Annotated in this window: 32 protein-coding genes and 1 rRNA gene; 17 read left to right on the top strand and 16 right to left on the bottom strand. The window is 67.2% G+C overall.

All coding sequences use genetic code 11. The features are described 5' to 3' along the window. Window positions 1–15: 15 nt before the first annotated feature. The 4 genes from ACFYO9_RS00005 to thyX all read right to left on the bottom strand — a co-directional run bounded on the left by ACFYO9_RS00005 (window position 16) and on the right by thyX (window position 5,732). Window positions 16–1,541, bottom strand: a 16S ribosomal RNA gene (locus tag ACFYO9_RS00005). A 527-nt stretch (window positions 1,542–2,068) separates the two neighbouring features. Further along, complete coding sequence (locus tag ACFYO9_RS00010) at window positions 2,069–3,754, bottom strand: ribonuclease J (protein ID WP_355811984.1); 1,686 nt, start codon at window positions 3,752–3,754, stop codon at window positions 2,069–2,071. A gap of 147 nt (window positions 3,755–3,901) precedes the next feature. Then, the gene (dapA, locus tag ACFYO9_RS00015) at window positions 3,902–4,801 is read right to left on the bottom strand and encodes a 4-hydroxy-tetrahydrodipicolinate synthase (protein WP_355811982.1); all 900 of its coding nucleotides are present in this window, start codon (window positions 4,799–4,801) and stop codon (window positions 3,902–3,904) included. A 190-nt stretch (window positions 4,802–4,991) separates the two neighbouring features. Next, window positions 4,992–5,732, bottom strand: a complete 741-nt coding sequence (thyX, locus tag ACFYO9_RS00020) for an FAD-dependent thymidylate synthase (protein ID WP_355811980.1) — start codon at window positions 5,730–5,732, stop codon at window positions 4,992–4,994. Window positions 5,733–5,942: 210 nt separating this feature from the next. On the opposite strand from thyX, the gene ACFYO9_RS00025 reads away from it, so the two are divergent. After that, window positions 5,943–6,182 (top strand): hypothetical protein, encoded by a 240-nt coding sequence (locus tag ACFYO9_RS00025; RefSeq protein ID WP_355811977.1) that lies wholly within the window; start codon window positions 5,943–5,945, stop codon window positions 6,180–6,182. Window positions 6,183–6,305: 123 nt separating this feature from the next. Further along, complete coding sequence (locus tag ACFYO9_RS00030) at window positions 6,306–6,872, top strand: hypothetical protein (protein ID WP_355811974.1); 567 nt, start codon at window positions 6,306–6,308, stop codon at window positions 6,870–6,872. Window positions 6,873–6,884: 12 nt separating this feature from the next. On the opposite strand, the gene ACFYO9_RS00035 is transcribed toward ACFYO9_RS00030, so the two are convergent. The 6 genes from ACFYO9_RS00035 to eccD form a co-directional block, all read right to left on the bottom strand. After that, the gene (locus ACFYO9_RS00035; protein ID WP_358773839.1) at window positions 6,885–7,337 is read right to left on the bottom strand and encodes a tetratricopeptide repeat protein; all 453 of its coding nucleotides are present in this window, start codon (window positions 7,335–7,337) and stop codon (window positions 6,885–6,887) included. A gap of 35 nt (window positions 7,338–7,372) precedes the next feature. After that, a complete protein-coding gene (dapB, locus tag ACFYO9_RS00040) occupies window positions 7,373–8,125 on the bottom strand; it encodes a 4-hydroxy-tetrahydrodipicolinate reductase (RefSeq protein ID WP_358773841.1) in 753 nt (250 codons plus the stop codon). Window positions 8,126–8,179: 54 nt separating this feature from the next. Continuing rightward, the gene (locus ACFYO9_RS00045) at window positions 8,180–9,559 is read right to left on the bottom strand and encodes a pitrilysin family protein (RefSeq protein ID WP_358709557.1); all 1,380 of its coding nucleotides are present in this window, start codon (window positions 9,557–9,559) and stop codon (window positions 8,180–8,182) included. Next, entirely contained in the window at window positions 9,556–11,772 is a 2,217-nt protein-coding gene (locus ACFYO9_RS00050; protein WP_355811962.1) for a polyribonucleotide nucleotidyltransferase, read from the bottom strand. The genes ACFYO9_RS00045 and ACFYO9_RS00050 overlap by 4 nt, the downstream gene beginning before the upstream one ends. Window positions 11,773–12,160: 388 nt before the next feature. Then, complete coding sequence (gene rpsO, locus ACFYO9_RS00055) at window positions 12,161–12,448, bottom strand: 30S ribosomal protein S15 (RefSeq protein WP_030363216.1); 288 nt, start codon at window positions 12,446–12,448, stop codon at window positions 12,161–12,163. Between the two features lie 228 nt (window positions 12,449–12,676). Beyond that, a complete protein-coding gene (eccD, locus tag ACFYO9_RS00060) occupies window positions 12,677–14,146 on the bottom strand; it encodes a type VII secretion integral membrane protein EccD (protein WP_358773843.1) in 1,470 nt (489 codons plus the stop codon). 162 nt (window positions 14,147–14,308) lie between these two features. Between eccD and eccCa the strand changes: the two genes are divergently transcribed. Together eccCa and ACFYO9_RS00070 are read left to right on the top strand one after the other, a co-directional pair. Beyond that, window positions 14,309–18,268 (top strand): type VII secretion protein EccCa, encoded by a 3,960-nt coding sequence (eccCa, locus tag ACFYO9_RS00065; RefSeq protein WP_358773845.1) that lies wholly within the window; start codon window positions 14,309–14,311, stop codon window positions 18,266–18,268. A gap of 38 nt (window positions 18,269–18,306) precedes the next feature. Continuing rightward, on the top strand, window positions 18,307–18,828 hold the full coding sequence (locus ACFYO9_RS00070) for a hypothetical protein (RefSeq protein ID WP_358773847.1): 522 nt from the start codon (window positions 18,307–18,309) through the stop codon (window positions 18,826–18,828). Window positions 18,829–18,902: 74 nt separating this feature from the next. On the opposite strand, the gene ACFYO9_RS00075 is transcribed toward ACFYO9_RS00070, so the two are convergent. Then, window positions 18,903–19,223 (bottom strand): hypothetical protein, encoded by a 321-nt coding sequence (locus ACFYO9_RS00075; RefSeq protein ID WP_358709553.1) that lies wholly within the window; start codon window positions 19,221–19,223, stop codon window positions 18,903–18,905. Between the two features lie 1,239 nt (window positions 19,224–20,462). Between ACFYO9_RS00075 and mycP (ACFYO9_RS00080) the strand changes: the two genes are divergently transcribed. The 5 genes from mycP (ACFYO9_RS00080) (at window position 20,463) to ACFYO9_RS00100 (ending at window position 27,625) form a co-directional block, all read left to right on the top strand. Then, window positions 20,463–21,713: a type VII secretion-associated serine protease mycosin gene (gene mycP, locus ACFYO9_RS00080; RefSeq protein ID WP_358773849.1), complete on the top strand. Its 1,251-nt coding sequence runs from the start codon at window positions 20,463–20,465 to the stop codon at window positions 21,711–21,713. Window positions 21,714–22,272: 559 nt separating this feature from the next. After that, window positions 22,273–24,528, top strand: coding sequence for a DUF6571 family protein (locus tag ACFYO9_RS00085; protein ID WP_358773850.1), 2,256 nt, complete (start codon window positions 22,273–22,275; stop codon window positions 24,526–24,528). Then, window positions 24,525–25,157, top strand: coding sequence for a hypothetical protein (locus ACFYO9_RS00090; RefSeq protein WP_358773852.1), 633 nt, complete (start codon window positions 24,525–24,527; stop codon window positions 25,155–25,157). The genes ACFYO9_RS00085 and ACFYO9_RS00090 overlap by 4 nt, the downstream gene beginning before the upstream one ends. A gap of 232 nt (window positions 25,158–25,389) precedes the next feature. Further along, a complete protein-coding gene (locus ACFYO9_RS00095; RefSeq protein WP_358773854.1) occupies window positions 25,390–25,740 on the top strand; it encodes a hypothetical protein in 351 nt (116 codons plus the stop codon). A gap of 1,570 nt (window positions 25,741–27,310) precedes the next feature. Then, the gene (locus ACFYO9_RS00100) at window positions 27,311–27,625 is read left to right on the top strand and encodes a DUF397 domain-containing protein (RefSeq protein WP_358773856.1); all 315 of its coding nucleotides are present in this window, start codon (window positions 27,311–27,313) and stop codon (window positions 27,623–27,625) included. 111 nt (window positions 27,626–27,736) lie between these two features. On the opposite strand, the gene ACFYO9_RS00105 is transcribed toward ACFYO9_RS00100, so the two are convergent. The 5 genes from ACFYO9_RS00105 to eccB form a co-directional block, all read right to left on the bottom strand. Further along, window positions 27,737–28,045, bottom strand: a complete 309-nt coding sequence (locus tag ACFYO9_RS00105) for a WXG100 family type VII secretion target (protein ID WP_358773858.1) — start codon at window positions 28,043–28,045, stop codon at window positions 27,737–27,739. Between the two features lie 32 nt (window positions 28,046–28,077). Continuing rightward, window positions 28,078–28,410, bottom strand: a complete 333-nt coding sequence (locus ACFYO9_RS00110) for a WXG100 family type VII secretion target (RefSeq protein ID WP_055568692.1) — start codon at window positions 28,408–28,410, stop codon at window positions 28,078–28,080. Between the two features lie 215 nt (window positions 28,411–28,625). Further along, window positions 28,626–30,059, bottom strand: coding sequence for a PQQ-binding-like beta-propeller repeat protein (locus ACFYO9_RS00115; RefSeq protein WP_358773860.1), 1,434 nt, complete (start codon window positions 30,057–30,059; stop codon window positions 28,626–28,628). 38 nt (window positions 30,060–30,097) lie between these two features. Further along, window positions 30,098–31,378: a type VII secretion-associated serine protease mycosin gene (gene mycP / locus ACFYO9_RS00120; protein WP_388665867.1), complete on the bottom strand. Its 1,281-nt coding sequence runs from the start codon at window positions 31,376–31,378 to the stop codon at window positions 30,098–30,100. A 37-nt stretch (window positions 31,379–31,415) separates the two neighbouring features. Then, a complete protein-coding gene (eccB, locus tag ACFYO9_RS00125; RefSeq protein WP_358773864.1) occupies window positions 31,416–32,945 on the bottom strand; it encodes a type VII secretion protein EccB in 1,530 nt (509 codons plus the stop codon). Between the two features lie 173 nt (window positions 32,946–33,118). Between eccB and eccE the strand changes: the two genes are divergently transcribed. The 8 genes from eccE to ACFYO9_RS00165 all read left to right on the top strand — a co-directional run bounded on the left by eccE (window position 33,119) and on the right by ACFYO9_RS00165 (window position 46,100). Continuing rightward, window positions 33,119–34,453 (top strand): type VII secretion protein EccE, encoded by a 1,335-nt coding sequence (eccE, locus tag ACFYO9_RS00130; RefSeq protein ID WP_358773866.1) that lies wholly within the window; start codon window positions 33,119–33,121, stop codon window positions 34,451–34,453. After that, entirely contained in the window at window positions 34,453–35,223 is a 771-nt protein-coding gene (locus ACFYO9_RS00135; RefSeq protein WP_358773868.1) for a hypothetical protein, read from the top strand. The genes eccE and ACFYO9_RS00135 overlap by 1 nt, the downstream gene beginning before the upstream one ends. A gap of 306 nt (window positions 35,224–35,529) precedes the next feature. Next, window positions 35,530–39,330, top strand: a complete 3,801-nt coding sequence (locus tag ACFYO9_RS00140) for an SCO5717 family growth-regulating ATPase (RefSeq protein ID WP_358773870.1) — start codon at window positions 35,530–35,532, stop codon at window positions 39,328–39,330. A 597-nt stretch (window positions 39,331–39,927) separates the two neighbouring features. Next, entirely contained in the window at window positions 39,928–41,808 is a 1,881-nt protein-coding gene (locus ACFYO9_RS00145) for an ABC transporter substrate-binding protein (RefSeq protein WP_355811921.1), read from the top strand. Between the two features lie 3 nt (window positions 41,809–41,811). Further along, window positions 41,812–42,906: an ABC transporter permease gene (locus tag ACFYO9_RS00150; RefSeq protein WP_355811918.1), complete on the top strand. Its 1,095-nt coding sequence runs from the start codon at window positions 41,812–41,814 to the stop codon at window positions 42,904–42,906. Next, window positions 42,903–43,859 (top strand): ABC transporter permease, encoded by a 957-nt coding sequence (locus ACFYO9_RS00155; protein ID WP_355811915.1) that lies wholly within the window; start codon window positions 42,903–42,905, stop codon window positions 43,857–43,859. Before ACFYO9_RS00150 ends, ACFYO9_RS00155 begins: the two co-directional genes overlap by 4 nt. Continuing rightward, window positions 43,856–44,989 (top strand): ABC transporter ATP-binding protein, encoded by a 1,134-nt coding sequence (locus tag ACFYO9_RS00160; RefSeq protein ID WP_388665869.1) that lies wholly within the window; start codon window positions 43,856–43,858, stop codon window positions 44,987–44,989. Before ACFYO9_RS00155 ends, ACFYO9_RS00160 begins: the two co-directional genes overlap by 4 nt. 82 nt (window positions 44,990–45,071) lie before the next feature. Next, window positions 45,072–46,100, top strand: coding sequence for an ABC transporter ATP-binding protein (locus tag ACFYO9_RS00165; RefSeq protein WP_358773872.1), 1,029 nt, complete (start codon window positions 45,072–45,074; stop codon window positions 46,098–46,100). Window positions 46,101–46,173 lie beyond the last annotated feature (73 nt).

A 46,173-nucleotide genomic window follows, 5' to 3' on the forward strand; every position in this document is an offset into this window, starting at 1 on the left:
AGAAGTGCTCCTTAGAAAGGAGGTGATCCAGCCGCACCTTCCGGTACGGCTACCTTGTTACGACTTCGTCCCAATCGCCAGTCCCACCTTCGACAGCTCCCTCCCACAAGGGGTTGGGCCACCGGCTTCGGGTGTTACCGACTTTCGTGACGTGACGGGCGGTGTGTACAAGGCCCGGGAACGTATTCACCGCAGCAATGCTGATCTGCGATTACTAGCAACTCCGACTTCATGGGGTCGAGTTGCAGACCCCAATCCGAACTGAGACAGGCTTTTTGAGATTCGCTCCACCTTGCGGTATCGCAGCTCATTGTACCTGCCATTGTAGCACGTGTGCAGCCCAAGACATAAGGGGCATGATGACTTGACGTCGTCCCCACCTTCCTCCGAGTTGACCCCGGCGGTCTTCTGTGAGTCCCCATCACCCCGAAGGGCATGCTGGCAACACAGAACAAGGGTTGCGCTCGTTGCGGGACTTAACCCAACATCTCACGACACGAGCTGACGACAGCCATGCACCACCTGTACACCGACCACAAGGGGGGCACCATCTCTGATGCTTTCCGGTGTATGTCAAGCCTTGGTAAGGTTCTTCGCGTTGCGTCGAATTAAGCCACATGCTCCGCTGCTTGTGCGGGCCCCCGTCAATTCCTTTGAGTTTTAGCCTTGCGGCCGTACTCCCCAGGCGGGGAACTTAATGCGTTAGCTGCGGCACCGACGACGTGGAATGTCGCCAACACCTAGTTCCCACCGTTTACGGCGTGGACTACCAGGGTATCTAATCCTGTTCGCTCCCCACGCTTTCGCTCCTCAGCGTCAGTAATGGCCCAGAGATCCGCCTTCGCCACCGGTGTTCCTCCTGATATCTGCGCATTTCACCGCTACACCAGGAATTCCGATCTCCCCTACCACACTCTAGCTAGCCCGTATCGAATGCAGACCCGGGGTTAAGCCCCGGGCTTTCACACCCGACGTGACAAGCCGCCTACGAGCTCTTTACGCCCAATAATTCCGGACAACGCTTGCGCCCTACGTATTACCGCGGCTGCTGGCACGTAGTTAGCCGGCGCTTCTTCTGCAGGTACCGTCACTTTCGCTTCTTCCCTGCTGAAAGAGGTTTACAACCCGAAGGCCGTCATCCCTCACGCGGCGTCGCTGCATCAGGCTTTCGCCCATTGTGCAATATTCCCCACTGCTGCCTCCCGTAGGAGTCTGGGCCGTGTCTCAGTCCCAGTGTGGCCGGTCGCCCTCTCAGGCCGGCTACCCGTCGTCGCCTTGGTGAGCCATTACCTCACCAACTAGCTGATAGGCCGCGGGCTCATCCTTCACCGCCGGAGCTTTTAACTCCTCCTCAGGAGAGGAGGAGTGTTATCCGGTATTAGACCCCGTTTCCAGGGCTTGTCCCAGAGTGAAGGGCAGATTGCCCACGTGTTACTCACCCGTTCGCCACTAATCCACCCCGAAGGGCTTCATCGTTCGACTTGCATGTGTTAAGCACGCCGCCAGCGTTCGTCCTGAGCCAGGATCAAACTCTCCGTGAATGTTTGCCGGTAATCCGGCTAGCACACACGAGAGCGGAACCAAGGAGAGGAATAATCTCCCGGTTCACAGCGTCCTCGCTGTGTTTTTTCAAAGGAACCGCGTCCCAGCTGATGCTGGAGACGGGGTTATCAACATATCTGGCGTTGACTTTTGGCACGCTGTTGAGTTCTCAAGGAACGGACGCTTCCTTTGTACTCACCCTCTCGGGCTTTCCTCCGGGCGCTTCCCTTCGGTGTTTCTTTTTGTTCTTCGTTCTTGCGTTTCCGACTCTATCAGACTCTTTCGTGTCCGACTTCCTCGGTGCCTTTCCGGTTCCCGCTCCTGCCTTTCGGCTTTCGCGTTTCCCTTTCCGGCGGTTCCGACTTTATCAGAGATTCTGAATCGGAATTCCCGCCCCGCTCAGGTCGGTCCGGATCACGTTGAAGTGACTCGGGTTCCCTCGCAGGCGGAGCCGTAAACCTAACGGAGCGGGGCGCCCCGATGCAAATCGAGGCGCCCCGCTCCGGAGCTCGCGTGGTCGGGAGGGTCAGACCTCGACGACCACCGGCAGGATCATCGGGCGTCGGCGGTAGTGGTCCGAGACCCACTTGCCCAGCGTGCGGCGGATGAGCTGCTGCAGCTGGTGGGGCTCGACGACCCCGTCCTGCGCCGACTTCTCCAGGACTTCCTGGATCTTCGGGATGACGGTGGTGAACACCGCGTCGTCGATGCCGGAGCCGCGCGCCTGGACGTGCGGGCCTCCGGTGATCTTGCCGGTGCTGGAGTCCACGACGACGAAGACCGAGATGATGCCCTCGTCCCCGAGGATCTTGCGGTCCTTCAGGGCGGGCTCGCCGACATCACCCACGGAGAGGCCGTCGACGTACACGTAACCGGCCTGGACCTTGCCGACGATCTTCGCCTTGCCCTCGACGAGGTCGACGACGACGCCGTCCTCGGCGATCACGATGCGGTCGTGCGGGACGCCGGTGAGGGCGCCGAGCTCGGCGTTGGCGCGCAGGTGGCGCCATTCGCCGTGGACCGGCATCAGGTTCTTGGGCTTGCAGATGTTGTAGAAGTACAGCAGCTCGCCGGCCGAGGCGTGGCCGGAGACGTGCACCTTCGCGTTGCCCTTGTGGACGACGTTCGCTCCCCAGCGGGTCAGGCCGTTGATCACGCGGTAGACCGCGTTCTCGTTGCCGGGGATGAGGGACGACGCCAGGATCACCGTGTCGCCCTGGACGATGCGGATCTGGTGGTCGCGGTTGGCCATGCGGGAGAGCGCGGCCATGGGCTCGCCCTGCGAACCCGTGCAGACCAGGACGACCTGGCTGTCCGGCAGATCGTCGAGCGTCTTGACGTCGACGACGAGGCCCGGCGGTACGCGGAGGTAGCCGAGGTCACGGGCGATGCCCATGTTGCGGACCATCGAGCGGCCGACGAAGGCGACTCTTCTGCCGTACTCGTGCGCGGCGTCCAGGATCTGCTGGATGCGGTGTACATGGCTGGCGAAGCTCGCCACGATGATCCGCTTCTGGGCGCCGGCGAAGACGCCCCGGATCACGTTGGAGATGTCGCGCTCCGGCGGGACGAAGCCCGGGACCTCGGCGTTCGTCGAGTCGGAGAGGAGGAGGTCGATGCCCTCCTCGCTCAGCCGTGCGAACGCGTGCAGGTCCGTGAGGCGGCCGTCCATCGGCAGCTGGTCCATCTTGAAGTCGCCGGTGGCGACGACCATGCCCGCGGGGGTGCGGACGGCGACGGCCAGGGCGTCCGGGATGGAGTGGTTGACCGCGACGAACTCGCAGTCGAACGGGCCGAGCGCCTCGCGATCGCCCTCGACGACCTCCAGCGTGTACGGCCGGATGCGGTGCTCCTGCAGCTTCGCCTCGATCAGCGCGAGGGTCAGCTTGGAGCCGATCAGCGGGATGTCCGGCTTCTCGCGCAGGAGATAGGGGACACCGCCGATGTGGTCCTCGTGGCCGTGCGTGAGCACGATGCCCTCGATGTCGTCGAGGCGGTCCCTGATGGACGTGAAGTCCGGCAGGATCAGGTCGATCCCGGGCTGCTCCTCCTCGGGGAAGAGCACACCGCAGTCGACGATCAGCAGACGACCGTTGTACTCGAAGACGGTCATGTTGCGGCCGATCTCGCCGAGGCCGCCGAGCGGGGTGACCCGGAGGCCGCCCTTCGGGAGCTTGGGCGGAGCGCCGAGTTCAGGATGCGGATGACTCAAAAGACTCTCCTCACCACGCGCGCCACGTACCTCCTGGGCACGTGGCGCGTATGACGTTCGTGCAGTAGCAGTTGTCGTGTGGGGTGCGGGCGGTCGACAGCGCGTGTCGCGCCCGCGGTTTCGCTTATTCAGTTGTGAAGTCTGTGGTTACAGCTGTACCCCGCCGGCGGCGAGATCGATCTTGAGCTGGTGCGTCTCCTCGGGCGACAGCTCCACCATCGGCAGGCGCAGCGGACCCGCGGGACGCCCCTGGAGTGCCAGCGCCGCCTTGGTCGTGATCACGCCCTGGGTGCGGAACATGCCGGTGAAGACGGGGAGCAGCTTCTGGTGGATCTCCGTGGCCTTCTGCACGTCACCCGTGAGGTGTGCCTCCAGCATGGCGCGCAGTTCCGGGGTGACCACGTGGCCGACGACGGAGACGAAGCCGCACGCGCCGACGGACAGCAGCGGCAGGTTCAGCATGTCGTCACCGGAGTACCAGGCCAGGTCCGAGCGGGCGATGGCCCAGCTGGCGCGGCCGAGGTCGCCCTTGGCGTCCTTGTTGGCGACGATCCGGGGGTGCTCGGCGAGGCGGACGATCGTCTCGGTGTTGATCGGTACGCCGCTGCGGCCCGGGATGTCGTAGAGCATGACCGGCAGCCCGGTGCTGTCGGCGATCGCGGTGAAGTGCCGGAACAGGCCCTCTTGCGGGGGCTTGTTGTAGTACGGCGTGACGGTCAGGAGGCCGTGGGCACCGGCCTGCTCTGCGGCGCGGGCGAGCTCGAGGCTGTGGCGGGTGTCGTTGGTGCCGACGCCCGCGACGACGTGGGCACGGTCCCCGACGGCGTCCACTACGGCTCGTACGAGATCGTTTTTCTCCGCGTCACTGACGGTCGGGGACTCACCGGTGGTGCCGTTGATGACCAGGCCGTCATTGCCTGCGTCCACCAGGTGGGCGGCGAGCTGCTGCGCGCCGTCGAGGTCAAGTGCGCCGTCCGCCGCAAAGGGCGTGACCATGGCGGTGAGGACCCTCCCGAAGGGGGTCTGCGGAGTGGAGGTCGGAGCCATGGGTAACACGCTACTCGCTGCTCAGCGCGGGGTCGCCCCTCGGGGGATGTGTGCGGACCTGACAAGTGTGGAGCCCGGCACTGCCTGCTCGGGGGTTCAAGCAGTGCCGGGTCCGTTTGATCAGGCTAGATGAACTTCACGAAGTGCCGCAATACGGACACTTCACTCGGCTCATCCGCACATCAGTGCCTTACGGCGCCACGCGTCCGTTCTTGTTGAAGGCCGCATGGGTGAGCGGCATCAGTTCGGCCCAGTGCTGCTCCATCTTCTCGCCGACCATCTCGATCTCCCGCTGCGGGAACGAGGGGACCTTGGCGAGCTCGTGCTGCGTGCGCAGGCCGAGGAAGTGCATCAGCGAACGGGCGTTGCACGTCGCGTACATCGAGGAGAAGAGGCCGACGGGGAGCACCGCGCGGGCCACCTCGCGGGCCACGCCGGCCGCGAGCATCTCCTGATACGCCTCGTACGCCTGGCGGTAGGAGTCCTCCATGACGCGGCCGGTGAGCTCCTGCTGCGCCTGGCTGCCCTCGACGAAGACGTACTTCCCGGGGCGGCCCTCCTGGACCAGCTTGCGGGACTCGTCCGGCACGTAGAAGACGGGCTGGAGCTCCCTGTAGCGGCCGGATTCCTCGTTGTACGACCAGCCGACGCGGTGGCGCATGAACTCGCGGAACACGAAGATCGGGGCGCTGATGAAGAACGTCATCGAGTTGTGCTCGAAGGGGCTGCCGTGGCGGTCCCGCATCAGGTAGTTGATCAGGCCCTTGGACCGCTCGGGGTCCTTCTGGAGCTCGTCGAGCGACTGCTCGCCCGCCGTGGAGACTCGGGCGGCCCACAGGACGTCGGAGTCGGTGGCGGCGTGCTTCACCAGCTCGACGCCGACCTCGCTGCGGAAGCTGGGCTTGAGGTCTTCGGTGGGGGTCTCGCTCACAGGCGGGGGTCCTTCCATGTGCATCTCTGGGGCGGCGTCCACTCTATGGCCCGGCACCGACAATCGGCCGTTCGGTGACCCGCCACGACATTGTTCGACTAATTTGCCGAAACAGGGCACCTTTTGGGCGTTTCGAGCGTCTGTCTAGACAAGAGAGTCCACAGAGCTCCACGGAGCTCCGTTCGAGACCCGTGAGGAGAAGCGCGCACCATGTTCCGCCGGCGAGAGCCCGTCCCGTTCGCCTTCATCGCCGAAGCCGAGAAGTTCCGCAGTAACGTCACTCCCCCGCCCCGAGAACGCGCCTCGGCCAGTCAGATCATGGGGCGCACGCTCATCGGCCTCACCGTGGTGGCCGGCCTCGTCGGATCCCTGCTCTTCGGGATGCCCGCCATGTCGGCCGATCAGTCACCCGTGCACCACCAGCAGTCCGAGGCCTCGGACGGCCGCTGACCGGGGCGTGGGCCGTCGCCGGCCTGCCGTGACTCGTCCGGCCCCCCAAGGGTGGTAGCAGGAGACACAGCTCGATAGCCTCACCGGGCACAGCCCCCGTGTGGATTGAGTGAGGATCAGCCCGTGCCCCTGCCCTTCCTGACCGCGGACCGCGCATTCGACGACGCGGCGGACGACGCCGCGCTGCCTTTCGACGACCGCGATCACTGGCGCCGGCCCTACCGCCCCGGTCCCTGGCGGGTCGGCGCCTCCGCGCTGTTGCTGCTGCTCGCCTCGTTCGTCCTCTTCGCCTCGGTGATCATCGTGTTCACCGGCTCCCTTGCGGGGGCCACCGGCTGCGCGGGGCTCGCCGTGCTCGTCATCGTCGGCGCCCTGCGCCTGCTGCGCATGGGCACCTGGGTGAGCGCCCACGGGCTGCGCAGGGTCGGCTTTCTGACGACGCAGACGGTGGCCTGGGCCCAGGTGTCGGCCGTGCGGACCGCGCAGCAGCCGGTGCGCTGGCTGGGGCTGCCCCGGACGGTGCAGGGGCAGGCGCTCGTTCTCGTACGACGTGGTCAGGAGCCGCGGGCCGCCGGGGCGCAGCTGCTCCTCACGGACCGAAACGCGGACTTCCTGGCGCGGCACGAGGCGTTCAACCGCGCGGCCGACTCCATCGAGGTGTGGGCCGACGAGTACCGGCCCACGGCCTGAGCCGACCCTCGCCTAGACGTTCACCGGCCTGCCCGCGTGCAGGGCGATCGCTCGCTGCATGGCCTTTCGCGCGCGCGGGGTGTCCCGTGCGTCGTGGTAGGCGACGGCAAGGCGGAACCAGCAGCGCCAGTCGTCCGGCGCGTCCTCCGTCTCCGCCTTGCGGCGGGCGAAGACCTCGTCGGCCGAGTCGCGGTCGATGCGGCCGCCGGGCGTCCGCTTCAACTCGTCGAGGGGCAGGCCGCCTTCGGCCTCCAGTTCGGCGGCGAGACGGTTGGCGCGCTGGACGAACTGGGTGTTCTTCCAGAGGAACCAGACGCCGATGACCGGCAGGATCAGCACCGCGACACCGAAGGTGACGGTGAGGACGGTGCCGTGCTGGATGAGGAGCACGCCTCGGCTGCCGACCAGGACGAAGTAGACGACCAGGACGGCGGCGGTGACGGCGTAAGTGATCTTTGCGCGCATGTCTCTCAGCTCTGGGGTCGGCCGAGGCTCTCAGCTCAGCCGAGGTCCAGGAAGTGTTCCAGGCCGAACGTGAGCCCCGGGGTGCTCACCACGCGGCGCACGCCGAGCAGGATGCCCGGCATGAAGCTGCTGTGGTGCAGCGAGTCGTGGCGCACGGTCAGGGTCTCGCCCTCGCCGCCGAGCAGGACCTCCTGGTGGGCCAGGAGGCCGCGCAGGCGTACGGAGTGCACCGGCACCCCGTCGACGTCCGCGCCGCGTGCGCCGTCCAGCGCCGTCGCCGTCGCGTCGGGCTGCGGGGCGCTGCCCGCCTCCCGGCGCGCCTCGGCGATGAGCTGGGCGGTGCGCGTGGCGGTGCCGCTCGGGGCGTCGGCCTTGTTCGGGTGGTGCAGCTCGACGACCTCGACGGACTCGAAGTACGGGGCCGCGATCTGCGCGAACTTCATCGTGAGGACGGCGCCGATGGAGAAGTTCGGGGCGATCAGGACGCCCGTCTGCGGGGACGCGTCCAGGGACGTGCGCAGCCGCGCGAGGCGCTCGTCGGTCCAGCCCGTCGTACCGACCACGGCGTGGATGCCGTTGCGTACGCAGAAGTCGAGGTTCTCCTCGACCGCTTCCGGGTGGGTCAGCTCGACGGCGACCTGGGCGCCGGACTCCGTCAGCGTCCCGAGCTCGTCGCCCCGGCCGAGTGCGGCGACCAGTTCCATGTCGTCGGCGGCCTCGACGGCCTTCACGGCCTCGGAGCCGATCCGGCCCTTGGCACCGATGACCGCCACGCGCAGCTTGCTCATGTCCTTCATTCCTTCACGGGAGTTGGGCCCTGTTGTGTCGGTTCCTCGGCAGGCCTAGGCGACCGCTTCGTGGAGGCGGGCCGCCTGCTTGTCCTTGAGCGGGCCGATGGCCGAGAGGGACGGGCGGTGGCCGAGCACGTCACGGGCCACCTCGCGCACCTCGTCGGGGGTGACCGCGGAGATCCGCGCCAGCATGTCGTCGACCGACATGTGCTCGCCCCAGCAGAGCTCGCTCTTGCCGATGCGGTTCATCAGGGCGCCGGTGTCCTCCAGGCCGAGGACCGTGGAGCCCGCCAGCTGGCCGATGGCGCGACCGATCTCGTCGTCGCTCAGTCCGTGCTCCGCGACGTGGTCGAGCTCGTCGCGGCAGATCTTCAGGACGTCGTGCACCTGGCTCGGGCGGCAGCCCGCGTACACACCGAAGAGACCGGTGTCGGCGAAGCCCGACGTGTACGAGTACACGCTGTAGGCCAGGCCGCGCTTCTCCCGCACCTCCTGGAAGAGGCGGGACGACATGCCGCCGCCGAGCGCCGTGTTCAGGACGCCGAGGGCCCAGCGGCGCTCGTCGGTGCGAGCGAGGCCCGGCATGCCGAGGATGACGTGGGCCTGCTCGGTCTTGCGGTTGACGACCTCGACGCGGCCGGCGGTGCGCAGGGCGCGGGAGCCCTGGCGCGGGACCATCGGGGTGGCGTCGGTGCGCCGGAGGGCGCCGGCCTTCTCGAAGGCGGCGCGGACCTGGCGTACGACCTTGTTGTGGTCCACGTTGCCGGCCGCGGCGACCACGAGGTGGGTCGGGTCGTAGTGCTTCTTGTAGAAGCGGCGGATGCGGTCGGCGTCCAGGGCGTTGATCGTGTCGACCGTGCCGAGCACCGGGCGGCCGAGCGGGGTGTCGCCCAGCATGGTGTGCGCGAACAGGTCGTGCACGCAGTCGCCGGGGTCGTCCTCGGTCATCGCGATCTCTTCGAGGATGACGCCGCGCTCGGCGTCGACGTCCTCCTGGAGGATGAGGGAGCCCGTCAGCATGTCGCAGACGACGTCGATGGCAAGGGGGAGGTCGGTGTCGAGCACGCGCGCGTAGTAGCACGTGTACTCCTTCGCCGTGAAGGCGTTCATCTCGCCGCCGACCGCGTCGAGCGCGGCCGAGATGTCGAGGGCGCTGCGCTTCTTGGTGCCCTTGAAGAGAAGGTGCTCCAGGTAGTGTGTGGCGCCGTTCAGGGACGGGGTCTCGTCGCGGGAGCCGACGTTGGCCCAGATGCCGAAGGTCGCCGAGCGCACGGAGGGCAGCGTCTCCGTGACGACGCGCAGGCCGCCGGGGAGGGTCGTCCTGCGGACGGTGCCGATGCCGTTCTCGCCCTTGATGAGGGTTTGGGTACGGGCGACGGCCCGCCCCTCCGAAGAGGGGCGGGCCGTCGTCGTGGTGCTACGCGACGTCACTTGTCGGTGTCGTCCTTCGTGTCGTCGTCCTCTTCACCCTCGATGACGGGGATGAGGGACAGCTTGCCGCGGGAGTCGATCTCGGCGATCTCGACCTGGACCTTCTGGCCCACGCCGACGACGTCCTCGACGTTCTCCACGCGCTTGCCGCCGGCGAGCTTGCGGATCTGCGAGATGTGCAGCAGACCGTCCTTGCCCGGCATGAGCGAGACGAACGCACCGAAGGTCGTCGTCTTCACGACGGTGCCCAGGTAGCGCTCGCCGACCTCCGGCATGGTCGGGTTGGCGATGCCGTTGATCGTGGCGCGGGCGGCCTCGGCCTGCGAGCCCTGGGCGGCACCGATGTAGATGGTGCCGTCGTCCTCGATCGTGATGTCGGCGCCAGTGTCCTCCTGGATCTGGTTGATCATCTTGCCCTTGGGGCCGATGACCTCACCGATCTTGTCCACCGGGATCTTGACGGTGATGATGCGCGGCGCGTTCGGGGACATCTCGTCCGGAACGTCGATCGCCTCGTTCATCACGTCGAGGATGTGCAGACGCGCGTCGCGGGCCTGCTTCAGCGCGGCGGCCAGGACCGAGGCGGGGATGCCGTCGAGCTTGGTGTCGAGCTGCAGCGCGGTCACGAACTGCTTCGTACCGGCGACCTTGAAGTCCATGTCACCGAACGCGTCCTCCGCACCGAGGATGTCGGTGAGGGCGACGTAGTGCGTGTCGCCGTCGATCTCCTCGGAGATCAGACCCATGGCGATACCGGCGACGGCGGCCTTCAGCGGCACACCGGCGTTCAGCAGCGACATCGTCGAGGCGCAGACCGAGCCCATGGACGTCGAGCCGTTGGAACCGAGGGCCTCGGAGACCTGGCGGATCGCGTAGGGGAACTCCTCGCGCGAGGGGAGCACCGGCACGATGGCGCGCTCGGCGAGCGCGCCGTGGCCGATCTCGCGGCGCTTGGGCGAACCCACGCGGCCGGTCTCGCCGACCGAGTACGGCGGGAAGTTGTAGTTGTGCATGTAGCGCTTGCGCGTCACCGGGGAGAGGGTGTCGAGCTGCTGCTCCATGCGGAGCATGTTCAGGGTGGTGACGCCCAGGATCTGGGTCTCGCCACGCTCGAACAGCGCCGAGCCGTGCACGCGCGGGATGGCCTCGACCTCGGCGGCGAGCGTACGGATGTCCGTGACGCCGCGGCCGTCGATGCGGACCTTGTCCTTGATGACGCGCTCGCGGACCAGCTTCTTGGTCAGCGCGCGGTAGGCACCGGAGATCTCCTTCTCGCGGCCCTCGAACTTCGGGAGCAGCTTCTCGGAGGCGATCTCCTTGACGCGGTCCAGCTCGGCCTCGCGCTCCTGCTTGCCGGCGATGGTCAGCGCCTGGGCGAGCTCGGTCTTGACCGCACCGGTCAGGGCCTCGAGGACGTCGTCCTCGTAGTCCAGGAAGACCGGGAACTCGCCGGTCGGCTTGGCGGCCTTGGCGGCGAGGTCGGACTGGGCCTTGCAGAGCGCCTTGATGAAGGGCTTCGCGGCCTCGAGACCGGCGGCGACGACCTCCTCGGTCGGAGCCTCGGCGCCGTCCTTGACGAGCTGGATGGTCTTCTCGGTGGCCTCGGCCTCGACCATCATGATCGCGACGTCGCCGTCCTCCAGGACGCGACCGGCGACGACCATGTCGAAGACGGCGTCCTCGAGCTCGGTGTGCGTCGGGAAGGCGACCCACTGGCCCTTGATGAGCGCCACGCGCGTGCCGCCGATCGGGCCCGAGAAGGGCAGGCCGGCCAGCTGCGTGGAGCAGGAGGCGGCGTTGATCGCGACCACGTCGTACAGGTGGTCGGGGTTGAGCGCCATGATCGTCTCGACGATCTGGATCTCGTTGCGCAGGCCCTTCTTGAAGGAAGGACGCAGCGGGCGGTCGATCAGGCGGCAGGTCAGGATCGCGTCCTCGGAGGGGCGACCCTCACGACGGAAGAACGAACCGGGGATCTTGCCTGCGGCGTACTGCCGCTCCTCGACGTCCACCGTCAGCGGGAAGAAGTCGAGCTGGTCCTTGGGCCGCTTGGAAGCGGTGGTGGCCGACAGCACCATGGTGTCGTCGTCCAGGTACGCCACGGCGGAGCCGGCGGCCTGCTTGGCCAGGCGGCCCGTCTCGAAGCGGATGGTGCGGGTGCCGAACGTGCCGTTGTCGATGACGGCCTCGGCGTAGTGGGTCTCGTTCTCCACTGTTCTCCTACGTGTCTACGTTTCGTCTTCGCGCCCGGGTCCCGTGTGGACCGGGGCGGTGTGGAGAAGCGCGCCGTGTGTGCGGGCCGGTCTTCGATCGAAGCACCCGGGATGTCCCGGGGGCCACTACCGAGGACCGGCGGCGGCTGGTGCGCCTCTCCCTCGTCGGGGTGGTGCTCGCTGTCCCCGTGGGCGTCGTGGGCGTTCATATCCCTACCCGCGAGGACGTGCGTATGTCACCAGACTACAAAGCGTCGGTGACACCGCGCATGTACAGCAATGTGTACGGCAGCGTGTACGGCAAAGGACTCGTGCCACTTTGCATGTACAGCAAAGGGAGCGGTCCACTTCGAGTGCCTCGAGTGGGAACCGCTCCCTTCACGACGTCTTACTTCGCGCCCGCCGCACCGCGGCGGATGCCCAGACGGTCAACCAGGGCACGGAAGCGCTGGATGTCCTTCTTGGCGAGGTACTGCAGCAGACGGCGGCGCTGACCGACCAGGATCAGCAGACCACGACGGCTGTGGTGGTCGTGCTTGTGGGTCTTGAGGTGCTCGGTCAGGTCCGAGATCCGGCGGGAGAGCAGCGCCACCTGAACCTCGGGGGAGCCGGTGTCGCCCTCCTTCTGGCCGAACTCGGTCATGATCTGCTTCTTCGTAGCGGCGTCGAGCGACACGCGTACTCCTTGTGATGTCTTCGAGTGCCTCCGAGTGCCCCTGGTCTACATCTCAGGGGAGCTTCCGTGACTCGGGAGGCGGGGGTGGGGCCGCCGGGCGCGGTCCGGGTCCTTGACGGATCCGGCGCCGAGGTGCGCAGACAGGCGGTCTTTTCACAGGGTACCAGTCGGCTTGAGGGCGATTTGCCGGGGCCGTGGCCTGTCGATTTGCGGGATCCACAGCGGCTCTCAGCTGGTCATGGAGCGGACGGCCGCGTAGACGTTCAGTACGGCGAGGCACAGCGGGACCAGTGACAGCAGTATCGCCGATTCCGTCAGGTCGAGGAGGCGGCCCCAGAACGGGGAGAGCCCCTTCTTCGGAATGATCAGCGCGATGGCCGTCAGCAGGGCACACCCGGCGGCGATGACCGCGGTGAGCCAGACGGCACGGAACTCCAGAGCGCCGTGGTCCCCGTAGAGGAGCAGCTCCCGCAGGGATTCGACCGGGGGGTTCAGGGCCAGGCCCAGGACCAGCAGGACGATGGCGGCGATGCCGGCCACCAAGGCGCAGACGACCTGCGAGGTGTAGCGGAAGAGGCGGGCGCGCAGCAGCGTCGCCAGGCCCGCGGCGAGAGCCAGGAGCTGGCCCCAGACATTCGCCGAGAAGCCGAGGATGGCGGCCGAGCCGACCACGACGGCAGACGAGCCGCCGACGAGACCGAGCAGCAGCTCATGGCCGCGGCGGGCCTGGGCCGCGATGCGGGCGCCGTCCAGCGGCCCGGGCTCGGCGGTCGGGTTCAGGTCCGCGTCGAAGTCCTCCTGCACCGCGCTGCGCGGTGTGGCGTAGCCGATGGGCAGCCTGGCGAAGCGGACCGACAGGCCGGGCAGAAACGCCACGAGCGCGATGGCCACCGGCGCACTGACCGCCGCCGCCCTGGTCGGCGTGGCCTCGCTGATGATCGCGAAGAAGGTGGCCAGCGCGCCTGCCGTCGCCAGGAACGTGGCGGCCACGAAGGGAGCGTCACGGCCGGGCGAGAGGGCGACGAGCAGCACCGAAGCCACGAGCACGGCGACGCAGCCGAGCAGGAACTGCAGTCGCCCCGGACCTTGGCCCGCGTCCGGCCCGATGATCCCGGATCCAGCCACGAGCAGCAGCGGCAGCGCGGCGAGCCCCATGACCGCGCCCACCGCCCGGTCCTCGTAGATCCGCACCCGTACGCCCGCGAAGGCGGTGAGCAGCAGGCCCATGGCGCCGGCGATGACACCGGGAAGGCCGTGCATGTCGTGGCGTACGGGATCGGCGTACCAGAGCACGAACGCCATCAGAAGGAGCAGCAGCGCGCCTCCCGCGAGGCCGGCGCCCCGCAGCAGCGCGTCTCTCCACAGCCTGCGGTCCTGGACCACGGCGGAGGCGACGGCGTCGGCGACGTCGTCGTACACGGCGGGCGGCAGCGACATCGCGAAGGGGCGCAGGCTCAGCACTTCGCCGTCGAGGATGCGCTGGGCGGCGAGCGTGCGTGCACCGTCCAGGACGGTGCCGTCCTGCCGGACGAGGTGGTAACCGGTCGGCGTGCCGACCGGCTGGGTCTGGCGAGTCAGCCGGAGAACCTGCGGGTAGATGTCGGCCACCGCGATGTCCTCCGGCAGAGCGACATCGATACGGCTGTCGGGCGCGACGACAGTGACCCTGCAGAAACCGGTCGCTGCGGGCGAACTCACCTTGACTGACCCCCTGATTCGCGGTTGCGCACCGTGCGAGCGTCACCCTACCGCTACGCCCTGTCAGCGCCTGCACATAGGATCACCCCCGTGCGGAGGGAGACCGCACCGACGAGGAGGCGGTAGGTAACTGCCGTCCGTATAGGGGGGATTGGTGCTCCGGTGAGTCAGATCGTCATCAAGCGCCCGCCGCGCTCGCTACCGCCCGAAGTGCCCACCGATGACCTGCAATTGGCGCCTCCGCCGGAGCTGCCGCGCGGGCAGCAGGAGGGCGTGCTCATGCAGGTCCTGCCGACGCTGGGCATGGGCTCGTCGGTCGTGTTCTTCTTCGCGTCGCCCAACGCCCATCCGTTCATGCGGATCATGGGCGTCGTGATGCTGGTGTCCACGGTCGCGATGATCGTCGCCCAGGTCGTCAGGTACCGACGCGGTACGCAGGGGCAAATGGCCGACGTGCGCCGCGACTACCTCAAATACCTTGCCCAGACCCGTCGCACGGTGCGCCGGACGGCGCTCAAGCAGCGCGATGCCCAGTTCTATCTGCACCCGTCCCCGGAGCAGTTGTGGTCGGTCGTCGCCGAGGGCACCCGTGTGTGGGAACGGCGCGTCGGAGACCCGGACTTCGGGCAGGCGCGCGTGGGAATCGGCCCTCAGCAGCTGTCCACTCCCCTCGTCGCACCCGAAACGGCCCCCGTGGATGAACTGGAACCGCTGGCCGCGGGTGCCATGCAGCAGTTCCTCGCCGTGCACAGCTCCCTGGAAGGGCTGCCGGTCGCGGTCTCGATGCGCGCCTTCTACCACCTGACGGTCTCGGGGGAAGCGGATTCCGCGCAGGCCACGGCACGCGCGCTGGTCGCCCAACTGGCCACCCTGCACGGGCCCGAGGACCTGATGATCGCGGTGGTCGCGGCGCCCGGCGCCGTTCCCCGCTGGGACTGGACCAAGTGGCTGCCGCATTGCCAGCTGCCGGGCCGGGTCGACGGAGCCGGCACGGTACGACTGTTCGGAGACGACCTCGGCGAACTGGAACAGCTCCTTGCCACGCGACTCGACGGTCGGCCGAGGTTCAGCCGTGACGGTCAGCCCGTGCTCGACCAGCCCCATGTCGTCGTGGTGCTCGACGGCGGCATAGTGCCGCCGACCTCTGCCTTCGCTGCGTCGGAGGGTCTGCAGGGCGTGACGATCATCGAGGTGGTCACGGGGGAACTAGACGAGCCTCGCGGCGGGCTCTCCCTGGTGGCGCGCCCCGGGAAGCTGCTTCTGGAGTCGACCGGAGGCGTGGCCTACGAGGGCGTGCCGGACGCGCTGTCGCTGCCGGCCGCGGAGGCGCTGGCCCGTCAGCTGGCGCCCCTGCGCATGGGGGGAGGTGATGACGACGAACCGCTGCTCGCCAACCTCGACTTCACCGACCTTCTGAACCTCGGCGACGCGGGGTCCGTCGATGTCGCGCGCACCTGGCGACCCCGTTCGACCGCCGAGCGGCTGCGCGTCCCGATCGGGGTGGGCGAGGACGGGCAACCGGTCATGCTGGACCTGAAGGAGGCGGCCCAGGAGGGCATGGGCCCGCACGGCCTGTGCGTGGGTGCCACGGGTTCGGGCAAGTCGGAGTTGCTGCGCACGCTGGTCCTGGGCCTGGCCGTGACGCACTCCTCCGAGACCCTGAACTTCGTCCTCGCCGACTTCAAGGGCGGGGCGACCTTCGCGGGGATGTCGGAGATGCCGCACGTCGCGGCGGTGATCACGAACCTTTCCGACGACCTCACGCTGGTCGACCGCATGGGCGACGCCATACGGGGAGAGCTGCAGCGCCGCCAGGAGCTGCTGCGGTCCGCGGGCAACTACGCGAACATGCACGACTACGAGAAGGCGCGAGCCGCAGGAGCACCGCTGGCGCCTCTGGCGTCACTCGTCCTGGTGATCGACGAGTTCAGCGAACTGCTTACCGCCAAGCCCGACTTCATCGACATGTTCATCCAGATCGGCCGCATCGGCCGCTCGCTGGGCGTCCACCTGCTGCTCGCCTCGCAGCGTCTGGAGGAGGGCAAGCTGCGCGGGCTCGACACCTACCTCTCGTACCGCGTCGGGCTGCGCACGTTCTCGGCCTCGGAGTCCCGTACGGCGCTGGGGGTGCCCGACGCCTACCACCTGCCGTCCGTTCCGGGATCGGGCTACCTGAAGTTCGGCACGGACGAGATGACGCGTTTCAAGGCCGCGTATGTCTCCGGGGTCTACCGCTCAGGGGGCCCGGACCCTGCGGCCAACTCGCTGCCGGTAGAACATCGGCCCGCCCTCTTCACGGCCGCGTCGGTGGCGGCGACGTACGCGGTGCCGACCCCCGATCAGCAGCGCGCGGCTTCGCTGCGGGAGGACGACGCGCTGGCCGACACCGTCCTCGACGTCATCGTCCGTCGCCTCGACGGACAGGGCGTGCCCGCGCATCAGGTGTGGCTGCCGCCGCTGGACGAGGCGCCCACCCTCGACCAGCTCCTGCCCCAGCTGGTGGCGTCACCCGAGCGGGGTCTGCACGCGGACGAGTACACGCGTACGGGAGGGCTGGTCGTCCCGCTGGGCTTGATCGACAAGCCGTTCGAGCAGAAGCGTGAAGTGCTGTACAGCGACTTCTCGGGAGCCGCGGGAAACATGGTGGTGGTCGGCGGCCCGCAATCGGGCAAGTCGACTCTTCTGCGTACGCTGATCGCGTCGTTCGCCCTGACGCACACGGCCAACGAAGTGCAGTTCTACTGCCTGGACTTCGGCGGTGGCGGCCTGGCTTCCGTGGCCGATCTGCCCCACGTGGGCGGAGTGGCGTCCCGCCTGGACCCGGAGCGGGTCCGGCGTGCGGTGGCGGAGGTGGCCGGTGTACTGAACCGCCGCGAGGCGTTCTTCCGCGCCAACGGCATCGACTCGATCACCACCTACCGGCGACAGCGCGCGGCAGGGCAGCTCCCCGGCGAGCCGTGGGGAGACGTCTTCCTGGTCATCGACGGCTGGGGAAGCTTCAAGAACGACTACGAAATGCTCGAAGGAGTCGTCAACGACATCGCCGGCCGCGGCCTCGGCTACGGCGTGCATGTCGTCGTATCCGCATCTCGCTACATGGAAGTTCGGGCGGCCCTCAAGGACCAGATGCTCGGCCGCCTGGAGTTGCGCCTCGGCGATGTCATGGACTCGGAGTTCGACCGCAAGGTCGCGATGAACGTCCCCGCGGGCGTGCCGGGCCGTGGTCAGGTGCCGGAGAAGCTGCACTTCATGACGGCCATGCCGCGCATCGACTCGTCGTCCGACCCTTCCCGGCTCTCCGATGCGACGGCGCAGCTGGTCCAAACGGTGAAGAGCAACTGGCAAGGCCCTTCGGCACCGACGGTGCGGCTGCTGCCGCGCAAGCTGCCGGCCGACCAGCTCCCGAAGGGCTTCGAGTTCCCCCAACACGGCATCGCGATCGGCATCGACGAGCAGAACCTCGAGCCGATCTTCGTCGATTTCGAGACAGATCCCTTCTTCCTGGTCTTCGGCGAAAGCGAATCCGGCAAGACGAACCTGCTCCGCTTGATCGCGAAGCAGATCGCGGAAAGGTATACACCCGAGCAGGCCCGCATCGTCGTCGGCGACTACAGGCGCACCATGCTGGAGGCGGTTTCACCCGAGCACCTGCTTGAGTACGCCCCGATGGCTTCGGCGATGGACGTCCACATGAACGCCATCGCCACGTTCATGGAGAAGCGGGCGCCGAAGCCCGACATCACTCCGCAACAACTGCGTGATCGAAGCTGGTGGAACGGGCCGGAGCTGTTCGTGATCATCGACGACTACGAACTGGTGGCCACCAATTCCGGCAATCCGCTGAGTGTGCTTGTCGAGCATCTCCCATTCGCGCGGGACGTCGGGGTCAAGTTCATCATCGCCCGCAACTCCGCGGGCGCCTCACGCTCCATGTACGAATCCTTCATGCAGCGGACGAGGGAACTCGGCGCGCAAGGCGTGCTGTTGTCAGGCGATCCCAGCGAGGGCGACATCCTCGGAAATGTCCGCGCACGGCCCATGCCACCGGGCCGTGGCACTTTCGTGTCGCGAAAGCGTGGGACTGCCCTGATTCAAGTGGGACGACTGCCGGACCACTACTAGAGTGCTTGGTGGCTACATGACTGAACGGGGAGGCGGACATGGCGAGTTCAAGCGGGGGCGGTGCCGCGGGAGCCGCGGACACGGGCAAGTCGTTCGACAGCCTTTACGGCGTCAACCCTCAAATGGCGCTGGATATCCAGGCCAGTGCGATGAAGGGATTCAAAAAGCGGGTGGACAACCTGCTTTTGGAGCTCGAGGGTTCCGAGGCGGCACCCGGCAAGATCGGCGCGACGCGACTGTCGCGCGAGCAGCTGGGCTCGGCGGACTTCAAGGAAGCCCAGTACCTGTACGACTCGTACGCAATCGTGCACGACGAGCTGGAGAAGCTCTCGAAGGCGCTGGGTGCCCAGATCGAGGGCCTGGGGCTGGCGGTCCACGCGTCGCGCGTGGGCTACGACAACCTCGAGGACGACATCCGGGCACGGATGAAGGCGGTCAACGCGGAGGCCGAAAAGTACTACGACGTGGGCCGAGACCCGTACGCGCAGGGACCGGGCGGACCCGGCGGTACGGGTGGCGAAAGCGGCCCGAAGACGACGGACAAGGACACGGCTCTCTGATGACCAGGCGGAGACGGAGAACGGGGGCACGAGGACATGGCTGAGGGATCCAAGGCCAGAGCGCCGAAGCTCGCTCACACGGACTTCGAGTCCATGACGCACGAGCAGTTGCTGGCCCTACTGGAGTCGGCGAGCTCGGAGACGGCCTCTGAACTCGCGGGCAAGCTGTCCAAGGCCGCGTCGACGATCACCAAGATCGGCGACGACCTCATGACGCACACGAAGGGGCTGCACTGGCAGGGCGAGGGTGGCGACGCCTTCCGCGCGTGGGGCACCCAGTCGGCGAGCGCCACGCTGTACCTGGGGCAGTACAGCGAGGTGGCGTCACGCTGGATGGGCGAGGTCGCCCAGGCGATCGCCGAGGCCAAGGCGTCGATGCCACCGGCTTCGGACACGACCCAGGCCAAGGCGGACCTGCGCTCCGCCCACAAGAACATGGACGCCGCCCAGAAGGCGCACAACGACCCCGACGCCGCCAAGGCCGCCCGGAAATCCCAGACTGACGCGACCGCGGCGCAGGGACGGATCGAGGCGGCGCACGCGGAAGCGGTGCAGCGGATGCGGAAGTTGGCGCAGACGTATCAGCAGTCGGCGCAGCAGGTGAATGGGGTGGAGCCGCCTACGTTCGCGCCGCCGGCGCAGCATGACGAGAATTCGGGATGGTGGTACAAGAGCGATGAGTACCAAGCAGTGCCCACTTCGTCCGGTACCAGCACAGCGGGTGGCTCCGCGCCGTCAGGCCCTACCAGCGCTGCGCCGGTTCCATCTGCGCCGGTTCCATCCGGGGCTGTCCCCCCGCCCCACCACGGATCCCCGAGCAGGACACCTGATCACGCGCCTGTCCTTCCGCCATCCGCGGCCGCACCCCCGCCCCACGTAGCCCCCGATCCCGTTTCCATGGGGATCGACCGCGTGGCGACGCCTCCCGCGCCGCCATCAGTACCGGACGGCCCGCCCGCTCCTGCCCCTACGGGCCGGCCTGAAGCAGCGGCGCCTCCCCACCTCAGCACCCCGCCGCCCCCCTTCGGCCCGAACCCTGGCCAGCCACGGCCCAGCACGCCATCGCCGGGACGACCCGCACCGGCAGTACGTCCACCACTGACTCCTCCCACCGGGCCCTCCGCCAATGGACTCGGCAACCGGCTACCGCGCGATCCCGGGATCGTTGGCGGCCGACCCGTACCGCCGAACACGGGACGTCCGACCACGAGCATCCCTCGGACCAATGTGTTCGGCGGAGACCACATGCAGGGCCGTACACCCACGGGCCCAGGCGTCGGTACCGGGGCCGGCGGGCCGACGGGCGGCCGTACAGGCGTTGTTGGCGGTCGTCGGCTGACCAGCGAACCCGCTGGTGCGATCGGGCGACAACCTCAACGGCCCGGTCGCGTCGATGGGCGGCCCTTCACACCGGGCGGTGCGGGCCTGGTGCGAGGTTCCTCAGCGGGTGACTCGCCACGCTCGGCCATGGGGCGTCCTGCCACCGTTCCGCAAGGTGGTCGAGGAAATCCTTCACGTCGTGCCGAGGAGGGGCCCGAGCGGTCGAACCACCTCTACGAAGAAGAAGAGACGTGGCAGCCCGACCAGCGCCGTACCGTCCCGCCAGTCGTCGACTGACCTGACAAGGAACACACATGCCCACCACCAGGAAGAGCAGCGTCCGCGCCCGCGGCGCTCTGTCGGCGGCCCTGGGTCTTCTCATGGCCGGCATCGCGGCGACTCCGGCTCACGCCGACACTGTTCGCTCCAGGCAGTGGCACCTCGACGCGATGCATGCCGAGGAGATGTGGAAGACCAGCACCGGCCGCGGCATGACGGTCGCCGTGATCGACTCCGGAGTCGATGACACGGTCGCTGATCTGCGCGGCCAGGTGTTGAACGGGAAGGACTACTCGAACCTCCCTGGTGACGAGCACAGCGATCGGGGCCGGCACGGTACTGGCACTGCGGCACTCATCGCGGGGACGGGAGCTCGAGGAGAGACCGCGGGCTCCTACGGTTTGGCGCCGGGGGCCAAGATCCTGCCCATCAGGATGTCCTACAGCTCTGAAAAGTCCGGCCAAGCCGACCAACTGTCCGGATTCTCACGCGACATGTCGCGCGCAATTCGATTCGCCGCCGACTCAGAGGCCCAGATCCTCAACATCTCCATGGGCAGTCCGAACCATCGTGGCTCCTTGAATGTGAACACCCCCGAACTCAGCGCCGCGGTCAAATACGCGCTCAACAAGGGAAAGATCATCTTCGCCGCTGTCGGGAACTCTGCGCGCAAGGGCAATGAGCCCGTATACCCGGCAGCTACCCCCGGCGTAGTCGGCGTGGGCGCCATCGACCGGGAGATCGAGCGGACCAAGGAGTCACAGTGGGGCCCTCAGGTCGACATGGTCGCCCCTGGTGATGAGATTTGGAATGCGTGCGCCGGCGGCACCGAACTCTGCAAAGGCCACGGAACCAGTGCCAGCACGGCCCTCGCCTCCGCCTCCGCCGCCCTCATCTGGTCCAAGCACCCGAACTGGACGAACAATCAAGTCCTACGGGTCATGATCAACACGATGCAAGGCAACGACGACGGCTGGTCCCGGGACGACTCGGTGGGCTACGGCGCGGTACGTCCACGCGTCGCGCTCAAGAATCCGGGTGACCCCGGCCCCGCCGACGAGTACCCGCTACCGGACCTCGCCAAAACGACGAAGCGCCCGTCCCCCGCTGCTTCCGATTTCGGCCGTCCCACAGCTGACACCGATGCAGAGAAACAGGCTACTGGGCCCGCAGAGACAGGGACGCCGGCGCAGGACGACGACAGCATGCTTTGGGCCGGCGTCGGCGTCGGGGCCGCTCTGTTCCTCGCAACCGCGGTCATCGTGGCACGAAGACGCTCGCGGTAACGCATCGGCTTACAGGAGGCCCCAGCTACCGATCCCGTCCCCCACTCCGCCTGCAGCAACCAGCCCCCTGCAGACCGCAGGCCGTGACTAAGAGTTGACCCATCCGCGAGATTTCCGGGAGAGCTATGTCATTCGAAGCCGACTGGGCGTCAGCGCGTTCCGACGCCACAGCAAATGTCAGCATGCGGCTTAACGCGACGGATGACGGCAGTGGCGGCAGGGGACCCGGTCGGGGGCTCAAAGTGACCTCCAGCGTCCTCAATGATCGGGCACAGAAGGCCGACACGGTTCGTGACGATTTCACGAAGGCCGACGATGCGGTGATGAAAGAAACTACGCAAGTAGGCCCCAGCCTTAAAGGCTTTGAATGCTCCTCTGCCTTCTCCACTTTCACTGCACGATGGCGGGGCCAGATGAAGTATGTGGAGACTCTCTTGAAGGACGATGTTTCAGCAGCTCTCCGACTGAGCGCCCAGTCATTCATGGAGCGAGAAAGGAAAGAGAAGGAGCGACACAGCCGCGAACGACGAAATCTTACATAAGGGCAAACAAGCGGGGCATGATGCTGAACTACGAAAAGCTACTCACCGCAGACTTTTCCGCACTCTCTCAAGCAGTGACAAAATGGGGGAAACTTCCGGAGAAATTCAAAGCGGTGAGCACCAAGTACAGCAATACCGTAGAGAAGGGACTGCAGGGCTCCGACTGGGAGGGAGAGGCTGCGTCAGCGGCGGTCGAAAAGCTGCTCCTAGTCGAGCGGCAAATCGATTACGCAGCCGACGAGGCAGAAGACATTCACAAGCTGTTGGACGATGCGCATGAGGTATTCACGCGGTCACAAGCCAAACTGCGTGCTCTGACTAGAGACATCAAAGACGACAAGTATCTCGCGATCAGGCCTGACGGGGAAATCTACCTCTCTCCCCCAGAGGACACTTCACCTGAAGATGTCGGCATGCTGAACAAGAGCTATAGAGAGACAATTCAAGCATATCGGACCAGTATTCAGGGGCATATCGATAGCGCCCAGGAGGCTGACGAAATATTGAAGTGGGTGCTCAGCCAGGACCACAACGGCAGAAAAAGAGGTTTCGACGCCAACTCCTACAGCAACATCGCTGACGCCAAGAAGGGGCGAAATAGCGTCGACAAGGACCTCAAAGAGCTTGAAAAGCTGACCGGCGAGAGGAGTGCCCTCGATCTGGCCGGAGCAGACGAATCGCTGGACCCCGCCACCCTCAAGAAGATCAATGCCATCTTCAGCCGGCATGAAGGGGACCCATACTTTGCCGAGAAGTTTGCTACGCGAACTGGCGCCGCCGGGACCCTGGAACTATGGACCAAGATTGCTGACCGCCGCCAATTCGGCGATACGCAGACGAAGGAGTCAGCCAAGATTCAAAAATCTTTGAGCTACACCTTGGCTACAGCCTCCCATTCAAACAGCGAAGGGATGAAGCGCTGGAAGGCTGACATGATCGCAATGGGTGACAACCCTATCAACACGTCTGCTAGGTACGCAGAGAGTGAAGATGGCCCGCGCGGGTTCCAGGTCATGAGTAGCCTCATGCGATACGGAGAGTACGACGACAAATTTCTGAACAGCTACGGAACGGAGCTTATCAAATTCGAAGAAGACAGCAAGGAGAAGCCGGCTGACCTATGGAAAAGAGATGTATTTCTGAACTTCGGCTCCGGAAAGGACCAAGGATTTGACCCTATGGCCGGATACATGGAGTCGCTCGGGCACAACCCAGAGGCGGCCAAGGATCTTTTCTATGCCAAAAATTGGGACGGAAAAAAGCTCGATCATGACTTGAAATATCTCATGTCCGATCGCGATTGGCCCGATGGCAACCCTGCTGCCCCGAATAAGGCAGGTTTTGGATATGCCGAGTTGGGCCACGCACTCGAAGCTGCCACGCTGGGATCTCCATATGACTCTGCAGGGAATGAACTTCACCGAGACGACCGCACAGCGAACATCATGGAACAGGTGAGTCATACCGTCGCGGCGCGCATGGACTACGTCGAGGAGAGACAAGGCATCGGTGGCAGCCTGGCAAGAATCGGCGCGGGTTACATGGACGACCTGAACTGGGCCACTATCGACGAGGGTGGAAGAGGGACAGCCCTGGATCGCGATACGCTCTATAGGCCGGGTGGCGATGAAGGTCACGCCTATCTAAAGGGGTCAACGGCAAGGAACTTCCTCTACAACGTGGGGCAGCACGAAGGTTCCTACGAAATTCTCTCTTCGGCGCAGCAAGCCTTCACCTTGGGGGCAGCCGATGCGCACTCGGGAGAGGCCAAAGACGTGGAGAAGATCCTCCGCAACGGCGGATACATCCACGGAGTGTTGGACGAAGCTCGAATTTCTCAAGTGGATAAGGAATTCGGCGATTCCACCGATAAGATGAATGAGAAGCTCGCGCAATCGGCGGAGTGGAAAAAGTTTAGGATTAGCCAAGGCATCGGATTGGCCACCGGTGTCGCCCTCCTGCCCCTTGGAGGGCCGGCTGTCTCTGCTGCGGCGGCGTTTGCCGTCCCGACCGTTGTGGAAGGTGTTTCCGGTGCCGTAGAAACAAAGTGGGGGATGGAAATCGATGAAGACACGAAAAAGGAAGAAGCTGATCTCTCTAATAAGAACCGCATGACTGCGCAGCGGTTCAGCGAATTGGGGCAGCTCCGCGCAACCAATCCAGCACTGTTGCATCTAAAGGACCATCCCGGTCAAGATTACACCGAAGATGTGCTCAATGCGTACGATCGAGGCGCGAGCGTTTCGGACCGCACTGACGGAGGCCGGAAATGAAGCGGATGTCAGCTGCAGCAGTTCCTGTGACCCTCTTGTTCTTTCTCGGGGCCTGTTCAGACGACGATCCGGCTCCTCGTGGTGTAGCAGCACTGCAATCTTCCTGCACCGGAATCCTTGATGACGGGCCTCTCAAGGAAGCCGGGCGCAGCGAGAAAATCGAAGAGGTTCGTGAGCCTTCTGAGCACGCAAAAAGCTATTCCTCGGCTGCACGGACCTTGTTGCGCAAGCAGCGCATGGCTGAGGTATGCAACGTTCCCTTCGCGGATGATGCGAAACTTTCCCCAGGGTCCCCGTCTTTGCGGATCCAGTTTGATACCAGTGACGCGCCACTCTTCCCCAGAAATGAGCAGCGAAGCACTAGCGGGTACACCGCGTACGGACTGGCGTCCGGCATGCAGGCGACCAGTGAGGCTCAATCCAGCGATATTCTGTTTTCTTGCACCCCAAAAGGGTCTGACTCTTCGGTCGAGGTGACAGGGAACCTCTACGACGATCTCGATCTGTCGGAGCGATCCCGATTCCGTACCCTATTTCGCGCCAGCGAGAAGATGATCAGAGCTCTTAAATGTGAAAACAAGATCGCACTACCCGATCCGGACAAAATGCACCCTTTCCCAACGAAATAAACCTCATGGCGCCCCCCTCAGCCAACTCGCGCGAACTTCGGCGACATGTCAGCTGAATACATGCCAGATATGAAGAAGTAATTCCAAGGCGCACCAGCATCGCACGTTCGGAAGCGCAGCCGATTTCGATGCGGCTCACTTGCAGGCTTCCTAGGTTGGCATCATGAGTGAAGCACGCGCCGAAGCTGCCCATGATGCCGGAATTCGCGAAGATAAAGAATACAACTAAGGCGTGGCGGAGAACGCCAAATGGACGAACAGGATTCTCAACATGGTTGGCAGCAAGTATGTCGGGATGATTCCGATCGGAGGTGACGTGATCACCTGCTTCCAAGAGGATTCCACCGAGGCTGCCGTCAAACTCGCAGAAAAGGATGAGCTTCCGGAGCGGCAGAAGGAGACAGCGGAAACCTATTGGGCCGGGAAGGATGCCACCAGCGAATCGGCCGAGAGTGCCGCAAGCGCCGCATGCAAGGGTAGCGACCTTGCACAGAGGAATATTGACAATCTGGCTGCGGCCGCCGCTGAAGCAGGTCGCTCCTTTACAGAAGGTGCGACAGGGAAACTGAGCTCTCATGGCTAACTTCAATCGACGCGTTGTCACGCTTACGATCTCGCTCGCGGTCGCAGTGTGCGCCGTCTCCGGATGCACATCCGGACCGGCACCGAAAGAGAATCCGGAACAGCTCGCCAAGGGCTTCTGCTGGAATGCCTTTTCGCGCCCGCCGGTCCAGAGACACCTCGGTACCGGATCAGAAGTGTCCACTAAAGTGGATACTCCGTTCGATCTGTACCACGGAGCAGAATCCCGCTCTTGCCTGATCTACGTAGATGGAAATACGGCATTCTACGCCAGTGCGGAAAGGATCACTACCGGCGCCACGACTCTGCACAAATCGGTCGCATGGAAGACGGTTACGCAGCACCGAAAAAGGTCAATCGACGTGGGCGACGCCGGTGCTATGGCAGACAATAGTGCAGTCTCTGCAATCAGCTGCACGCCGCCTGGCGCGTCCCGCCCCTCGGAATCTTTGCCCAACTCTGAGAAGTATATCCTCCTTAGAGTTGACCTTCGGGAATCGGGGAAAGATGCTCGGTCAGCAAGAGATCTGGTTTCCCTCATGCATGAATTCGTAGACTTCACTCGGACTTCTTTTGAATGCCACTGAGGATTCAGACGTGCCGCACACGCGGACAGTGTGCAAAAAAATATCATCCAGGCGGAAGCGCACTATTCTTGCTCTTCTGGCTGTTCTTGGCATTGTCACAGCGCTTCTTGTTCGGGGCGCCGCTGGCGACTCCCCTCAGAGCCTGAAAGCCTCGGATACCTGTCTCGAGGACATATTCTCAGGCAACCCCGAGCCTCTGGAGCGGCTCATTTCTCCCGATTCTTCATTCAAGGCAGGTTGGTCACACAAAGCCAGTAATCGCTCCCTCAAGCTCACCTGCAGAAACTCAACCGACACTGCCATGATCCTTATAACTGCCGAGATGCGTGACGGAACTAGGCAGGACTGGCTCTCGTCGCTCAAGAGTCGCAACCAGGTGGGGGAAATTTCAGATGCTTTGCGATTCAGATCAGGCACTGAGGCATTCGTTTGGGACAACGTTGCGGCGATTTACAGTATCTGCAAGCCGTACTCCAAGGGATCCAGCCATACCCATGGAATGAAACGACCCCACCTATCTGTAGTGGCCACAGCATCGGGTTCCGCGGAACGAGACAGCAGACAGCATCGGACGGACCTGGCTGATGTCGCCGTCAAATTGCTGTACGAAGCGGAGATACAAACCGGTTGCCAGGATTCTTTCGTGCCTCCAAGCGGGGCACCGAAAATCGGACCTTGAGGTTTGCAACATGGCGCATCGGTCATGATGCTTGTTCAGGACCTAGAGAGCGACCTGAGCACGAGGCATCTTGTGACACCCCCGGCTACGGGGCAGAGGATGAAGGGCGGCGCAGCTGGACCTCATGCCGCCCCAGGCACTCTGAAAGAATCCGAACGGCCGCCCCATTGTGGCTGAGCCACAAGCAGAAGAGGCAGCACGCGCTGGCCCGTCCCACAACTCCTCAACACTTCGCCGCACGCCCCCATCCCGCCAAGTAGGCTGACCCATAGGTTGGTTCGTACGTCGGGAAGGGGCCGTTCGTCATGGGCGAGGGACAGGACGAGGACGTCAAGGCGCGTAAGGAGCGGGAGAAGGACGAGCTCTATGCCCTTGATATCTCCGGCGTGGAATGGCACTGCGCTCCCGGCGCAGAGGCTGCCGAGGAACGCGTCGAGATCGCGTATCTGCCGGCGGGCGCCGTTGCGATGCGGTCGTCACTGGACCCGGCAACCGTGCTGCGATACACCGAGGCGGAGTGGGAGGCCTTCGTGCTCGGGGCGCGGGACGGGGAGTTCGATCTGGAGCCCAGCACGCGGAACGGCGGCCTGCCGGCTGATGGTGGCGGCACAACTGGATGAGCGCGGTGCACGGGCAGGCACACGTGTGAGGGAGGAGGGCGGGGCGTTCGTCTCCCCAGCCCCCCTCCCTCATGTCACACGCGAACGATGCCTCGTGACGCGTCGAACAGCTCAGCTCAGCATGCGGAAGCGCGCGGCGTTGCCGTGGTCCGTGTCCCGGTATCCGACGACGGAGTCGTCCAGGAGCCGAGCGATGCGCACGAGCTTGTGGACCATACCGTTCATCTCAGCGTCGGTCTGCCCCTGAATGTCGCGGTAGGCCGTCTTGGCCTCGCCGTCCCAGGTCTCGGCCACTCGCGCCACCTCGCGCATGAGCTCCTCGAGCTGGTCGTCCATGCTCTTGGCGTTGTTGCGCACATCGGTGGCCGCCGTCGTGACGGTGTCGTAGTTGACCGCTGTGCGGTCGAAGTTCTCTGACATGTGGATACTCCCTTGCTCCCGGCCGCAACAGGTCAGGCGTGGTCGACGATCTTGCTCGGTACCTCGTACGAGTTGTCCACCTTGCGGATCTGCGCGATGCGCTCCTGCTCGTGGCTGTCGAAGCCCTTGACGCTCATCCGCATGACGTCTTCCAGGTCGACGAGATTGTCCTGAAGCTTCTTCAGGTGCTGGTTCACGCCTCGCTGGAGCGTGTCGAACTCCTTGCCGGCAGCACCCTTCCAGCCGGCCTGGATCATGTCCACGACCGTGTTCAGCGATGTGACGCGCTTGCTCACATCCATGTGGAAGTTACGGATCTTGTCCGCGAGTTTGGTCAGATCGTCATTGCTGTAATCAACGCTCATTGCTCTTGCCCTCCTCATGTGCAGACAGCGGCGGTACCCGCTGCTCTCTTCGAATCCGTGCCGGGGCCTCCCGGCTCCGGCGGGCAAGGGTCGCGCCCGGTCTCGCATGGGTCACCACACGATTCGCAACGCTGCGCCGCCCCCGTGCAGCATCAACTCAAGATGCCGTAGGCCACTCTAGTCATTCCTCCCGCTCAACTGCCGTGACAACAGGGTCAGTTACTGCTCGCCCGGTCGCTACCGACGCCCAGAACCAGCCACGACCACCTTCCGTCCTTGTCGTCCGGTCCTGTGGCACGCGCGCTGCTGAAGAAGATCCTTCCGTTCTGGACGAAGATGTCCGCCAATTCCTGAGATGTAAGCGTCCATGCCTCGGGTGGCAGGCCGAAGGAGAAATACGGAGTCTCCTTCCCTGTCCGGGGGTCCAGGCTCACCACTTCCATCGGGGTGATGTGGTCGTCGCTGTCTCGGAATGCGAGGACGTGCTTACCACTCGTCCGCAAGGGATAGATCAAGCGATTGCGCCCCGAGTCGAACTTCTTCACCGCCTTCCCCGTCGCCAAGTCGAATGAGAGGATCCAGTTCGAGTTGTCCCTCTCACGGCTGGTGACGAACACCTGGTCGTCGGTGACCACCGTCGAAGGACAGTCATCGACAACCTGGAAACGCAGAATCCGGCACTTGACTTCGAAGCGGCCGCCCTGCAGCCCGATGGTGGCCCGTCGTTTTCCCCGATGGTCGAGTGAGATGAGGTGCGTTACCCCGATCTCACCCGCGCTGACTCCCAGGACCGCGGGCTCGGCAGACAGCAGCGCAACGTCCTTGACACCGTCCGTAACTCGGTACGTCCACTCAGCGGCACCCGTCCTCGGGTTCACATTCCGCACCCGATACGTCATCTCGTCGTCCGCGAAGCAGGCCATCAACATGAGCAGGGCGCGGCCGCCCGCCAGGCCCTGATGATCACATCCTGAAGTCTTCATGTTCTTCCAGAGCCGGGTCCCCCTGTCCATGTCGTACGCCGCCGACCCTCTGTCCCACGTGACGGCGACCGTCGCCCGCGTCATCGTCACGGTCATCGCGTCCACTCCGAAGACGGAATCCGACGCGGGAAACTCCTTGTCCCAGAGTTTCTTGCCGGAGTCGAGATCGACGAAGGTCACGTGGTCGCAGAGTGCCTTCGGATTCTTGTGGTTTCTGTGCAGCACCGCGGTGCGGCCTTCCACCGTCACGTGCCGCGTCACACCGCAGATGGGGCCGGAGAGCGGGAGGCGCCAGATTTCGTCGTCCGTGGTGACGTCCGCGCCCATCTTGAAGCCGACCAGCGTTCGGCCGATGCCTTTGGCCAGTACCTTGTCCGTCGCCCAGCTGCCCGGCATCTCGTATTCTTCCCCGGGGCGCATGTCATCGACGGAGAACCGGAAGGCCATACGTCCCGTCGTGCTCTTCGGAGGTTTCTCGACCGTCTCTCTGATGTCGAGCCGGCCCTGAGGAGCGGTGTTCGCCGATGGCTTGCCGCTCTCCTGAGACTGGTCGTCCCGGTCGGGCCACACGAGCCAGCCTCCCGCGCACAGCGCCAGAATCGTCACCACGGCGCCGACCCCGAACAGCCTCCTGCGACGACGCCTGCGGGCGCTGTCCGCCGTCACGGCCGACTGGGTGAAGAGAGACGGAGGTGGTCCGAAACTCATTGCGGGAGTTCCCTTCTTCTTCGGGCCTGTCGCACGGCCGCCGCTGTTCCCGCGATCACCGCGACGACGACTGCGGTGATTCCAAGGACGTAGACCGCAAGGCGCTCGGTCCGTTGCTGGGGCGTCTCGGCGAGGGAGAACCTCTCCGTGTCCGGAGCCGGGGCCTTCGCCACCCCCGGGTCCGCTGTCGGCGAGACCGGCGGGTGGGGCAGATCGGACGTCGTGACGGCACGGACGGGATTGATCACGCCCCAGCCGACGAAGTTGTCGTGGCCATTGATCGACCGCTCCGCCGTCTGTTCGATCTGCGTGGCGATCTGGGCGGCAGTCCAGTCCGGATGCCGGGACTTGAGAAGGGCCGCCACTCCGGCGACGAAGGGCGCCGAGAAGCTCGTGCCGTTGTCGGCGCACTGACCCCCACCGGGGACCGTGGACACGATGTCCACGCCGGGGGCCGCGACGTCGACGAACGCCCCGGCCTGGGAGAAGGCCGCACGTTCGTTGTTGCGGTCCGAGGACGCCACGGCCAGCACGCCGTCGAAGGCCGCCGGGTAGGTCTCCTTCGTATGGCCGTCCAGGCCGTCGTTGCCCGCGGACGCCACCACGACGACATCGGCCTCCAGCGCGTCGCGCACCGCCTTGGCCAGGGCCGAGGTGCGGGAGAGGGGCTTCGTGGTGTCCTGCGAAACGTTGATGACATCGGCACCCTCAGCGACCGCGTGGTCGATCGCCTTCGCCAGGGTGTCCGAATCGCCACTGTTCTGAGCGTCGTTCTGGCGGATGGGGATGATGGTCGCGGCGGGGGCGATCCCGACGAAACCGGTCCCCTGGTGAGGGCGTGCCGCGATGATTCCCGCGACCTTGGTGCCGTGGCCCACCTGGTCGTTGGTGGGATCCGCGCCCTTGCCCTTGGCCAGGTAGTCGCGTCCGCTACGGGCATTCACCGCGTGCGCGAGTTGCGGATTCTTGTCGTCCACTCCGGTGTCGATGACCGCTACCCGAATGCCCTGGCCCTTCTTGCCGTCCTGCCACAGCTCGTCGAGCAGTACCCGCTGAAGCGGCCAGGGGCGGCCCTTGATCTGCTTGGCAGGGGTCTCGCAGGCGCCGCTGCCGTCGAGCCGCACTCGCGCGTGCGGCTGAGAACCGGAGTCATCGGTGCCGGCCGCCGGAGGAGCGGCGGCGCTCAGGGATGCGATGACGGCCGCCCCGGTCAGCAGCGCCTTCTTCAGTGACGGCACCTCTACGTCGGTCCTTTCCAAGAGTGGCGTCGGTGGCATCGGTACGGGAGGCCGACGTCCGGAGAGGGGGCGAGGCTCAGGAACCCTGCGGCTGACGCGCGCTGTTGGTGTCCAGACGCGGGCCTTTGGCGAGGAAGTCCGACCAGGGCAACGGGACCTTGGCCGGGCGGACGCTCTTGTAGCCGAGCTTGACCTGGGCTTCGCTGGGTTCCGGGGTGCCGTCGGGCGACTTGCGCTTGGCGTCGGCTCCGATGCCGGACTTCTCGCTGTCGCTGTCGCCGTTGGCCTGCACGGCGTAGCGAAGTCCGGTGTCGGTCACCAGGAAGAGGGAGCCCGATGCGGTCTGGGCGCCCTGGGTCTGGGTGTAGAGCAGTCCCGTTCCGGGGGTCACGTACGTACTCGTGCCTCCCGCGCCGATGTCCGTCGGATACTTCGCGCCCGCCCATGTGCTCAGCTCCGTCGTGCCCTTGCCGCTCACGCCGCGCAGCACGTTGCAGACGGTGTCCCGGTTGGCGCCGCCCTTACCGGTGTTGACCTGAACGGTGCGATGGCGGGGCCAGTGTCGCGCCTGCCCGGCGAAGAGTCCGTCGGTGGCAGCGAAGTCCTGGAGGCCCACTGTGTGGGCTTCTCCGTCCATGTTCAGGGAGGCCGTCTGTGGTGAGTTGATCAGGAGCCATGCGGTGAACTCGCTGATCGGCTGAACCTTGCCGGGAAGCACCACGAAGTGCTTGGTGCCTTCGCCGGTCTCCGCCTTGAGGACCATGCCGACCCTGTTCTCCTTGGCAGACAACTGCCCTTGGACGCCTGCCCCGTTGCCCACGCCGGTGGGCAACCGGGGGAAGCGGATTGGGCTGCCTCTATGAAGCGTGGCCATCCACTCCTTGGTCACGAGCTGCGGCTTCCTCGTGAGGCCGACGAGGGCATCCGTCAGGTGGTCGCCTTCGGTGCCGCTTACGGGGTAGGCCGTGCCGACCGCGTCCACGAGGTAGCGCGCTCCGGTGCGCGTCTTCAGGTACAACACCTCGCCCCCGTCCAGGCGTTGGGAGCCATCGGTCTTTCCGGCCTCCCGGTCGGCGAGGACGAACGTCGCTTCCTGGGCCGTGCGGCCACCGGCGCCGGGTTGTGCACAAACCGCCCAGCGCTTGGCCTTGCCCGCCTCGTCGGCCGAAGGAAGGCGGTCCGGGGCGTAGGGGATCCCGACGATCGGCCCTCGCGGCGGCTCGCCCGCGTCAAGGATGTCGTCACTGACCTGAATGACCTTGTAGTCGGCCCCGTTCATCAGCAGCCGTGCGGACGCCAGGTTGAGGACGGGGTGCAGCCGGGGCTTCTTGCCGGTCTTGAGTACGACGTACCGCGTCGTCGAGTCCTTGCCCACGATCACGCGGGTACCGGGAGCGTCCCAGCCGGGCGGAGCCTTGGGCTGGAACATGCCCCACGCCCCGAATACCGCCATGACGAGGACGGCGCCGATCACGCTCGGCAGGAAGGCCCGCAGCGGCCTTGGCGCCCCCTCCTCGGACCCGGTGGGCGAAGGCTGGAGGAAGGCCGCCAACGTACGCTTCTTCGCGAAGGTGTACGCGTTGAGCTCATCCCGCCGTGATGCCATGACTCTCCGCTTCCCCCCACCGCGCTTCGAGCGGGAACCCCCGCCCCCGAATGTCAGTCCTGGCCCCTACTATGCAGGGTGTGTGATCGCGCGTGTGCAGTGGGTAGGGTCTTTGGACCCCCAATCACCGTGACCACCAGGGGGATTCGGGAGAGTACGGGGGGTTTGTAGTCATGGCATCCGCCACGCGGGGCACGCCGCGGACACGTGCGCGCCGCTCCACCCGGCCCGCCGGGCCCACAAGGTCACACCCTGACCGCACCGGCCCTCCCCCGCCCACGCAGGACCATGGAGCGGTGCATCTCCGCTTGCGGGCACAGCAGTTCGGTTCGTTCCGACTGCAACAGCTTGTCCTGATTGAGGTCGCCGTCGCGCTCCTGCTCGCCGCCTGGGCCATCGACCAACTGCTGGTCCTGCCCGCGTCGTTCGTCGCAGCGCTTCTGCTCCTCCTGGCGCTCGTGCGTCGCCGAGGGCGCTCGATGCCGGACTGGCTCGGTACCGCGCAGGCGCTGCGGGCTCGACAGAGGCGTGCCTCGAGCACTCCGGTGCAGCCCGGCACGGAGCCCGGCCTCGCCCCGGCCGTGGAGTGCGACCCTTCCCTGCGGACTTACGCCTACGCCGACAAGGACCGCCGCTCGGTGGGCATCATCGGCGACGGGACCTTCGTCACGGTGCTTCTCCAGGTCGAGTCGGAGACCACCTCGCTGCGCGCCGATCGAGCTCAACGACCGCTGCCTGTAGGCATCGTGGGCGACGCGCTGGAAGTGGACGGGATCCGGCTGGAATCCGCACAGATCGTGCTGCACACCCAGCCGGCTCCCGCGCTGCATCTTCCTCAGGAGTCCGTGGCCGTCAGCAACTACGCGCCCCTGCAGGCCCAGACAGGCGCCCCGGCGGTGCGGATCACGTGGATCGCCCTGAAGCTCGATCCGGAGTTGTGCCCGGAGGCCGTGGTGGCACGTGGCGGTGGCCTTTCCGGCGCACAGAAGTGCGTGGTGCGCGCCGCCGATCAGCTGGCGAGCCGGCTGACCGGCGCCGGGTTCCGGGTCACGGTGCTCAACGAGGACGAGCTCGCCTCCGCCGTCGCCACCTCGGCATGCGCCAATCCGCTGGTGACCGCCCAAGCCGGCCGCACGGATGTGCCGGAGCGCCGCACCGAGGAGACGGCACGCTCGTGGCGCTGCGACAACCGCAGGCACACGACGTACTGGATACGGCGCTGGCCGGACCTCGGTGGTGACGGCCCGTCACTCCCCCAACTCATCGCTTCGCTCACCGCGATTCCGGCACTGGCGACCACCTTCAGCCTGACGTTGCGCCTCGAGGACCGGCGAGAGGCGTCGCTCTGCGGGCACCTACGGGTGACGGGACGCGGCGACGCCGAACTGGTGTCGGCGCGCCGAGCGTTGGACCAGGCGGCCCGTCGGTGTCGGACCCACCTGATCCGGCTCGACCGTGAACAGCTGCCGGGCGTTCTCGCCACTTTGCCGCTCGGGGGTACTCGCTGATGTCCGCGCCCACGCTGCCCACCCCCTCCGGGGACGCGCCTTCTTCGACGGCCGCCCGGGTTCGTCAACAGTTGCGTTCCGGATTCGGCCTTCTGGGACCGCGGCACCCGCGACACTCATTGACCTTGGAGTCTCTGCGGGAGCTTGCTCTCCCCATCGGGGACGACGGCGTCGTCATCGGGGTCGACGCGGAGGGCCGGCCCGCCGTGCTCGGCGTCAACCGGCCCACGCCGTACGACATCGTGTTCATCGGCGGCCTGTGGACGGCTCAGGTCATCGCGTTGCGTGCCGCCGCGACCGGGGCGCGGGTTGCTGTGGAGACCGGGCGGGCCGAGGCGTGGGGGCAGTTGGTTCGGGCGCTGGGGGTGGGGCCGAGTGGGATGGCCGTGTATGACGTGGGGCGGGTGCCGCCGTTGGGGGCCTCGGCGGGGAGTCCGGTGCTTGTCGTGCGGGACTGCGGGATGCGGCCGCCTCGGGGGCGGGTCGTGTCGGGGCCCTGGCAGTCCGTGCTCACGGTGTTGCCCTATCTGAGTCCCGTCGCACCTCGGCTCATTCGGCAGGCGCGGCTCGTGGGGGTGCAGCGGGTGTCGCCCGACGAGGCGACGCAGATCGGGCGGTCGCTCGGGCTGCCGAGCGGGGACGTCGGGTCGTTGCCGTCGCTCGCCGACGGGGTGACGTTGTGGTGCGCCGATCGTGACCGGCAGTACGTGATGACGCAGGCCACCGACGCCGAGACCGGATTGTTGGGTACCGCTCGGCGGATGGACTGAGGCCCGGGTGTGGGTCTCGTAGAGGGTGGATTGTCCGTACTCCGTCCGCTGTTGGGACATTTGTCCGTCACGGTTTGATGTACGTGGATCGCTCCTGGGTGCGGCGTGACGCAATGGACAGCATCGGTGGGGTGGCCTGCCCTGCCGTGCCGGTGGTTTTGGTGATTAGGCTGGGACAGGGCGCGACGCCAGAACCCTTGAGCGGTTCGTGCGCGTCCCTCAACGGGGAGAGCCAGGCGGATCGGACGACAGGAACGGTCGCCCCCCACCACGGCACGAGGGTGCTCGACCACATCAGGAGGCATTGTGAACAGCGATCGGGACGAGATCCGCGGGGGCTGGGACTCACCCGTCGATGATCAGTCCGACGCGGAGTCCGCCGCCGAGACGACGGGCGAGTTCACCATCGACTACGCGCCGCCCGCCTGGTACACGCAGAACGCGTCGAATGCCTCCGGCAGTGCGGGTGAGACGCCTTCGGCGCCGCCCGTCTCGACTCCTGTTGCCGCTCCTTCTTCCGTGCCGGGTGCGGATGAGGATGGGGATGCGGGTGTGGCTACGGTTGCGGGTGCGGGTACGTCTGCCTCGGATACGGCTGTCTCGGGTGCGGAACCGTCCGGTGCGGCTGTCTCGGGCCTGGGCTCTGGCTCGGATTCGGGTGCCCTGAGTTCCGCTGCGTCCGCGTCCGATGAGGTCGACGCCGAGGAGCCCGCCAGTGGCGTGGACTCCGGGGCGGGCGAGGCTGGTTCGGGGTCCGGTGCGTCCGCGTTTGCCTCCGCGCCTCCGCCGCCGGTCATGCCGTCCTTCTCGGCTCCGCCGGCCCCGCCTCGGCCGTTGGCTCCGCCTGTGGCTCCTCCTTCGACTTCTTCGGCTTCTTCGACTCCTGCGGGTCCTTCCGCCGAGGCTCCCGGCGTCGTACCGAAGCTTCCTGTCGGGAGCGGGTTCCAGCCGGCTGTTCCGGAGGAGTCTTCGGAGGGTGAGCGGGACGGCGACGCTCAGGCACCGGCTGCCGTTGCGCCTCTCTCGCCGCCCGTTGTGCCGTCCCCCGTTCCTCCGGTCGCCGCGGGTGGCGGCGCCGCCGACTGGAGCGGTGCCCTTGCCGGGCCTGCGGCCTCGGTGCATGTGACCGGTGTCGTTCCCAAGGACGAGGTCGACGCGCTCGTTGAGGGCCGGGATCGCGACGGCGATGGCGATGGCGATGGTGCGGACTCGGTTGAGGCTGACGGTGGCAGTGGTGAGGGGGGTGACGGAGGTGATGACGCTGGGGCTCGTGGCGCCGGCCTCTCGTCCGGCTCCGCTGTCGCGCCCGCCCCGCCCGTCGCTCCTGCCCCGCCCGCCGCTCCTGTCGCGCCCGTGCCGCCCGTCGCGCCTCTCTCTTCCGGTGCTCCAGCCCCTTCTGCCGGTGAGAGCTTCGGTGGTGGCGATCTGGAAAGTGGCGCCACCATGCGGTTCTCCGCTCGTGCTCTCAAGCGGGAGATGGAGGAGCTGGCCGACGCTGCTTCGGATTCCCAGGCCGGCCCCGGTGTGAGCGATGCCTCTCGGGATGGTGACGTTGCCTCTCGGGCGGGTGACGGTTCGTCCGGTGGCGGTGCTGCGGAGAGCGGTGGCCGTGACGGTGCCGAGCGTGGCGATCGTGTCGAAGAGGGCGTTTCCAGCGGCGATCAAGAGGCGGGGGGCGACGGTGACTCCGCGCTCGCGGCCGACGAGTCCGCGCCTCAGGACTCCGTTCCGCAGGTCCCCGTACCCCCGGACTCCGCTCCCGCGGCCGCCGCCGGTGACGACGTTCAGGACGCGGTGCCGGCTTCGTGGGCTCCGCCCGCGCCGCAGGGTGCGCTTCCGCCGTTGCCGCCCGCCTTCCAGCCTGCCGCGCCTACGTCGGCGCCTCAGTGGCCCGCGCCCACGCAGGGTCCGCCGCCCGCTCAGTCCTCGGACGGTCCCGCGCCCGCCTCCCCCGCGCCGGTTCAGCCCCAGGCTCCGCAGCCGGCGCCGGGGGCTTGGCCTGGGCCTTCCGCGCCGGTTGCCCCTGCTGCGGAAGCCCCGCAGAGCGGGTACGGGTTCCCGCAGGCTGGGGCCGCGCCCCCGCCTGTCGCCGGGCCCGGTGCGCCGTTCGCTCCCCATGCGCCCGCGCCCGCTCCTGCCGCCCATCCGGTTACCCCGGCCGCGCCCGTCGTCCCCAACCCGCCTGCCCCGGGCACCGGGTACGGGTTCCCGCAGCAGCAGCCCGCTCCTCAGGGGCAGCCGTCGGCTCCGATGCCGCAGCCCCATCAGCCGGTGCACCCCGGTCAGCCGGTGCAACAGGGTCACCCGGTGCAGCCGGTTCCCGGGCAGCAGGCGCCGGCCGCCGCGCCCTACCCGGCCGCCCAGGCTCCCGCTCCGCACCCCCAGGCACCCCAGGCACCCCAGGTGTCCCAGGCACCCCAGGCACAGGCTCCGATGCCTCAGCCTTCTGCGCCTCAGCCGCAGGTGCCCGCCCAGGCCCAGCCGCCCGCTCAGGCCCAGCCGCCCGCCCAGGCCGGTGGCTACGGGTTCCCCCAGCAGACCGCCCAGCCCCAACCGCAGCCCCAGCCGCAGGCCCAACCGCAGGCCCAACCGCAGCCGCAGGCTCCGCAGCCGGGGCCCGTCGACCCCCGTACCGGCGCCGCCTGGCCGCAGGCCGTCCAGCACGATCAGCGGGAGCGGACCAACCCGGGCGCTCCCCTCGGCTACACCGCCGCCGTCGAGCTCTCCTCCGACCGGCTGCTCCGCAACAGCAAGCCCAAGGCCAAGAGCAGCCGGCCCTCGGGTGGCGGGTCGCGGTTCAAGCTCGGCGGCAAGAAGGAAGAGGCCGAGCGGCAGCGGAAGTTGGAGCTGATCCGGACTCCGGTGCTCTCCTGCTACCGGATCGCCGTCATCAGCCTCAAGGGCGGTGTGGGCAAGACGACCACCACCACCGCGCTGGGCTCCACCCTCGCCACCGAGCGGCAGGACAAGATCCTCGCGATCGACGCCAACCCCGACGCCGGTACGCTCGGCCGTCGTGTCCGGCGCGAGACCGGGGCCACCATTCGTGACCTCGTCCAGGCGATCCCGTACATCCACTCGTACATGGACATCCGGCGCTTCACGTCGCAGGCGCCGTCCGGGCTGGAGATCATCGCCAACGACGTCGACCCGGCCGTGTCGACCACGTTCAACGACGAGGACTACCGGCGCGCGATCGACGTACTCGGGAAGCAGTATCCGATCATCCTGACGGACTCCGGTACGGGGCTGCTGTACAGCGCCATGCGCGGGGTGCTCGATCTCGCCGATCAGCTCATCATCATCTCCACGCCGTCCGTGGACGGGGCGAGCAGCGCGTCCACGACGCTGGACTGGCTGTCCGCGCACGGGTACGCCGACCTCGTCTCGCGGTCCATCACCGTCATCTCCGGGGTGCGGGAGACCGGGAAGATGATCAAGGTCGACGACATCGTGTCGCACTTCGAGACGCGGTGCCGGGGGGTTGTCGTCATTCCGTTCGACGAACACCTTGCCGCGGGGGCGGAGGTCGACCTCGACATGATGCGGCCGAAGGTACGGGAGGCGTACTTCAACCTCTCGGCGATGGTGGCCGAGGACTTCGTGCGGGCTCAGCAGCAGCAGGGGCTGTGGACGTCGGACGGGAATCCGCCGCCGCATCTGGCTCCGCCCATGCCGGGACGGGGGGCCGAGGGCGGCCAGGGTCAGCCGTACGGGGGGCCGGTGCCGGGGCAGGCGCCCTATCCCGGGCAGTCGCAGCCGCAGCCTCCGTCTCAGCCGTACGGTCCGCAGCCGGGGCAACCTGGGCAGCCGGGGCAGCACGGGCAGGCGCCGCAGCCGGGGCATCCCGGGCAACCTGGGCAGCCGCCGCAGCACGGGCAGCAGCCCTACCCTCAGCAGGGGTGGCAGACGCCGCCTCCGCAGGGTCAGCCTCCGCAGGCGCAAGCTCAGCCTCCGCAGGCACAGGGTCTGCCTCCCCAGGCTCAGCCTCCGGCTCAGCCGCAGCCCGAGCAGGCCCCCCAGGCCGTACAGCCCGGAGCGCCGTTCCAGCCGGGGGCGCCGTTCCAGCCGGGTGGGCCTCAGCAGCCGCCGCCCCCTCAGCAGTAGTTGACGACCCCCAAGTCGGCGTCGGCGTCGGCGTCGACTGGTCAGCGGGCCCGCACCGTCCCTCGGTGCGGGCCCGTCGGCGTTCCGCCCCACTCACCGAAGCCCGGCACCTTCGCGCTGTGCCCACCCGTTCCGCCGCGCGGAACGCCTGCACACAGCGGGACCGGGGCCAGGAGGCGCCCAAGCGAGGCACCGGGAGCGGAGAACCCAGCCGGGGGAACGGAAGCGGAGCGAGGGAACCCGGAGCCCGGAGGCTCGACCCCGCGCCGGGTCCGCAAAGCCCCGTCCCAGTCAAGACCCGCTCCCCCGAATGAACGCCGCCCCCCGAAGAGAAGGCACGAGCACGTGTGGCTGGGTCGCAGGTCACGTCGCTCCCTTCCCTCCCGTCACCCCCTCACCAGCCACGCTTCACTGGTCTTGACCAATGCGGATGAAATCACGGTCAACTCGTTATTTCCGCAGGCCACATGGGGTTCACCCGCCGTTGACGCGTGCAGACTGGCGCTGGTAAACACACATCCACCAGCTGACGCCCCTTGATCCACCAGCGTGCAACCAGCCATCCCTGTGCGAGCGATGACGCGAGGTCACCGACCCATGGACACACAAGATCAGCACGGCAGACAAGCAGTTCCGAAGCGAGCGGTGCCGTCCCGCCCCCGCAGCCGCCTGAGGCTCCTTGCCGGTGGCCTCGCCGCCCTCACCCTCACCGCCGGTCTCGCCACGCCGCTCAATCCGGCCCCGGACCAGGCGTCCGCCAAGGACGGCGGCAAGAAGGTCCTCACCGTCGCCGTCGCGCAGAGCGTCGACTCGCTCAGTCCGTTCCTCGCCCAGCGGCTGCTCAGCACCAGCCTGCACCGGCTGACGTACGAGTATCTGACGAACTACGACGCCAAGGACAACAAGGCGATCCCCGGCTTCGCCCTCTCCTGGAAGTCCTCGGCCGACAAGCTGACCTGGACGTACACCATCCGGGAGAACTCCAAGTGGTCGGACGGGAAGCCCGCCACCGCCGAGGACGCGGCGTGGACGTTCAACAAGGTGATGTCCAAGGAGGGCACCGCCACCGCGAACTCCAACTTCGTCACCAACTTCAAGAAGGTGACCGCGCCCAGCCCGACCAAGCTGGTCATCGAGCTGAAGGAGCCGCAGGCCACGATGGCCGCGCTCGACGTGCCGATCGTTCCCAAGCACGTCTGGGAGAAGGTCGACGACATCTCGAAGTTCAACAACGACAAGATGCCCGTCGTCGGCAACGGCCCGTTCATCCTGACGGACTACAAGGTCGACCAGTACGTGAAGTTGAAGGCGAACAAGAGCTTCTGGCGCGGTCCCGCCAAGTTCGACGAACTCGTCTTCAAGACGTACAAGGACCAGGACGCCGCCGTCTCCGCCCTGCGGAAGGGCGAGGTGTCGTTCGTCGCCGGGCAGCCCGCGCTCACGCCCGCGCAGGCCGCGTCCTTGGAGAACGAGGACAACATCAAGGTCAACGAGGGGCCGGGGCGCCGCTTCTTCGCGCTCGCCACCAACCCGGGCGCCAAGACCAAGGACGGCAAGAAGTTCGGCGACGGGAATCCGGCGCTGCTCGACAAGCGGGTCAGGCAGGCGCTCTTCCTCTCCGTCGACCGGGAGGCGCTGGTCGACAAGGTGTTCCAGGGACACGCCGTCGAGGGCGCCGGTTACATTCCGCCGCGCTTCTCCACGTACGCCTGGAAGCCCTCCGCCGACCAGAAGATGTCGTACGACCCGAAGCGGGCCGCACGGCTCCTCGACGAGGCCGGGTACAAGAAGAACGGCGACGGCACGCGCGTCGGCAAGGACGGCAAGCCGCTGAACCTGCGCATCCTCTGCCACGCCACGGATCCCAACGACAAGGCGGTCGGCAAGTACCTGAAGGAGTGGTGGGGCGATCTCGGCATCGGGCTCAAGGTCAACTGCCTCGACGACGTGTCCGTGCCCTGGTACGCCGGTGAGTACGACCTCGCCTTCGACGGCTGGTCCGTCAACCCCGACCCCGACTTCGTGCTCGGCATCCACACCTGCGCCGCGCTGCCGGTGAAGGCCAAGGAGAGCGCCGCCACCGACAACTTCATCTGCGACAAGAAGTTCGACGAGCTGTACGGCAGGCAACTGGCCGAGTACGACCCCGCCAAACGGGCGGACATCGTCAAGCAGATGCAGTCGTGGCTGTACGACTCGGGCTACATGAACGTCCTCGCCTATCCGAACGCCGTCGAGGCCTACCGCACCGACCAGATCAAGTCCATCACCACCATGCCGACGGCCGCCGGGAACATCTACGGCCAGGACGGATATTGGAGCTGGTGGTCGGCGGTCCCCGCGGATGGGAAGAGTTCCTCCAAGGACGGCAGCTCGACCGGTGTCATCATCGGTATCGCCGCTGCCGCGGTGGTGCTCGTGGGCGGCGGAATCCTGTTCGCCCTGCGCCGCCGTTCGACCGCAGAGGACCGCGAGTAACGCATGACCGCTGACAGCAATCCCGCTCTGCTCGACACCGAGGGCCCCCTGGGCCCCGGGGCCGACGGCGACCCGGCGAAGGCCGGGCCGGCGTCGGCCCGCGGGCCGCGCGCCCGCAACACCCGCGCCTACCTCCTCTATGTGGCGGGCAAGCTCGGCGGCGCGATCGTGTCGCTGTTCGCCGTGCTCGTCACCAGCTTCTTCCTCTTCCGGCTCATCCCCGGCGACCCCGTCAAGCAGATGACGGGCGGCAAGCGCGTATCGGCCGAGCAACTGGCCGCGATGCGCAAGGAGTTCGGCCTCGACAAGTCGGTCATGGCCCAGTTCTGGGACTACACCGGCAACGTCCTGACCGGCGACTTCGGCACGTCGTACCAGTTCCACGCCCCCGTGATGGACAAAATCACCGACGCGCTGCCCGCGACGCTGCTGCTCACCGGAACGGCGTACGTTCTCTACACGCTCATCGGCATCTGGCTGGGCACCCGCACCGCCTGGCGCAACGGCAAGCTCGGCGACCGCTTCAACACCGGGCTCGCCCTGACGCTGTACTCGGTGCCGTCGTTCTGGCTCGGCCTGCTCCTCATCATCACCTTCTCGGTGGGCATCGGGCCGATTCCCGGCATGTTCCCGACCGGTGGCCTGGAGTCCGGGGGCGAGACCGGCTTCGCGTACGTCCTCGATGTCGCGCACCACATGGTGCTTCCGGTCATCACGCTGGTCGCCGTCGGGTACGCGCAGACCCTGCTCGTCATGCGGTCCTCGCTCCTCGACGAGATGGGCAGCGACTATCTGACGACCGCGCGCGCCAAGGGGCTGCGGGACGATCTCGTACGGCGGCGGCACGCCGTCCCCAACGCCATGCTGCCGACGGTGACGCTGATGTTCGTCAACCTCGGCACGGTGGTCGCGGGCGCGATCCTCGTCGAGACCGTCTTCTCCTGGCCGGGCCTCGGCGGGCTCTTCTACCAGGCGCTGAGCGTGCCCGATCTGCCGCTGGTGCAGGGGCTGTTCTTCGTCTTCTCCGTCGCGGTGATCCTGATGAACACCCTGGCCGACGTGATCTATCCGCTGCTCGATCCCCGGGTGGGCCGATGACGACCGAATCCGCACCGACCACACCGACGACCCCGGCCACCCCGCCGGCCGCGCCGGAGGCCAAGAGCGCCCGCTCGCTGGCCTGGACCCGGCGCCGGCACTCCGCCGTCCGGTTCTGGCGCGCGTACCGCACGCACCGCGCCGGACTCGTCGGCCTCGCCGTGCTGGTCGTGATCGCCCTCGCCGCGGTCTTCGCCCCGCTGCTCGTCGGCTCCGACGCGCAGAGCGTGACCGACGCGCCGGGCGATCCGATGGAGTCGCCGAGCGCGGAGTTCCCGCTCGGCACCGACCAGTTCGGGCGCGACCTGCTGGGCCTGCTCGTGTGGGGCGCGCGCATGTCGCTGACCGTCGGGCTGCTCGCCGCCGTGCTCTCGGTGGCCATCGGCACGCTCGTCGGGATCACCGCCGGGCACTTCAAGGGCTGGTACGCCACCGTGATCATGCGGATCACCGACTGGTTCCTGGTGATGCCGACGCTGGTGCTCGCCATCGCGCTCGCCGCGGTGATGTCCGGCACGATCTGGACGATCATCCTGGCGATCGGCGTGACGACCTGGCCGACCACGGCGCGGCTGGTCCGCGCGCAGACCCTCGCGGTGGAGTCCCGCCCGTACATCGAGCGCGCCCAGGCCCTCGGCGGCGGCCACGGCCACATCATGACGCGGCACGTGCTGCCCAACGTCATGCCGCTGGTCCTCGCGCAGACCACGCTGGTCATCTCCGGCGCCATCCTCACCGAGGCCACGCTCGCCTTCCTGGGCCTCGGCGACCCGACCAGCGTCTCCTGGGGCGGCCTGCTGCAGGACGCCCGCGAGGCGGGCGCGGTCAGCGCCGGGCACTGGTGGTACCTCGCGCCGCCCGGTCTGGCCATCGCGATCGTGGCGCTGGCGTTCACGCTGTGCGGCCGCGCCGTGGAATCCGTGCTCAACCCCAGGCTGGGGGCCACCCGTTGAAGGACGTCCAGAAGACCGGCGTACAGAAGACCGGCGTACAGAAGACCGCAGTACGAAAGGCGGGCGAGCGGAAGACCGAAGCGCCGTCCACCGACGTACGCGAGGACGGGGTGCCGGCCGTCGAGCGGCACCGCCTCCTCGACGTGCGGGACCTGGAGGTGACGTACGCGAACGGCGCCGCCGCCGTGCGCGGCGTGCACCTGCACGTCGACGCGGGTCACAAGCTCGGCGTCGCCGGCGAGTCCGGCTGCGGCAAGTCCACGCTGGCGCTGGCCCTGCTGCGGCTGCTGCCGGCCGGCACCAAGGTGTCCGGCGAGATCCTGCTCGACGGCGAGGACGTCCTCACCATGAAGTGGGGCCAGGTCCGCGCGGTGCGCTGGGCGGGCGCCTCGATCGTCTTCCAGGGCGCGATGCACTCGCTGAACGCCGTGCACCGCATCGGCGACCAGATCGCCGAGCCGATCCTGCTGCACAAGAAGGCGACGCAGGCGGGCGCCCGGCAGAAGGTCGGCGAGCTCCTCGAACAGGTGGGGCTGCCCGCCGCCCGCGCGCAGGCGTATCCGCACGAGCTGTCCGGCGGACAGCGCCAGCGCGTGATGATCGCGATGGCGCTGGCCTGCGACCCCCGCCTGATCATCGCCGACGAGCCGACCACCGCGCTCGACGTGATGATCCAGGCCCAGATCCTGCGGCTGATCGAGCAGTTGGTGGGCGAGCAGGACCTCGGCCTGATGATGATCAGCCACGACCTCGCGGTGCTCTCCGACACCTGCGACCGGCTCGCGGTGATGTACGCGGGGCGCGTCGTCGAGGAGGGTCCTGCCACCGAGGTGTACGAGAACGCCCGCCACCCGTACGGCAGGGCGCTGTCGGCCGCCTTCCCGCGGATCGGCGACGCGGCGTCGCGGTTCGCCCCGCGCGGTCTGCCCGGCGATCCGCCCGACCCGTCCGACCTGCCGACGGGCTGTACGTTCCACCTCCGGTGCCCGGTGGCCCTGGACACCTGCGCCACGGAGGACCAGGCCCTGCGGGACGCGGGGCCGCAGCACCGGGCGGCGTGCGTCCACGCGGGCGCGCCGCTGCCGGCGCAGCCCACGTCGGCGCCCGCGACGGCGGAGCGCAACGGGTGACGGGGAGCCCTCCGGTCCCCCGGAGTTTCCGCCGCCTCCTGAGCCCCCGCCGCCTCCGACCCCCCGTGAAGAGGAACCGCGCATGACCGCACAACCGGACACGACCCGCACGGAGGCCGACGGCGGGCCGCTGCCCCTGCTGTCCGCCGCCGACCTGCACATCGCCTTCCCCGGCCGGCGCGGCGCGCCGACCGCGCGGGCGGTGGACGGCGTCGACCTCGACATCAAGGGCGGCGAGATCGTCGCCCTCGTCGGCGAGTCGGGGTGCGGCAAGACGACGCTGGCCCGTTCACTGCTCGGGCTCGTGTCACCGACGTCGGGCAGGGTCACGTTCGGCGGTGAGCCCCTGAACTACTCGGGGCGCGCCCTGAAGGCGTACCGCAAGCGGGTGCAGCTGGTCCTGCAGGACCCGAGCGGCTCGCTCAACCCCCGGCACACGGTGTACGACGCCGTGGCGGAGGGGCTGCGCATCCACGGGTACGCGGGTGACGAGCGGGCGGCGGTCGCGGGGGCGCTCTCGCGGGCCGGGCTGCGGCCGCCGGAGCGGTTCTTCCTGCGCTACCCGCACGAGCTGTCCGGGGGCCAGCGGCAGCGCGTCGTCATCGCGGGCGCGCTGGTCCTGGAACCCGAACTCATCGTCGCCGACGAGCCGGTGGCCTCCCTTGACGCGTCGGTACGGGGCGAGATCCTGGCCCTGCTCCTACGGCTCCGCGACGAACTGGGGCTCTCCGCGCTGGTGGTGACGCACGACCTGGGTCTGGCGTGGAACATCGCGGACCGGGTGGCGGTGATGTACCTGGGCCGGATCGTGGAGACGGGGACGGTGGAGGAGGTCCTGACGGCACCTCAGCACCCGTACACGCAGGCGCTGTTGTCGGTCCTGCCCGAGGCCCCCGGCGAGCCGGTCGTCCTCACCGGCGAACCGCCGGACCCGTCCCGCATCCCGGGCGGCTGCCGCTTCCACGTGCGCTGCCAGGTCCTCGCCTCGGGCGAGGCGGAACGAGCGGGCGTGGCGGGCCGCTGCCGCGGGGAGGATTTGCCGGTCCTGGCGGGCGGCGACGCGACGCAGGTGGCTTGCCATTGGGCAACGGTTTCTGGCGAGGCGCGCTAACGGGCGGGGCGCCTTAACGGGGGGGGTGGGGTATCGGTCCGTCGGCGGCTGCGGGCGCGTCGTGCTTGCTCGC

This window comes from Streptomyces sp. NPDC005863 (assembly GCF_042871345.1).
Classification (GTDB): Bacteria; Actinomycetota; Actinomycetes; order Streptomycetales; family Streptomycetaceae; genus Streptomyces.

What these genes read in the sequence shown, in the direction of transcription:
- dapA (WP_355811982.1), bottom strand. Translation starts at nt 4,801, where the DNA reads ATGGCTCCGACCTCCACTCCGCAGACCCCCTTCGGGAGGGTCCTCACC.
- ACFYO9_RS00025 (WP_355811977.1), top strand. Translation starts at nt 5,943, where the DNA reads ATGTTCCGCCGGCGAGAGCCCGTCCCGTTCGCCTTCATCGCCGAAGCC.
- ACFYO9_RS00035 (WP_358773839.1), bottom strand. Translation starts at nt 7,337, where the DNA reads ATGCGCGCAAAGATCACTTACGCCGTCACCGCCGCCGTCCTGGTCGTC.
- dapB (WP_358773841.1), bottom strand. Translation starts at nt 8,125, where the DNA reads ATGAGCAAGCTGCGCGTGGCGGTCATCGGTGCCAAGGGCCGGATCGGC.
- ACFYO9_RS00070 (WP_358773847.1), top strand. Translation starts at nt 18,307, where the DNA reads ATGGCGAGTTCAAGCGGGGGCGGTGCCGCGGGAGCCGCGGACACGGGC.
- mycP (WP_358773849.1), top strand. Translation starts at nt 20,463, where the DNA reads ATGCCCACCACCAGGAAGAGCAGCGTCCGCGCCCGCGGCGCTCTGTCG.
- ACFYO9_RS00085 (WP_358773850.1), top strand. Translation starts at nt 22,273, where the DNA reads ATGATGCTGAACTACGAAAAGCTACTCACCGCAGACTTTTCCGCACTC.
- ACFYO9_RS00090 (WP_358773852.1), top strand. Translation starts at nt 24,525, where the DNA reads ATGAAGCGGATGTCAGCTGCAGCAGTTCCTGTGACCCTCTTGTTCTTT.
- ACFYO9_RS00100 (WP_358773856.1), top strand. Translation starts at nt 27,311, where the DNA reads ATGGGCGAGGGACAGGACGAGGACGTCAAGGCGCGTAAGGAGCGGGAG.
- ACFYO9_RS00105 (WP_358773858.1), bottom strand. Translation starts at nt 28,045, where the DNA reads ATGTCAGAGAACTTCGACCGCACAGCGGTCAACTACGACACCGTCACG.
- ACFYO9_RS00110 (WP_055568692.1), bottom strand. Translation starts at nt 28,410, where the DNA reads ATGAGCGTTGATTACAGCAATGACGATCTGACCAAACTCGCGGACAAG.
- mycP (WP_388665867.1), bottom strand. Translation starts at nt 31,378, where the DNA reads ATGCCACCGACGCCACTCTTGGAAAGGACCGACGTAGAGGTGCCGTCA.
- eccB (WP_358773864.1), bottom strand. Translation starts at nt 32,945, where the DNA reads ATGGCATCACGGCGGGATGAGCTCAACGCGTACACCTTCGCGAAGAAG.
- eccE (WP_358773866.1), top strand. Translation starts at nt 33,119, where the DNA reads ATGGCATCCGCCACGCGGGGCACGCCGCGGACACGTGCGCGCCGCTCC.
- ACFYO9_RS00135 (WP_358773868.1), top strand. Translation starts at nt 34,453, where the DNA reads ATGTCCGCGCCCACGCTGCCCACCCCCTCCGGGGACGCGCCTTCTTCG.
- ACFYO9_RS00145 (WP_355811921.1), top strand. Translation starts at nt 39,928, where the DNA reads ATGGACACACAAGATCAGCACGGCAGACAAGCAGTTCCGAAGCGAGCG.
- ACFYO9_RS00150 (WP_355811918.1), top strand. Translation starts at nt 41,812, where the DNA reads ATGACCGCTGACAGCAATCCCGCTCTGCTCGACACCGAGGGCCCCCTG.
- ACFYO9_RS00155 (WP_355811915.1), top strand. Translation starts at nt 42,903, where the DNA reads ATGACGACCGAATCCGCACCGACCACACCGACGACCCCGGCCACCCCG.
- ACFYO9_RS00165 (WP_358773872.1), top strand. Translation starts at nt 45,072, where the DNA reads ATGACCGCACAACCGGACACGACCCGCACGGAGGCCGACGGCGGGCCG.